We start from the raw sequence: 57,293 nt of genomic DNA on the forward strand, positions 1-57,293 counted from the left end.
CTGATAGAAGTTTCACTTTATATATTAAGAATGAATTTAGTTTTCTAACAAATTAGGCTTAGAAACCCGAGCTTCCTTTAAATAATCAATGTTAAATATATCTCAAGCTCATATAATATGTCTATTAATGTAATTAAAGGATATAATAGGAACAAACATCACATCCGATTAATTTTATTTACTATTCTGAAATTTACTTAAAGGTTTTTTCTTGGCTTTTGTAGAATATAGTATTAATTCAAGCATTGTTTTTTGTTATATTTCCTGTCAAAATTGAATTACTCTGAAACAGAATAGGTAGGTCGGTGTTTATGTCAAATGAAAAAAAGCCTGCATATGGCGGGCAAGCAGTAGTAGAAGGGGTTATGTTTGGTGGTAAACATCATTATGTAACAGCTATTCGTCGCAACGATGAATCGATTGATTTCTTTCATTTACCTAGAAAATCAAGTTCTTTCCTCACTAAACTTAAGAAAATCCCTTTTTTACGTGGGATTGTCGCTATAGTGGAAGCTAGTGCAAACGGCTCCAAACATTTAAATTTTGCAACAGAGCGTTTCGAAGTGAATCCAGAAGATGATGAAAAAGTAGCGAAAGAAAAGAATCAAAAAGAATCAAAACTGGCTTTATGGCTCGGCATTGCAGCAATAGGAGTTATATCATTTTTATTTGGAAAAGTTATTTTCACTTTAGTACCTGTCTTTTTAGCGGAAATGCTGCGTCCAATTTTCTCAGGAAATTTTGCACAAATTATTATAGAAGGCGCTTTCAAATTATTACTCCTACTTGCATATATATATATTATCTCATTCACACCGCTTATTAAACGAGTCTTTCAATATCACGGTGCTGAACATAAAGTAATTAACACATATGAGAACGGGCTTCCACTCACAGTTGAAAACGTACAAAGTCAATCGAGATTACACTATCGATGCGGCAGCAGCTTTATTTTATTTACTGTTATAGTCGGTGTCTTTGTCTATACACTTGTACCAACTGAGCCTTTATGGTTAAGAGTCGGAAACAGACTCGCTTTAATTCCAGTTGTCCTTGGAATCTCTTTTGAAGTATTGCAGTTAACGAATAAGCTGCGTAATATCCCATTACTTCGCGCTCTTGGTTATCCTGGCTTATGGCTGCAGCTATTAACGACTAAGGAGCCGAAAAACGATCAGGTAGAAGTGGCAATTGCCAGCTTTAATGAGCTGCTGCGAATGGAAAAGGAGACCGAGACAGCAAAACAAACAGAACAAATAGTTTAATTATATTTGTGAGGTGGTCATATGAATCGTCGATCAATGAATGGCTTCATTATTGTTATTTTGACGTTAGGCGGAATTGGCTTATTGGCAACATTAGTACGAAATCCGATGTGGTTGTTGCAACAAATCGCTTTTTATGCTGTTATTGCAGGGGTTATCTTCCTTATTTACCGTTATGCCTTCCAAAAAAGAATAGGACGAGGCAATTCTGCATATGAAAAAGCAGTTAAACAGTCAAAAAGACGTTTCGACGACCGGGATTCTAAAGTAAAAAGCATCTCTCAGGCACGGAAAAATCTGAAAAAGGGTTCAGCTTTAAAGAAGAAAAAACAAACTCATTTAACTGTCATTGAAGGAAAAAAAGGCAAAAAGAAAAACCGAGCGTTTTTTTAATATGTCCATTTTTTCAAAAACGCTTCAGTGCGATTTTTACCTAGCTCTATAAGGGCTAGTTTTTTTTCGTTCGATAACTTAAATTCTGTCGTAAGAAAAGGCTCGACCGGCAAGAAAACAATATCTTTTTCATGTTGGGAGGCAATATGTCTCTCATCATGCGCCTGTCTCATTGTTTCAAATAAGGCACCATATAAATCAATCGCATTACGAATGTCATTCTTAGGCTGTTCCTCAGCTGCCGGACTTAATTTAATTCCGAGGACAGGTCTCTTCTGCTTCAACTTATCCTTCTCATAAAATAGCCAAATTGGAAAATTACTTAAAATGGCACCATCTACAATAATATTAGCACCATCTGATGCAGCTAATCTTACCGGTTCAAAAAAATAAGGAAGACTACAGCTCATTCGCACTGCTTTTGCAACGGAGAATCTCTCACTATCAAATCCATAATTCGGTAAATCATCTGGTATTACAATTAGTTTGCCATTTGTTAAATCTGATGCAATAACCCGAAGCGACTCCGGGGGCAAATCACCAAATGTTTCAATTCCTTTTTGTTTTAATTTTTCTTCAAGCCATTCTTCCAATTTAGCTCCTTTATATAGTCCTAATCTCCAATATAGTAAAAGCCACTTCATAAATTTAAGCGGAATAATAGATTTTCTTTCATCAAGAAACTGCTCCAGATCTAATTCCTCCATCATCTCCGATATTTCTTCACTTCGGTAACCTGCTGCTATAAAAGCTGCTATAATAGCACCTGCACTTGTTCCTGCCAAACGAACAAATTGGAAGCCTCGCTTTTCAATCGCTTTATATGCCCCAATCAACGCAAAACCTTTTATACCTCCCCCAGAGAATACCCCATCAATCTCCATTATTTTTCTCCTCTCTAAAAATCCTTCATTTTAAAGTTTAAGAGGGGCTTTGTTATTTTAGACCAATATTAGCATAAAATAAAATGAAAAAGAGTGCTCCTCCTTATGAAGAACACCCTTTTTCTATTGCTGCTGTTCATTTTGTTTTTGAATAGAGCGTAATGTTTCAACCCGCTCCTTGTTTTCCTCAAAATACTGGACAAGATCGCCGATACGATCAATGGCGTTCCAGCTTAAATGATGTTCAATTCCTTCTACATCATTGTATACTTTATCCTCATCCACTCCGATAATTCTCATAAATTGCTCCAATAAATCGTGACGATAGACAAGTCGTTCCCCAATTTTCTTTCCTTTTGCTGTTAAAACAAGTCCACGGTATTTTTCATAAATTAAGTACTCGTCTTTATCTAATTTTTGAACCATTTTCGTCACCGAAGAAGGATGAACCGCTAATGCTTCTGCAATATCTGAAACACGGGCATATCCTTTTTCATCAATAAGTATGTATATTTGTTCAATATAATCTTCCATGCTAGGTGTTGGCATCGGTTTCCTCCATATTTCACTCTATTTTATATGAAGGATATACCCTCATATTGAATAATGGCGTTTTAACGCCATGTTAATTTTGTAAAGGAAATCATTAATAAGTTTACATTAGTTTATGTAAGATGACAAGCAATGTTGCTAGGAAATGATGAAAGGGACTGACCTGTAGAAATATCCTCCACTCTAACTGCAATATAGTCAGAGTGGTACCATATTTCTCTTTAGTCAATCCCTAAAAATCACTTCTATCTTACAAACCGCATTTTAATTGAGCACCACAGCTTGTGCAAGTGTTGCATCCACCAAGATCCTCAACTGTCCCCTCACGGCATACCGGACATTTATCCCCTACTTCGTTACCGATTGTAACATCTGTTGAACGTAAATCATTGATCGTATCAACTAAGACAACTTTTCCTTTTTCCTGTGTTTCCAATTGCTCATCCGCTTCCTCAAAAGTATTCTCTTCTGCTTTTAAAGTTAATACTTGTGAATCACGGCTTCCGTCAACATATACCGTTCCACCTTTTGCTCCGCCTTTATAAAGACGCTCATACACTTTCTCCACTTGCTCCACTGTATAACCTTTTGGCGCATTCACCGTTTTACTAATAGAGCTGTCGATCCAGCGCTGAATAACACATTGCACATCAGCATGTGCCTCAGGAGCAAGCTCCATCGCTGATACGAACCAATCTGGAAGATTATTCTCATTCGTTCCTGGATTTGCATCTAAATATTCTTGAACGATATCCGCCTTCACTTCGATAAATTTCCCTAATCTTCCGCTGCGGAAGTAAGAAAATGAGAAGTATGGCTCCAGGCCAGTTGCAACTCCAACCATTGTCCCTGTACTGCCCGTAGGAGCAACAGTCAGAAGATGTGAGTTACGAATTCCGTATTCTTTTATATCTTCTAATAGATCTGCAGGCATTTTTTGCATATATCCTGTTTTTGTAAATGCTTCACGCAGTTTTGAAGTCCCTTCTTCATTTTCTCCAACTAAGAATGGGAAGCTTCCTTTTTCCTTCGCAAGTTCAACAGAAGCACGATATGCTGTCGTTGCAATTGTTTCGAACACTTTATCGACAAGCTCATTTCCTTCTTCTGAACCGTATTCTGTTTCACAGTAAATAAGTAAATCATGCAAGCCCATAACACCTAGACCGACACGACGCTCACCAAGTGCCTGCTTTTTATTTTCTTCTAAGAAGTATGGTGTTGCATCAATAACATTATCCTGAAGTCTTACGCCAACTTCTACTGTTCTTTTCAGTTTCTCGAAATTCACTGTTTTTGTCTCTTTATCTGCCATCTCAGCTAAGTTCACAGCAGCTAAATTACAAACACTGAATGGTGCAAGTGGCTGTTCCCCACACGGATTTGTCGCAACAACCTTCTGACCATACGCTTGTGCATTTGTCATATCATTCGCATTATCGATGAAGAAAATGCCAGGTTCTGCTGAATATGTTGCACAAATATTAACAAGATTCCAAAGTTCCTGCGCTTTTATTTTACGGTATGTGCGTACTTTATAACCCATTTTCTCCCACTCACGCACATCGCCGACTTTATGCCATTGTTCATTATAAATCTTCATCATTTCAGCGTCATAGCTTTCCACATCTGGGAAACGAAGTTGATAATCTTCGCCTTTTTCAATCGCATCCATGAAATCCTTCGTTAAGCAGATGGAAATATTAGCACCCGTTAAAAACTCTGGATGATGAACACTGTATGTTCCACCAGTACGAAGCTTAAGCTCAGCATCTTTTATAATTCTTTCACTAAAACCGCCAAGACCCGGAATTTGCTTATAATTTACAATTCCTTGATACATCGCTGTTTCCTGCTCAGTTAACGGCTTAAACTGCAATTTATCCTGCGCGTATTTTTTTATCGCTTCATCATTTGTATTTTCAATCAAATAACGTAAAATTCTTGGATTTTGCATCTTAGAAATAATAAATTCAATAATATCAGGATGCCAGTCTGCTAGCATTATCATTTGTGCCAATTTGTTACGTTGATTCGCTACACCAACTCTCTAAGTCACCTTAGAGTTCAGACCATATCTTACATCTAAATAGATGCCCTCGCACTTCGGAATTGCTTAATTCCTACTCTACTCACTTCCACCAATTGAAATTAGTGTGTTTTCGATGGTCGTTGAACCTTCTCCATTTAAGGAGCTTGGCTGCTGATTGTCTTTAACCACTTATTATTTTTAAACATTCACACTCGCCGTTTCCAGCCATGTTGTTGTTAATAAGTCATATATGATGCTAAATTTTAAAAATCAAACATACTTAAATTTATTTTGCATCATATGGTTTTTCATCGTGATTCTCCATAGATCTTACCTAAAGATCTATGGAGAATCACGACGTTAACCAAAAGAGTTCCCAGCAATTCACGAGGTTATTTAACGACGCAGCACACTCAAATTATTCTACCGCGTCGGCTTCCACCTTGTTCCACAAGATGTGTCAATTTCGCAATGTCATCCAACCATGACACAGAACCGGATGATTTTCCATTTACACCGCGAGCTAATGTATTACGCGGGCGTAATGTGGAACCATTCGTACCAACACCGCCGCCTCGGCTCATGATCTCCATTACTTGCTTGCGGTGTTCTGAAATTCCTTCTCTTGAATCTTGAACGAAAGGCATAACATAGCAGTTAAAGTATGTTACATCTGTCCCAGCACCTGCTCCGTACAGCACACGGCCGGCAGGAATAAAGTTCAGATTCACTAATTCTTCGTAAAACTTCTCAAACCATTCTTTACGCTTTTCTTCTGTTGTTTCAACTGATGCCAAGCCTGTTGCATTACGTTTGGCAATTTGCTCATAGTATACTTCTAAAGGCTTCTCAATAACATCTAAAGAGCGATTAATTACACCGGTTGCTATCTCTTCTTCCCCATCTAATGAATGACGGTATTCTTCGTCAACAACAACAGTCGCTGTTTTCGCATTCCAATCTATTTCCTTGATGAAGCCAAGCCCTCTAGCCGGGAACTTAGGATCTTCTTTTATCGTCAGAACAACAAAGTCTCCCTCTGATAGCGTCGCTTTCTCTGTATCCTTAAATGTATAACGGTCAAGCATAACAAGCCTTGAAACACCTTTATGTGTCAGCTTCATATCCTCTGTAATCGGGTGAACTTGAGGGAATGCAGAAATGTCTTTATTAAGTTTTTCTACATTCAATGAATATTTTTCATCTAATGCAACAGTCATCATAACAACTCCTAATCTTATTACTCTATAACTTGTACTTTTAACATAAAAACCATAAAAATGTTCAACCAGTATTCAGTAAGATGAAAAGAATTACACTGAATACTGGTTGAACTGCATCTTGCTTAAACTTACCATACGGACAATAAAAATTCAATATATAGTGTCACTTTAAAAGTTTACACCACCATATATTGAATTTAGGTCAATTCTTTCTTTATTTGTCAAATGAAAAAAAAGTGAAAAAAGAGAGAAAAAATAAGATCATATTAGATAATAAACGAAAAAGGGACATTTTTGAATAATTTTATCACTTGCATTTATCTTTTAAAATTCCAATCATCTGATTCGTATTTTTCCCTGGCAAGTTTTTCAACGTATTCCGTTTCTTCTTCAGTAAGAAAATACTGCTGTAATTCAATATCCAGCCCTTTTTCAAATCCTTCTCTAAAGGCAACACGTGCCTCGTCTATTGTGACTGGTTTGTCCCTAAGTTCATTTGCTGCAACAGCCTTATTTTTAAATGCTTTTTGCATCCGTTCACGTACACGTTCGTTTGAATACTTAAATAAATCAAAAAGCATATCCTCATTCAAATCTAATAAAATAGAACCATGTTGGAGAATAACACCCTTTTGTCTTGTCTGTGCACTCCCTGCAACTTTTCTTCCTTCCACAACGAGTTCATACCAAGAGGGGGCATCAAAACAGACTGCTGATCTTGGATTTTTTAATCCTTGTTTTTCTTCCTCTGTTCTCGGAATTGCAAAATATGCATCAAGTCCTAGATTTTTAAATCCTTCTAAAATCCCTTCAGAAATCACTCTGTAAGCTTCTGTTACAGTTTTCGGCATTTCCGGATGCTCTTCAGAAACGATAACACTGTATGTAAGTTCCATATCATGAAGAACTCCTCTACCTCCTGTAGGCCTTCTTACAAAGCCGAGACCATATTTCTTTACAGCTTCCATATTTATTTCTTTTTCTACTTTTTGAAAATATCCAACAGACAATGTCGGCGGATCCCAGCCGTAAAATCGAATTGTCGGAGGAATTTTGCCTTCACTATGCCACTCAAGGAGCGCCTCGTCCAATGCCATGTTATAAGCTGGTGAACACTGACCTGAATCAATAAATCGCCAAACCTCTTTTGCCATAATAAAACCCTCTTTTTTAGTTTAATACTAAATAAGTCTACCAAAAGAATGAAAAGAAGAAAATAATAATGCGCTAGTATAATGACTTTTTGTATAAGCTTTTATATAATATAATAGTTGTCCTTACATATATTAAGAAAATTAATGATAAAAGGAGTCGAAATATATTGGCTTGGCTATTAATTATTCTAGGCTTAATTATCGTTTACGCCGCGCTTAACTTTTTCTCTCAAAGAAGACTAATGAAAGTTTTAACGGAAGAAGAATTCAAAGCAGGATATCGTAAAGCACAATTAATTGATGTTCGTGAGCAAGATGAATATGAAGGCGGGCACATTTTAGGATCCCGTAATATCCCATTGTCACAATTACGTCAGCGTTATAAAGAGATTCGCAATGATCAGCCAGTTTATTTATATTGTCAAAACACTGTAAGAAGCGGACGTGCTGCACAGCTGTTGAAGAAAAAAGGATATACTAATTTAAATACGCTTAAAGGCGGATTTAAACAATGGACCGGAAAAATTAAAACAAAAAAATAAAGTGAAGCTTCCATCAGCGGGGGCTTTCTCATCCTCCACTGATGGTCAAGTTTCACTTCGCAAAGCCGATCATATTTTTAATAAAACGAAGACCTGATTTCCGATGTTTAAACCGGTCCTGCTTCTGCTGATGCTCCCTTACAAAGGATAGGAATTTTCTCTCTCTTGATTCAATATCCTCCTTCACTAATTGCCGCTCATTCGAGATTTCTTCCTGATACATTTTTCGTTCTGTTTTTGATGTAACCGTCAGCTCCTGCAGCTGCTCATTTATCTTTTTAAATTCACGCTGATTTCTCTCCGTCTGGGCTTTTAATAAAAGTTCATGCTCCTTATTCGTTTCAAGTATCGTATTTTTAATCCCCATTTCAATTTTCTTAATTCTTAAATTAAGCTGAAGCAAATTTTCTACTTCCTTGGAGTCAATAAACTCTACTATTTTTGCTAATGATTTTTTTATTTCATCTGTTTCCTCTTTGTTTTTTATTTGAGGCGGATTTTTTTCAACCATTTGCTGGGCTTCAAGCATTAAAGTGATTGTTTTCTTATCCAGCCCCGCTTCTTTTAAATTCTTTATCCTTCTGAGCATCTCAATATTTTCAGGTGAATATATCCTCGCCATTTTCTCATCTCTTTTTATTGTCAGAAACTTTTCAAATTCATCTTCCCATGCTCTTAACATATAAGCGTCTTCTCCAAGTAATGATGAAGCTTTTGAAATATGCACATATTTTTCTGACATAGGCCATCCATCCTTTTCTATCTTGTTTGTTACTAGTAATTTTGCGAAACAGATGGAATAATCCTGCTAGTCGACAAAGGTTCTAAAAACTAGTCAAAAAAACAAATGCAATATTATTTTTTTCGTCAATTTACTCATTTTTCCTATTATTTACACATACTTGCTATTTAATTGGCTATACTACAAAAAATGTTGAATAAAACATGTACAGCTTAAAAATTAATAAGCTCCTAAACTAAATTTCAAAATGGGAAACGCACCTTTATATAAAAGAAAGGACTGTCATCAATATGAATGTAGAGATACACTTTGATTCATCTTGGCAGGGGGATTTTTCAAAAAAACTGGAAAGCGATGGACCATGGTCTAATTGGGACATGTATAAACTTGCGTACAAAGTCCAGCAGCACTGCGCTGTAGAATCATTTGAGGGACTCCGGGCACCTAGCTATCTTCCTAACTTCACACCGCTCCCACACCAGTTAGATGTAGCGAAACAGGTTGTTGAAAAAATGAATGGGAAAGCAATTTTAGCTGATGAAGTCGGCCTTGGAAAAACAATTGAAGCAGGACTTATTTTAAAAGAGTATATGATCAGAGGACTCGTTAAAAAGGCATTGATTTTAGTTCCAGCTTCCCTCGTCTCCCAATGGGTAAAAGAGCTGAACGAAAAATTTTATATTCCTGCAGTAGAACAGAAGAAAAGCTATGTATGGGAATCTTGTGACATCGTTGTATCTTCTATTGATACTGCAAAAAGAAGTCCGCATCGCGAAATTGTGTGTGAACAATCCTATGACCTCGTTATTATTGATGAAGCACATAAACTAAAAAATAATAAAACGAAAAACTATGAATTTATTCAAAATTTAAAAAAGAAATATTGTTTACTATTAACAGCAACACCTATTCAAAATCGGATTGAAGAAATTTTCAATCTCGTTTCTTTACTAAAGCCGGGCCATTTAGGAAATGAAGCTTATTTTTCCAAAGCTTTTTCTGCAAAAGAGCGATCACTTGAACATCATGATCATTTAAAAGAGCTTATTAATAAAGTAATGATCCGGAATCGGCGCGGCGATACTAAAATTGAGTGGCCGAAGCGAATTGTTAAAACGGTACCGATTGAGTTTTCAGAAACCGAACAGGCACTGTATGACCATATCTCTGCATTAAAAACAGATCATTCATATGAAATGAATATGTTCTCTATTATGACACTACTGCGGGAAGCTTGTTCCAGCCGCGAAGCTGTCTATATAACATTAAAGAAAATGCTAGATAAAAATGAAAATATAACAATCCCTGTTCCTATTATTAACGATTTAATGAAATCAATTGATAAAGTGATTCAAAATTCAAAAGCAAATAAAGTAGTCGAATTAATTCAAACAATCAATGATAAAGTAATCATCTTTACTGAATACCGGGCAACACAATTTTATTTACAATGGCTCCTGAAACAGCATGGAATTACTTCTGTCCCGTTTAGAGGCGGTTTTAAACGAGGCAAGAAAGACTGGATGAAAGAGCTGTTTAAAAACCATGTCCAAGTATTAATCGCAACCGAAGCCGGAGGAGAAGGAATTAACTTGCAGTTTTGCAGTCATATTATTAACTATGACTTACCTTGGAATCCAATGCGGCTTGAGCAGAGGATCGGCCGTATCCACCGTCTTGGACAGCAGCATGATGTTCATATATACAATCTAGCAATAAAGGGAACAGTTGAAGAGCATATTTTAAAACTGCTATATGAAAAAATTAATTTATTTGAAAAAGTAATCGGGGAATTAGATGAAATTTTAACGAGATTGGATATCCATAATTTTGAAGACCATGTAAAGGATATTATGTTTCAGTCTAAAACCGATGGTGAGATGAAGATAAAAATGGAAAACTTAACTTCCATTCTTGAGTATGCGGAACAAGCGCAGGAAAGGAAAGAGGCAGATAGATCATTAGCATAATTCATAGGAGGTTATATTATGCAATTAGCAGAGATTCATACATTTTTAGAAAACTTCTTTGAAACGAATCAATGTGACATCATCGAAAATAACTCTCACTATCTTACCGTTCAATTAACGGTGGAAATGGATAAGGAGCTGATGAACCGTCCTTTTTATTGGCATTATCTTGAGAAAACAAACGGAACACCAAAACCCGCTCAGTTAACATTTATTACAAATCAGCAGGAGGCTGCGAAAGATATAAAAGGGGAATTCATCCATTTCGGATCCCCTCGCCTCCATCAAATATTCCAGACTGCGAAAAAATTGGGGAGTTCTATCCGTCTGTATGAACAGTCGGAAACGGTTATGGCTAACAGCATTCCCCTTCATCCATGGCTCGGTGTCAATTTCATCGTTTCCTACCAATGTGATATGAAAAAAGATCGAATTTTCTCTATTGGACTACATCTTATAAACGGGGTAATTATAGAAGATTTTCAACAAAAGATAGAAAAGCTCAAATTAACTCCTAAAATACCTGACTTTAGTTTTACTATGTCCCCGCTCATTAAGACTCAGAGCGGTTTAAATCGAATTCAAACATTTTTAAAACAAATAATAGAAAAGGAAAACCATCAATGGGCGGCCGATGCGAAAAAGCGCTGGGATGCTGACTTAGCATTATTAAACCATTTCTATGAAGATTTAGAGGAAAAACCTGATTGCTATTACCTGGAAAAGGCAGCACTTCAAGATCTTTATGAACCGAAAATTAATGTAACAATACAGAACGGAGGAGTTTTTTATTTGTCTCCCACCACTACTTTTTAATAATATTCTATTCCACCACTATATAGAATATAGATACATATACCTAAATATGGGCAAAGCTTTTCATAGGGTTAAATGACACAATGATATAATAGTACAAAACAGCTATACACTTTGATTCATTTTTTCAAAATTACCAAGTTTGTACACACATTCCTTATGATTCCTTTTATAATGTTACTTATAGATATAAATAAACTTTAATATATTTTAGGCTCAGAAGAACAATATGGATGCAAACTCGCAAAACTCATTACATTAAAAGATTTACGTCGTTATGAAAGCGATTCAAAATAAATATAATAAGGGGATTTCTAGGAGGAGGAGGAAGAGAAAAAATGACAAGTTTAATCGAAGTTAAACAAATAATAGATCAAGAATGGGCTGATTTAATTCAGGAAGCACTGGATGCGGGAATTAGTGCAGAAGAAATTAGAGCTTTCTTTTTAGAAAATAAAGAGAAGAAAATATACTATAATAGCTAAATCGACTTTTTATTACAAAAGCCGATTTTTTTTGTTAAAATCTGAAAACAAAGCCTTTCATTTATGTTATAATTGCAACGAAGGAAGGTGAGTATTATAAAATGATTGGTCAACGCATCAAAAAATATCGCACTACAAAAAATTTATCCCTTTCTGAATTAGCTGAACGAGCAGGCGTCGCAAAATCATATTTAAGCTCCATTGAACGCAATCTCCAATCAAATCCTTCGGTACAATTTCTTGAAAAAATCTCCTCCGTCCTCGGAGTTTCGGTCAATGTACTACTTGACGGAGATAACGAAAATAATTCAAATGAACTTGATTATGAGTGGACAAAACTTGTACAGGATGCCATGAATTCAGGTGTGACGAAAGAGCAATTTCGAGATTTTTTAGAATTTAACAAATGGAAAATAAATAATAAATGATTAAAGCATGATGGTGACCTGGTCGTCATTATGTTTTTTATTTTAGCATAACAGTATAATTAATTATGTAATTTTACTCTTTAATTACTTCGCGATGACAAATAAGCAGTTTGTCGATATACTTCAAATCCCTTCTTTTGAAGCAGGATCCTATAAATAGATTGTATATTAATATTATGATTAGCTCGTCTCGCTTTTTCCTCCGCTAAATCTTTTCCGCAATATGGACATTCCCATTCCCTTGCACTTGCACTGCTAAATGATTTATTTTCACATCGTAAACATTGCTTCGTATACACAGGCTCTTCTCTCCCTTTCACTGTATAATCATTCTCTATAAAATCATCAGTGGAGTGAGCTCCACTGATATTTTATTCCCCAATTTTTTAAGAATAAACCAATTCTGCTTTCTTAATAAAAAGATGTTTAAACTCTGAAATATGTGATAATTTCTGTAAATTATTAATCTTATAATGGGCAGCATATTCTTTATCTTCTATCGTATGTGGAAAATTATTATTTCCTCTATCAATATGGACTGTTTTCCACCCTAATCTTTTTGCCGTTATAAAATCTTTTGAAACATTACTTCCTATATATAAGCAATCATAATGAGAAACTTCCAAAGCCATACACATATGCTCATATGGGACAGAACTAGGTTTCCAGTTTTGTCTGCCGAAACGATCCGACAAAATGATAGAGTGAAATCTTCCCCTTATTCTTAGAGCTCGAACCTTATTAGCCTGCTGTTCAATATGGCCGTCGGAAAGCAGTCCAACTTTGATCTCTTTTGTAAGATTAGAAAGCACCCAGTTCACATCATCGAATAACTTAATTTGAGGTATATGTGCACGATAGCGATTTAACATTTCGTTCATAGTTTTTTTATCAGCTCTAATTTTTAATAATTCAAACGTTTTATTAAAGAGAGACTCCCTCTCACCAGCCTCAAATAATGTCATTGCCGTTTCATAAAATCCATTTACTTTAAATTTAAATTTTACCCAATTGTCTAAAACTGTTAATCCACTTTGAACATAATCCTTTTCATCATACAAAGTATCATCCATATCAAATACAATCGCTTTAATTTTCATCGCTAAACCTCTCCGTAAAAGTAGTTTCATAAAAGTGACTCATTATTGAATGACTAACTCCTCCAGCTTATATTTCTCATATATTCCTTATTAATTATTTGTTTCCTATTATAGAATTTCGGAGTATCCTTACTTTTTTGACGTATAATTATTTCTTTTATTGAATAAATATTCTTTCTCATAATCGATTTAAAAAGTATCTTCTCCGAATAATTCGCACCGATGAACCAAAAAACACTTATATAGATAATTAAAAACAAAATACATTTTAATAAAAATGTGCCCCATGACTGAAATGACCAAAAATAAATCGGTAAACTTACTAAAAGTGCAACAGACATACTTGGAATAATTTTCAACAACTCTTTAAGAAAGAATGAAAAGTGAAAGCTGAACACTTTAATATATACAAAGTGAACGACACTCCCATTTAATACAATGACTGCAGCCGCTACACCTATTCCCATGCCAATCGTTCCGTAAAAGATATTAAAAATAAAACCGAATAATATCCCTAAAACTACTGTTGATAATTGAAGCATCATTCTTAACTTCTCCCGCTTTTTCTCCCGTAAAACTAGAACAGCTGAATATTGAATAGATTGAAAGAACATAGCAGTCATTAATAGGAGACTAATCCAATATGATGCTTCATAATCAAATCCTAACCATAATAAAATAAATTCTTTTCCAAAAAGAAGAAATCCAAGAAGTATTCCTCCTAATAAGAAAAACTGTATTCTTCCAATTTTACTGCAAACTTTTGTGAGCTCTTCTTCGTCTGCCCCATTTGTAATCATTTTTGCTATATACGGAGAGATCTTATTATGAATTACTTTGGAAAAGTACTCATAGTAGCCCACTAATATAATCGCTATAGAATACACAGCAACCGCCATCGAACCTATACTGCAGCCGATGACTATTAATCCTATTCGCCAATAAAATACATTCGCTATATTGCCTAAAAGCCGAACAGTTGAATAACCGCTTGATTCTTTTAGAAATTGAATATTTAATTTTACGAATTTTAATTTTATATTTAATTTTTTAAAAGAGAAAAAAGTAAAAATAACAACCGTCCCTATATTCAATAGGGCATCAATAATAACGACTGTTACTGCCTTAAAACCGAATAATAAGAAAATAGACACTAAAACCATTCTTAATAAAAGTCGAAGCAGCATTACTCTATTAATGAACATATATTTTTTATGTCCTTGAATGTATGATTGAAAAGCTCCTAGAAAAAAGGATACACATACACTAAATAAAGAAATAAAATAAATCAGTTTGGCAGTCGCCATTTCCTGGACATTTAAACTTCCTCCAAATACCCACTCTAAAAAAGGATACATTAATAATCCCGCTGCTAAACAAAGAAATGCGATAACCCCATACAGTATGATGCACATAGAAAGGAGTCTTGACTCTTTTTCTTCTTCATTGTTCATCTTATACTTGAAAATATATTTCGTAATACTATCTCTAAAACCGAACTCAAGTATTGCCAAACTTCCGATTAACGCTCCGATTAACGTATAAATACCATATTCAGACTGGCCTAGAAGGCTTATTAGAAATGGAGTAAAAAGCAGAGCTGATAATAGATCCGCTCCTTTTAAACTATATGACGTTATTATTCCTCGTTTTATCCCACTTATAGACATTTTAAATCCCCTTAAAGTACATAATAATGCCTCACTAATGTGTATAAACTACTCTTTTATACATTGATTAATTGCTTTGATTCAAAACTATTTTCTAATACAGTAAAATAAAAACTTTCTATTTGCTGTGCAATTTCCTTCACATCATGTCCTCTCTTTGAAAAAGCACTGGTGCAAACGTTCCTATCCTTTTCTTTAACAACAATCTCGCTCATACGTTCCAACCAAACTCTTTTATTATTAGCAGGAGCTTTCTTTATTAAATTAAGTCCTATATCAGCTTCATCTGTAATGCCATCTGAAATTAAACAAGGGAGTCCCGCTGCCTGAGCTTCTATTAATGTAACTGGTAAACTTTCATAGATAGAAGGAGAAACTAATAAGTCACACGCCTGTAATAAAAGATCAATATCAGGTCTAATTCCAAGAAACCTCACCTTATGCTCCAAGTTCAAATTTTTAAATTGTTCTTCCACTTTTAATCGCAATGATCCATCCCCAACAAAAACTAAAACACAATCAGGAACTAGCTTTGAATACTCATTGAACAAATCAATTAAAAATGAATGATTTTGCCGATTATTGAATCTCCCAATATGACCAATAACTGCAGAATCTTTTCCAATATGTACTTCTTCTCTAATTTCTGCTCTTTTTAGCGGACAATATTTGAATTTATCTGTTTCAATGCCGTTTTTCAAAATAACTGTCCCATCTAATTTATTTTTAAATAACCATTTAGCAGTATCAGTTGAAGAAGCTATATAATGTGTTGCTGACTTTTCTATATAATTTCCTGCATATAGCTGATATAATTTCGAAGCTATACTTCCTTTACTTTTTGCAGCATGGCTATGGACAATTCTCCCTTTAATCCCAGCTTTCTCTGCAGCCATTAATACGAAGCCGCTCACTTTTCCAACATGTGAATGAACAATCTCATAATCCTTATTCATTTGAAAAAATTGTTCAAGATTTCTTAAATAATTACCATATCCACTACTTGAAATGGTTGGAATTCGATATATTCTCCCACCTAGATTTTCAATCTCTTCATCAAAGGCACCCAATTTACATGTTAGAAAATCAAATTGAATTTTGGTACGGTCGATATTCCGATATATATTCATGATGAATGTCTCTGCCGGACCATTATTCATATTAGTAACAACATGTAAAACTCTTATTAGGCGGTCCACTTTACATCCCTCTTTTCTTTCCAATTGATTTAATTAATTATTCCACTCCTGTTCAAAAGAAATGAAATTCTTACATAGAAAGCCTTTTTTAAAACTCCATCTCTAAAAGCTTTCATAAAACAGGCGGCCAACCTTTCTTTATGCTATATTTTTGACAGCTTCATTATATGTAGGATTTTAAAAACAATTAGCATAGCTGATTGTCTTCATCTTCAACAGTAAGGAGTTATCACCAATCAACATTTGTTTCTAATAAAGAACGATTAATGTGAGCTATTTCAATTTATATTTGATTCAATTAAACTGTACTTAAATACCTCTTTCACTTTTACTATAAAAGTACTAGATTTAAAAATTTATACTCTCAAAATTATATTAGTTCTTTATAAAGAACATGTCAATGGTCATTTTCCAAAAATTTATATAAATATAGGTATTAAGTTTTTTATCATAGAGCTACTTCCTATCTATATATGAAAAAGCCGTTTTCATAAGAAAACGGCTTTTTAGACTAAATGTTTTTATTAAAAGATATAAAATAAGCAGCTATTTGAGCGAGTGGAATTAACATAATAACAATAATTGGATAATAAGGGAGTTTCTCCTGTACTAATGGATAAAAAGTCATGAGCCCTGCCGCAAGCGGTCCGATAAACATCATAGTAATATAAGATGAGCGGCATGCTTTCGCTGTAATATATCGTTCCCTCTCATCAGATTCCTCAAATTCTGACGGCATCATCAATACTTTCCGTAATCCGCGATGTTTCTTTTTATTCTTTTTCGTTAAATAAATTGCAATTGGAATACCAATCAAAAGAAAAAAGAAAAATGGATATATCGATATCGTAATCTCCCAAGACGGCTCTGGGTTTTTTATCACTTCAGCTAATTGAATATAATACATATATAAAGAACTTAATACCCAGCCAGCTAAAGCAACTAAAACAAAGTTTAATAAAGCAGGCTGTAAAACTGTTTTTTTCATTTCTCTTCCTCTCCTTCTGTCCAAAAAACATTTTCCATCTTTTCTCCAAATACTTCACAAATATTGATACCTAATAACAATGACGGCACATAGTCCCCTTTTTCAATGGAGGCGACCGTCTGTCTTGTAACACCAACCTTTAATGCCAGCTGTTCCTGCGTTAAACTTAAACGTGCTCTCATTTCTTTCACCCGATTTTTCAGTATCATTCCTTCACCTACTAATAATTTCTAATTATATTGTAAACTCTATTTAACATTATGTAAAGTATATTTAACATTTCAGAACAAAAAATATCTGATGGATCATTAGATCCATCAGATATTTAAGAAGAGCATTATTATTTTTTCTTTTTATTTACCATTAATTTAAATGCAAATGGCAATATACCAAGCCACTGGTTACTATACGGCTGTACATCCACTTTCTTTTTCTCTTCCTTTTTCTGTTTCCGCTCTTCTTTCGGTGTATCCATATACTTAACGAGCTGTTGTGTTACATATTTAACATAATCATTCGTAGACATTAAGACACCTCGTCTTACACAGTTTACAACTTATTCTTTCCTAAATAGCAAAATATAAACATGCTGTTATTCTAGCCAGTCAACAATTTTATTTTCGATATGACTGTATTGAAAACTAAATGTTTTTCTAATTTTCTCATTCGTCTCACAGCTTATATGCGCGGTGCTATTAATCAATTCATTATTCTCATCAAGCGATGATTCAATTGTATATTCAAATATCCCATTATCAGTGTAGATTGTTCTCTTCTGCTCTGTCATACCAGCTTTTATATTTTTAAGTGCAGAATCAACAGCAAGCATACGTAAGTTCTCTATTATATATAAATGTTTCGTATTTTCAAGAAAAGACCGTTCAGATACGAGAACAGTGGCAAGATGAGCTGCGATAAAAAGGGTAAACATTGTCATTATAATCGTCGTCAAAAGAATATATCCTTTCTCATTCCTCATAACTAAGCTCCCTTAATGGACGAAAAGTAAAATTATAATCTTTCCCGCTCTCGCTTATAACATGAATATTTACCCCAATTGCTAATTTCATGAATTGAACATTCTTTACCTTTAATAAGAAAATTTCATGCCCCTTTCCATCGACCTGCCTCCGTATTAAGTTTTTATACTGATGAATCGACACAGTTTCACCTAATATATTTTTATACTTGATAGTATTTTCCTCCACAGTAAGTTCTTCAGCAATATTCATTTCCCTTTGCATTTGATTAATAAAATTTTCCCATTCATACGCCTTCAAATCAGTAGATCTTTTCGTTTGATCATTCAAAATATGAAACATAATGAATAAAGAAGAAATAATGATAATATAAACAATAAGGGAAAATAATAAGTTCACCAATGTGTACCCGCCGTCATTACTATGCTGATAAACATACTTCTTTCTCCTGCTTAGAATTATTTGTCCATGTAATACATCCTTTTGAATAATTCTTTCCTTCTCTCCAGTTAAGCTCATAATCAACACCATTCATAGAAATTTTCTCATTTATCTTAGCAGTATGATGAAATATGACTTGCTCGGTTTTTTCGTGAATAATTTTATAAGCAATGTTCATTTGCTCCACATTCCGGCGCTCTTGGACTAATACCATCATTTGAGGAATAATAATGGAAAGTAAAATACTCCATATACCTAGCGCTGTTAATGTTTCCGCTAATGAAAAGCCTTTACAATTCCTCAACATTAAATCTTCCCCTTCCAAGATAAAAAACAATTCGATACTTTTTATCCTTATAATGAATGAACATAGTGCCGCTTTTATCCATCGCTCCACTAGGAGTGTATACGAGAAAGGGCGGTATATTATAAAATTGGAAAGTAAGATTTTCATCAATATTCCGGGTAATAGTTCCATTTCCAAGCTCTGTTAACTGAATTTTATATACATGTTCATCCTTAGGAAAAACAATATATACTGAGGTCTGGTAAGTAATTGCATGCTGCTGAGCATAGAGAACATCCTTTTCAAACTGTTCAAAAAATGTATGGAGGATTTTTCTCTCATAAACAGGGGCAATATTAATAATTGTAACGAGGCTCATAATAGACACGATCATCAGCACGAGTAAGCTTTCTAATAAAGTAAACCCTCTGTTACATTTAAGGAGCACTTACCGTTACCTTGCCTTCTGGATCAACAATTAATTTCTCTCCATTCGGACATGCTGGGTCATCTTTTAAATATTTATTAGTAACCAAGTCATTTATTGTCGGAAGCTTGTTATGATCCATTTGAAAAGCCGATACTTGCGCTTGTACCATATTTACTAGCCCATTACAGCCTTTTGTTTGAATATTTTTATTATGTTTCGTTACATTTGGAATCGTCATTAATAATAAGATTGTAATAACGAATAAAACGACCAGCATCTCAATTAATGTAAAACCTTTTTCATTTTTCATCTTAGGCACACTCCTAAATATGTTCGATCATTTCATACATTGGTAAAAGCATGGATAAATAAACAAATAAAATAACTAAACCTACTAATATATAAATAGTCGGCTGAATAACGGTGATCATTTTTAAAATTTTTGCTTCTAATTGATCAATAATAAACTGGCTGTAAGTATACAGCTCTCTTGCAAGCTGCCCATTTGCCTGACCATGCAAAATAACATGCCCTAATTCTCTTTCATAAAAATGATTTTCCTCCATTATACTTTCGAGTCGTTCTCCCTTTCTTAACTGTTCAATAATGAAAGCAGCTTCCATTTTAAAAAACGGAAGCATATTTTGTTTTTTAAAAATAGTAAGACTCTCAAATATTGAAAGCCCTCCCCTGAGCAGATTACTTAATTGGACTGCAAAAAAATAACTGTTAAACATTCTTAATAACTTATTGAAAATAGGTATATTCAATAAAATACTCATTTGATCATCTGCCTGCTTTTTCTTAAAATCAAAAAAATAATATAGACCTAAACATAAAATGAAGAAAAGTAAAATAAAGAATAACCATTTAAAAAGATCAAAAACGGTTAATAGAAAAACGGAGAAAAAAGACGGCTCAATATTCATTGTCCCGAAGAGCTGTTGAAACTGTGGCATAATGACAGTGTTAACGATTGACAATATAATAATAATCGTGAATAGTAAAAAGATTGGGTAGCGTAGAAGCTTCATTAGTTTGTCCATTTGAATCATTTTTTTCATTAGCATACCGCTGCTCTCTTTTAATGCAAATTGTAAGTCACCATGCTGTTCTGCAAAATAAAGATAGCTTAATACATCTCTGTGAAACTGTAGCTCCGTTAATGCAGCTCTCAAGGAATCTCCCTTCGCTAAACGCTGAATACATATAAAAAGCTCTTCCTTTCGAGTTCCAGTCTCATTTAACTGAAGGAATGTGAGTCCCTCGTTCAACGTATAGCCTCTCTCTAGTAAATCACTAAGCCGCTTTAAGAAATTTGCTTGGTCTTTTACCTTCCATGACTTTTTAATCTTCATAATGAAACACCCAACGATCATACGTTTGTGGATATAAATAGCCTAAAGCAATTCCTTTTTTTATTACTTGTTTTAATGTAGGATAATAATATTCTGTCTGCTCTCCCTTCGCTTCTTTTAAAACAGCTGACAAATTTCTTCCATAAAGCAATTCATAAACACTTAACCTTCTTCTCTCCCTCATCTTTTTACAGTATGTCGAACACTCTTCGGAACAATAAGGACATTTTAACTTTACAAGCCTTTGAGCTGAAACAGCAATTAGCGTCTGTTCGATTTCTGAAAGACTGACATCAAATTCTAACAGACGGTAAATAGCACCTTTTGCTTCCCGTGTATGCATTGTGCTCAAAACGAGATGTCCTGTTAATGCGGCTCTTATTGCAATTTGAGCAGTTTCGGCATCTCGGATTTCACCGACCATAATAATGTCGGGGTCATGCCTTAAAATAGCCTTTAATCCTGCTGCATAAGTAATTCCAGCTTTCTCATTCACTTGCACTTGAAGAACTTCATCACTTCTTGTTTCAACCGGATCTTCAAGTGTAATAATATTTCTCTTAAAATGTTTCTTTGCATAATGGATTAAAGAGTATAATGTTGTAGTCTTACCTGAGCCGGTCGGCCCTGTAAAAATCATTAAACCGTGTGAATGATTTAAAATAGATAGCAGCTTTGTAACGGTTGATGGGAAGAGGGATAATTGATCCAATGCTGGAATTTGCCCTTGAGGTAAAATTCGGATTACTAAGCTTTCTTCATAAATAGTAGGTAATGTCGATAATCTAAGATGAACATCATGTAAATTCGGAGTCTTTAAAGTTAGTGCACCATTTTGTGGGCGTCGTCTTTCTCCAATATCCATTGATGCAAGAAATTTAAAATGGGAGATCATCCTTTCACATACTTCCTTTTTCATCATTTGCTTTTCAATTAAATCATCGTCCACCCGGTACTGAACCATAGCCCATTTCTTTTTCGGAATAATATGGATATCTGAAGCTTGTAAGGAACATGCTTCCTCAATAATTCCTTCACTTAACAATTCAATCGCTTGCAAAAATTCACCCCCTACTGTTAATACAAGCTCATTGTACATAAAAGGGCAAAATTATTCATATTGTGAAAAACGGATTCTATCATAAAAATAAAGGTCAAAAATGAATTTTATGCTAAGGGGAAAAATGAATTTCACATGTACTTTTAGCATATAAAATATAAAATTATTCATTTATATTAAATCTTCAATCAGTGGAGTTTTTCTCATCCTCTACTGATTGTTAGGTAAACTTATCGGACCTTTACAGACAGTTGATCTCCGACTTATCTTCTTTGGCTCTTTCAAAATCTTGAGACGGGAGTCCTACTGCCGTTAATTGTGGAATAAATGTAATTATCTATACATATATCATGAATTTTCTTCCTTAAATGTAAACTCATATTTACAATTATAAGAAGGGTCATTATAATGAGAGTGATGGACTTGTATGTCATATACTTATTTGTCAAATACTATGTAAGGGAATACATAATGTAATCCTTATAGTTAGACAAAGGCCACAAAGGAGGGATACATATGGATAAAATGTTCCGAGTAATGGGGTTTTGGACGGGGATCTTCGCTGTCATGTTCTATTTAGGTGATATGAAGACAACGTCGTTATTGTTTTTCGGACAAACTGGATTTTTCGTATTATTATCTTATTTAAAATTATCTGAACGCATGTATATTTACGTTTTCGGTGCTTATTTGACCGTGTTCTTTGTTGGATTCACATACTGGACAACATTTATGATGATCCCTGGACAAACTTTAGGACATTAATAAAAATGAGTAACTCCTTGTGAGTTACTCATTTTTATTAAATAGCTGGCTTTGACTTAGCTTTATTCCTTTACAGTGCATAAGAACATCAAAACCAGCGCTTATTCCACCAGCCATAATAAGGGAACGGATAGCGCGATTGTCTTTACTTACTTTTGAAAAAGGATCAGTATCCTCATGATTATTTAAAAAAGAAAGAATATCTGCTTTTATTAAAAACTCATTTTGTTTATTATGGATAACTTCTTGCCACTCTAATTCCCTTGCCATCGCTTTATAACCGTCAATATGTATATGTGTCGTTAAATCCATTTGAAATGGATATTGTAATGGGCTGTTTATAAGCTGATGCTTATAATAACCTCTTAGGCTTCCATCCCGGTGTACCGGCTGCATCCACTCTTTATTTGTATATCCATAATCAATGGAGATAATGAGTCCTCTTCTTAGCTTCTTGTTCATCTGTTTCATAAAATCCAGCATTTTTAACGGGATTTCCATGCGCTGATTTTCATAAAGATTAAACTGCTGCCATTTTAAATACTGAATAATTTCTTCATTATTTAACAGCTGTTTCTCTTCTACTATTTGATGATGATCATTTAGCGTTACAAAAACTTCATATAAAAGATTCTTTCTTTTTTCAATGACATGAACCGGAAAAGCATCGAATAATTCATTTGAAAAGATTATTCCTTCAAATTCTTCTTCCAGCATATCAATAGAAGATAGAAATTCAATTGAACAGTTTGTAAACTGCTTCTGTAATTGAAGATGATAGACACTTCGCTCTATAACAAAAACTTGAAGAAGCTTAAAAGTGTGAGGAGATAATCGCTCCCACTCTTTTAGAAAAGTATGAATAAATTGACCATTCCCGCCGCCGATTTCACAAAAACACGGTTTTATGAGCTCCAGCTCCACCAGTCTTACAAACATTTTTGCAAATATTTTCGCAAAGAAAGGTGATAGGGAGCTTGTCGTATAAAAATCACCTTTTCGTCCGATCTTCTCATTTGAACTTGAATAATAACCATATTGTTCATTGTATAAGACAAGATCAATATAATCGGCATAAGTCATCTTCCGTCCATGTTCCTCAAACACGTCTATTAAATACTTCTCTGCTTTTTTCATCTTAAAATCCGTTTAAAAAAGGATTACTGTCCATCTCCTGACCAATGGTAGTTTCTAGTCCATGACCAGATAAAACAATTGTCTCCTCAGGCAAATTCAGCAGTTTTTCATGGATACTTTTTATTAATTGAGCGTGATCTCCTCCTGGAAGATCTGTTCTGCCGATACTGCCTTCAAACAAAGCATCCCCTGAGAAAACAACCCCAGCCTCTTCAAAATAATAAGAAACACTGCCAGGGGAATGTCCCGGTGTTTCAAAAATTTCAAAATGAAATGAGCCGATTTCAAGCTTTCCTTCCCCTCTAATAATTTCATCTGCTTCACTGCTTTGAATAATATGTGCTAAAAATAATTGTGAACCGTTTGAAGAAGGATCTTGTAACCAATGCTGTTCATTTTTGTGAATGTATACTGGAATCCCCCATTCTTTCCTTACATCTTCAACCGCACCAATATGATCAAAATGTGCATGTGTTAGAAAAATCGCTAAAGGCTTTAGCTTTCTCGCCTTTAATAAATTATTCAGCTTAGGAGCTTCCCCGCCTGGATCGAAGATAAGTGCTTCTTTCTCACTATTTGATAATACATAACAATTTGTCTGAAGAGGACCTAAAGGCAGTCGTTCCCACTTCATAAAATCACCCCTGTTGTTTTAGTTTTCCCTCTATTCTACACTACTAAAGGCGCTTAGTGAATGAGTTAACTTCTCATTTTAGGAAATACTACAATTAAAATAAAGTGAAACTTCCATCAGTGGGGATTTTTCTCATCCTTCACTGATCGTTAGTTAAGGCTGGGATAAATAGATTTCACCTTGTACTGAAAGTTATGGTAGACAATTGTCATTTGCGGCAATTTGACCTCGACAAACTTATTGAAAACGTTTAAAATATGAGAAGGACTGGATTTTATCCTCATATTTTCCATTCAATTCAACGATTTACATATTGTAAGGGGGGTTAGCTTAATGATCGGTTTAGTTATTATTTTTCTACTTGTAGCGTTATTAGCAATTTTTGGATTAGTACGTTCAATTAAAGATAAAAACCTTTTAGGAGCTTTCTTCGCATTTGGAAGTTTAGCTGTATTCGGTTGGTTTGCAATAATGACAATTATTTATAACGGATTCCCAGTCGCACATTAAAACAAAATAAAAACCTTGGCTAAGATAGCCAAGGTTTTTATTTTTTCTCCATCTGTTTCTTTACACTCTCAAGTTTACGTTCCATTGACGATGTACGGTCACGGCGATCATCAATTCGAATATTCGTTGCAACACGTTTTATCCCTTTATTAAAAGGAGCTTCATGGATAGCCTGGATTACTTCAAATAAAACAGAAAGCTCTCCTTCGATAATTGTGTTCATTGGTGTTAATTGATACTTTATCTTCTCTTCTTCTTCATACCTTTTTAAAATATGCTGAATATCAGCAACATACTCACTAACACTTGGATCAGCTGTGCCAATTGGAATAACTGTTACATCGACTATTGCCATATATTTTGCCACCTTTCCTTATTCGCTTAATTCAATAAGCTCTTTCACTTCCCTTTTTTGCAAATCAATTATCTTCTCATATCTTGGACCGTATAAAAGATAGCGGCCATTCGGAGAAAGTTTAATAGGGAAATTTTCTATATTATTTAATATTATTGTCTCATCACCAGTTTGTAAATCAATCTTACTCAGTTTAAATACATTTTCACTTTCTTTACTAATAAATGTATAAAAAGCATTAGTACTATCATTTAATGCAAAATAAGGGACAAGCCATTCCGAATAAAGAGATGCTAATTTTGTTTCAAAAGATATTATTTTTTCCTTCGTTTTCAAATCATTAAAAACGTATAGCCCCCCTCCCTGTTCATCTATTAGCTTAACTGTTAACATTATTTGATTGAATGTACTATTTGCAATAGTATTTTCTGCAAATAATGTTTCTTTTTTATTTTCCAGATCATAAATAAAAAGCGGCGCCGATAAAGTGGGTTCATCTTCGTTCCATTTTATGTATGCCAGTTCTTTGTTATTTAACCATTGAACGAACGGAGCCTGAACCGGATTTTGAACAGCTGTCCCATCCTCTATATGAAAAAGATATGTCTGGAATGTCCAGTCCTCATTAAAAGCTGCCACATATAATTGCTCGTTATTCGATTTATTCCAAGCATACTGCAGGTCATGCGATTCTATTCTTTTCTCAAATTTCTTATTGCCCTCTCCATCTAAAATAATTAATTCCGCTTCATAATTTGATGGGCTAGTATGAATAAGAAATAAATTATGTTTATCATTTGCTTCAATCTTTACAATTGGATCTTCCGTTTCATAAAACTTTTCTTTTTCCTTAGTTAATAAATTATATGTATATATCGTTGATTTAGATGCATCATTCATAATTAGAAAAATTGTTTGATCGTCCTTCCATTCTGAAACAGAATGAAATTGTGTTTCCTTAAACTTTAATGGCAGTTCACTGTTTTCTTCAAAAAAGGAAGCGGTTTGCTCATTGCTATGAAGCTCCCGCTCATCTGAAGTTTCCTTGTTTTCTTTAAGCTGATGAGATGATTCACATCCAGCAAAGCAAAAAAAACATAAAAAAACAGTGAAAAAATATGTTCCTATTCTCACCAACCTAACATCACCTCGGGAAACTTTATTACTCATCTATATATACGTTTTAAAAAGGGATTTGTTTCACTATTTTACATATAAAGTGAAGAAAGAAAGATTTTTTTACTTTTCTCATAAATCTCATCAAATTGAGCAAGCGGTAATGGATTAACACCTACACCAAGCTCAACAGTATAGCCTGGTCTGCCCCATTCATTTACATACCAATCGCGGAAACCTGCATGACTATCAATAGTACGGACAGGTTTATACCGGCTCACTCTTTCAAATTCATTTACAATTACTTCTGCTTCCTTTGGCTCTCTATTTAGGTACCCCCAGTAAATTTCTTCACCTTGAGTATGAAATGCAAGCAAACGGTCGAAATTCTTCCTCCTTACTAAATTAGCCATTGTAATCGCTTCCTTCTCCGATAGCGGTTCATCACCAGGATAATCACGGGGAGCAGGCTCCTTTGGTATTTTTCTTTCTTTTTCAATCTCCCAATTTGCAGGATATTGGTTATTTAAATCGACACCTTTAATATTAGCTTTCCAATTTGAAAAATCATCCGATCCCTTATTAATTTCGGCAACAGACTGTCTATAACTTTCAGCTGCCTCTAATCCATGCAAAACAAGATCCACACCGTCCGGGTTAACCATTGGCACATAAGAAACTTGTGTATTCCTATATAATTCTAACGCATTATAACCTTCCATTTCACTATTTTTAACAATTTTCATTAAATATTCATCTAACCACTTCATCATAATGGCTGATGTGATCCATTCATTCGCATGGAATGAGCCATTCATATGAACTTTTTTACTCCCTTGGCCAATCGTAAGTTCAATAATAGGCTTGCCAAGCTCACTATAACCAATAATCTCCTTCTTAATAAATGGATAATATTCAATAATTTTCTCAATATCCTCATAACAACATTTTGAGTCATAATTCTTCTTTGTATTTAAAATTGTATCATATACAGCTGATTTCCTCATTTTATTAGGACAATCAAAATGATCAACAATAGTAAACTTTTCTGGATTATTTATTCTATTATAAAAATGATATGGAATTTGTATAACTGTGTTAGCCTGTATTTTTTCTGTTGAACTAAAGGGAAGTTGATTACTATCATGAAGCAATGCAATCGGAATATTTAAAATAGCCGACAGCTCCACTAATGTGAAATCTTCTTTTATTTTAATTTTCATTACATACACCTCTCCTCTTCATCCATATGCTATGAAGAGATTAGGCGAATGTTGATAAAAGCCTGTAAAAAAAGCTTTGACCCAAATTGAGTCAAAGCTTTCTCTACTGTTTATTCACATCTTTAGTTGGAACGATTTCTTCTTCAGTCGGCTTCTTATCATTATCTTTTTCATAGAAGCGGAGAAGATCACCGTAAATAATTTCATCAGAATAATTCAATTCCTGTTTTGATTTTTCCATATACGGTTCACAGGCACCATTAGTGGCTATTTCTCCAGTCGCTTTTTCATAACATTCTCCACGTGTATAAATATAGTCTTCTGTTATGAAACTTCCATCACGTAAAACAGTAAATGGCAGTCTATCTTTTGCAAATAAATCTGTGCCGAAATGGATTTGATCTTTCGTTTCAATACCTAAAAGATGCATAATTGTCGGTTGAATATCAATTTGTCCACCTACTTGAGAAAAAGTTTGTGGATTTTTATCTGTAACACCCGGGATATGAACAATTAATGGAACCCTTTGTAACTGAATCGTATCAAATGGTGTAATTTCTTCTTTGTTTAAAAATTTCGCCATTGCGACATTATGATTCTCTGAAATTCCATAATGATCTCCATACATAACAATGATTGAATTTTCATAAACCCCTGAGCCCTTTAACTTCTCAATAAAGGCTTTAAGTGCTTCATCCATATAACGTACAGTTGGGAAATAACGATTTAATGTTTTACTATTTGAATCAAATTCCTCAATAAATTTATCTTCTTCCCCGATTTCAAATGGGAAGTGATTCGTTAAAGTAATCAATCTTGTATAAAAAGGCTGCGGCAATTGTGCCAAATGATCAACCGATTGTTCAAAAAACTCTTTATCTTTCAAACCCCACCCGATGGAGTTCTCATCTGTTACATCATAATCATTTACCTCAAAGAAGCGGTCATAGCCAAGGGAATGGTACATAAGATCCCTATTCCAGAAACTTTTATTATTCGAATGTAAGACCGCTGAATAATACCCTTTTTCCTTTAAAATTTCAGGAGAAGCAACATATTCATTATTACTATTCGTAAAAAATACAGCACCTCTGCCTAAAGGATATAAAGAATTATCAACAATGAACTCAGAATCAGATGTTTTTCCCTGGCCTGTCTGATGATAAAAGTTATCGAAATAATAACTGTTTTTAATAAACTCATTTAAGAATGGTGTGATCTCTTGTCCATTCATCGTTTCGTTAATGACAAAACTTTGAAGTGACTCCATTGAAACTAAAATAACGTTCCGATCTTTTGCTGCTCCGAACAGATCCTGATTTGGTTCTTTTCGATTCGCATTCACATAGTTTTGAATCTCAGTCAAGCTATTGCTGTCTGCCAATGCTCTTTGTGCAGATGTTTTCGATTGTAATAAACCATCATAAATATGGAAATTATACACACTAATATTTTTCACGAGCATTTCTCTATCAAATGAACGTGTAAGCAATTGTGGTCTTTCCGCTTCAGCTAAGCCTAAATTAAAAAAGAATACGGCCGCCACCAATAAATAATAAGCTGATTTCTCTTTTCTCGTCATCCTTGCTTCTGTTCGGAAAGCCGGTTTTCTTAGTAAGAAAAAGAGAATAACGATATCAACGAACATTAAAATATCAGTAGGAAGGAACAGAGTGCTAATACTGCTTCCTAAATCACCCATATTACTCGTTTGAAATAAAACTGGTATTGTTAAGAAATCATTAAAAAATCGATAAAAAACCATGTTAGCAAGCAAGATTCCTGTAACTAAAATACTTGCCCCAAACACATATCGATTTCTATTCTTCTCTTTCATAAATAACCCTATTCCAAAAATCAATAATAAGAAACTTAACGGGTTAATGAATAAAATAAATTCTTGAGTAAAATTCTCTATTTTAATGTCAAAGCTAGTTTTATAGACTATGTAGGTCTTAATCCATAAAAAAACGGTTGCAATTAATAAGTATGAAATTTTTGAAAAAGATTTCTTACGCACTATTAAACCTCCTCATCCGGTGGATCTCTCGCGTTTTTCTCTACTCATTTCCATTTATTAGGCTTGTTTTGTGACAACTAAAACATATCTTAATACTTCTTTTACAAAAAATCAATCTTTTTTAATAATCACTCAACAATGGCATGCTAGAATTAATCTTTAAGACATTTTATTTTTTTCTCTAAGTTATTAGACGTTTTACTATAAATTAAGTTTCATTTTAAATAAAGAAATATCTATTCCCAATTTTCAAAAAAGTAGAAAAGAAGCTATTTTAATAACAGCTTCCCTTATATCCTAATACAATAAATAATAAATTAATCTAAATCACTTATCTTCGCAATTAAAGCAGCTCCGATTACTCCTGCATCATTCTCTAAACTTGCTAATAATATTTCGCACTGCTCCGCTACCCTAGGAAAAGCATATTCGACAAAATTCTCTTCCACTTTCTTACGAAGAATTTCGCCAGCTTTTGAAACACCTCCGCCAATAATGATTCGGCCCGGATTTAAGCTATTCGCAGTATTTGCTAACGCTATCCCTAAATGGAATGTAATATAATTAACAATATTTACGGCAAAAGGATCGTCCTTCTCTGCTGCATTAAATACATCTTCTGCGGTGATTTCTCCTTTTATACTATTAAGAATGGTCGGTTCTGTAGTATCTTTTATTCCTTCATTAGCCATTCTTGCAATTCCAGTCGCCGATGCAATTGTTTCTAAACAGCCGGTTTTTCCGCAATTACAATGGATTCCTCCTACTGGAATAGAAGTATAATGACCAATTTCTCCTGCGGCACCATTAATCCCATGAATAAGATTGCCATCTGCAATAATACCGCCGCCGATACCAGTACCAATTGTAATACAAATAACGTCTTTCGCTCCGTTCCCTGCTCCCTTCCACACTTCACCGAGCGCAGCCAAGTTCGCATCGTTGTCAATTACAGCTGGCAAACCAGTCTTTCTCTCAAGCTCATCTTTCAACGGATAATCTTTCCATCCTAAATTTACTGCCTCGTATACGACACCATTCGTCAAATTTACCGGTCCAGGTGCTCCCATTCCAATTGCTGCTAATTTTGCTTCTGGCTGCCGCAACTCATACAGCTTTTCCTTAATAGAGTTAGCAATATCTGTCGTAATTTCTGTTTTATTCGTTGGAATTTCCCATTTCGTTATCATATTGCCATCACGATCAATAAATGCCATTTTAATTGCTGTTCCACCTAAATCAACACCAACAAACCACTTCTTATCCATTCGATCACCTTCTTCAATGAAAGTTAAAATTAAAGGAAGCTCTTCTTATCTCTTTGCACACTCGCTTCTCGCCTTAATAAAAGGAGTGCCATTTGATATTCCTTAGGAGCAATTAACTTCATTTCATATAATTGTCTTATTTCCTCCTCCATTAAATCAATATCTGCTCCACGATCACCTGTATAGATAATCGTTCCAAATCGTTTTAATAATTGTTGAACATCATACATCGTTTGCAAAAATATCACCTATCTAATTTACTTATTCATTCTGTTTTTAAATTCCCTATATTTTTATTTATACACTTATATAATTATAAATACATATGTACAAAGCAAATTATTATGTTGAATAAGTTTCCTCATAAGCTATCAAAATAATCATCCTTCATTCATCGATACATACTAATCCTTTTTCACCATTATAGCAATTTTCTCCATCCTAAAGTAATGCACACATAAAAAAACTGACAAATATGTATTATTCTCCGTTAAACTGAATAATACTCTATTGTCAGTAAAAATTACTCTTCTATTATTGAAAAGCACGATGAACAAATCGATCTCGCAAAAACGGCATTCTCATTGCGAAATGAATGAAAGAACGTCTAATTTCTGGCTGCCCTAACACTAAGTTAACAATTTTATAACGGAAGCTGTAAATCGCGACTGAGCAAATAGCTAAAATAATATACCGCCATAAATTTTGCATAGCTTACATCCCTCCCATACTTATAATTTGTAGGAGGAGCTGTTTTTATCCCTAATATTATTATTGAAAATATATAAGATTTTCATGAAATAGCTAAAATCCCTATTGTTGCTAAAATAATTGACAGCAAATTAACGAAGTCATTATTTAGAAAGGAATAGCGGCTTATTTTCTTTCCTGTATTACCGCAGTGCACTTTCCTTTCTGTTATTTTACTGCATGATGTGCATTCATATTTATTTTGAAAAGAATTCCCTAAAATCGTATCAATAATATTACCGAGAAAACCGAATAATAAGATAAAAATCATTTCATGAAAGCTAATCGGTAATAAAAGCCAAGCAGAAACAGCAATAATGGCAGCTCCTCCTAATGCAGCAAAGGTTCCAAGCAGGCTTACCGCACCAGAGGTTCCTTTTTCTACACGCTTCAACGTTAGTAGCATAAAAGGCTTTGACTTGCTTAACACGCCTATCTCAGAGGCCCATGTATCGGAATTCGCTGCAGCAATAGATGTGCCAAAAGCAAGAATATAGACTGGATCTTTTGTTAATACAAATAAAAGACTTGTTAAAGAGGGAACACCTGCATTCGCTAGCACTTGAAGCCAATCTCTTCTATCACCTTTTGCTACTATTTCATTTAAGCTAACTTTTTCCTCCTTCTTATATTTGCTGAAAAAGCTCGAGCTTACAAAAAACACAGCTAATAATATTAAACCTTTAACAGAAAAGCCAATATAAATAATAGAACCAACAATGAATGCCGCAACTGCTCCAGACAAACTTAAAGTTCTCCATCTCCAGCCCAGCAAGGAAGCCAGAAAAAGAAGAAGAAGAGCTAAAATATCAAACACGACAATGAATCACCTCTTTTTCGGTAATAATCATTTCAACAGGAATATCATGCTTCTCAAAAGGAACCTCTTCATATACTTGTAAAGAAAAAGCTAAAGCAAGAATAGTACCATTATACTCTTCTAAATAACGATCATAAAATCCTCCGCCATATCCAATTCTGTATCCATGACGATCAAACAAAACTCCAGGTACAATCATTAAATCAATTTCCCTCTTATCCGCTTTATTCGTCACTAATAATTTAGGTTCCTGTAAATTAAGATAAACAGTTTCCAAATCATCATATGAATGAATCTCTCTAAAATGCATCTGCTTAGATGATGGTTCACATTTCGGTACAACAACTCTCTTATTCTCCATCCATGCACGTTCAATTAATTTCTTCGTGTCCACCTCTCTTCCTTTAGAAATTGTTACTCCAATCGTTTTAGCATCTTCCCATGCCGGTAATGCAAATATTTTATAATGAATAGCATTTGAATATTTTATATATATATCATTGTCTAATAATGAAAGTTCTTTCAGCATCTTTTCTCGCATATTATTTTTATTCATTCTTAGGCACCACCATATGTAATTTAATTATAGAATGAAAAAAAACAGTAGGAAATTCCCTACTGTTTACTTTGTTTCGCGGTGAACCGTTGCTTTTTTGTCTCTTGAGCAGTATTTTTTAAGCTCAAGACGGTCTGGATTATTACGTTTATTCTTTTTAGAAATATAGTTACGTTCGCCACATTCAGTACAAGCTAAAGTAATATTTACGCGCATATTTATTCCCTCCAAACATTAAAAACATTAAAAACAAATCAGACCTTAATATAATATCATTTTTTATTAGAAAATTCCATAGCAAAAATATTTAGTTGTAAAACTGTGATAATTTTATTTATGAACTATGATTAAATCTTCCAAAATATGTGCTGTAAAACTTCGTATAGTACCTGACTTTCAATTAAAACTCATCATTTTAACAATTTGAAATAAAAATCAACTTAGTTTTCAATAAATTAATTTTTAAAAGTAGAAACTTTATTTAAATAAATTACGACTAATCTTTCGAAATATGTCGATTAATCTTTATCCTACCCCTATAAATCCGAATAAAACGACGAATTTTTTTAGTAAAAAAGAAAAAAGGCAGATAAGGAAAAAACAGCATGAAAAAACGAGATTTTTCCGAAAAGTCCTTTAGTATCCTGTCTTTGTATGTTATAAAGATAATGATGAAATAAATAATAGAAGGTGATTAAAATGATGGTTGTCATTGTAATTCTATTTATAATTAGCATTGCGCTAATAGGAATATCTTTCTTCCAGCGTGATAATGTAAAAGAAATCGAACAAGAGTTGGATCATTTACAATTATCAGCGATGCAAGAAATCTACAAATTAAAAAAGAAAATGCGGGTATTGGAAGAAGAATTACTGCAAAACGACGATTTCACAGATGAAAATGATACTGATGTATCTGAAACAAGTATAAACCGAATCATAACAAAGTATAAGCAAGGTATGTCAGTTGAGGCTATCGCTTTATCCGAAAATCTTACAGTTAAACAAATACGTTCAATCGTTAAACAGAATGAGAGGGTTTTGACATGAGTAAGGTAGGGTTCCAAGCTTTTGCAGCCGGTATGATTGTGGCAACATCTGTAATGGGAGCTTCTTATTTTTTAGAAAACAATCAAAAATCTGCAGAGCAATCTGTTCAAAAAGAGGTAACCGATGCACAAGTGAAAAATTACTTATCTAAAAAAGGACAGCTTGCTATTTCAAATGAAGAATACGATGATTTAAAAAATCAAAAAGAAAAATTACTTATAGAGCAAAAAAATAATCAAGTAAACAAAACAGAACAAAATAAAGAGCAGCCTAAAGAACAAGAGAAAAAGAAATATACATTAATGATTAGGAAAGGCATGTCAACAAGTGATGTTTCCAATCTTCTTCAGGCAAATGGCATTATTGCCTCCTCAAAAGATTTCAACCAATTCTTAATAAAAGGAAACTATCATACAAAAGTTCAACTAGGTGATTTCGAAGTTGTCCAGGGAATGAATTTCCAACAAATAACAGCCGTTATAACAAAAAATAAATAAACATACATAAAGAGCCAAGGAAATTTAAACTCCCTGGCTCTTTGCTTATCTATTTAGGAATAATACTATCTATTAAACATTTAAACCATAACGTTTTCCCTTTACTAAATATAAGACACTTTCAGAGACATTTGTTATATGATCTCCAGCTCTTTCGATATAACGGCAAACAAATAAGAATTGATTTATTTGGTTAAAATTCTCTTGTTCATCAGCCATCAATTTTAGTAATTCACGAATTACCTGTCCATACAGCTCATCCACTTCATCATCCATATCTGCCGCTTCTTTTGCTAATACTACATCTTCTTCATTATAAGCTTGGATAACTAGTGAGAGCATTCTTAAAACGATTTCATGCATTCTTTTAATAGTATGAACCGGCTGAATGAGAGGTTCCTTGCCAATTCTTATCGTAGCCTTTGCAATGTTCACAGCAAAATCTGCTATTCTTTCTATATCTGTAGCAATTTTAATAGCAACGATGATTCTTCTTAAATCAATTGCAACCGGCTGCTGTTTAGCAATTAACAGAATAGCTAAATCATTAATCTCTTCCTCTAAATTATCAATTCTCGTATCTTCTTCGATAATATACAATGCTTCTTCAATATTTTGCTTTTCTAACGCATTAATTGCCTTACTTAAAGCAATCTCAGTTAAACTGCTTATCTCAATTAATTTCTGTCTTAAAAGATTGAGTTCATTCTCAAAATTTTCTCTTACAACCATTCTCTATTATCCCCCTTTGAAAACCTTCTCTATATTTTATCAAATAATCGTCGTGATACTAGATGTTACAAATTTACTGTGCCACATTTCCGAAGATACTAAAGAAAACTTGGCAGTATACTGTTTGACATGCCAAGCTTTCTTCTAAAACAATCAACCTTATCCAAAACGACCGGTAATATAATCCTCTGTTCGTTTGTCAGCTGGATTAGAGAACAAGCGGTCTGTATCTGAATATTCTACAACTTCTCCACTTAAAAAGAATGCTGTACGATCAGAAATACGTGCAGCTTGCTGCATATTATGAGTAACTATAACAATACTATAGTTCTCTTTCAACTCCTGAATTAGTTCTTCAATCTTTAGAGTTGAGATTGGATCTAATGCGGATGTAGGTTCATCCATTAAAATAACATCCGGTTCAATAGCTAAACATCTTGCAATACATAATCTTTGCTGCTGTCCACCTGATAATCCATAGGCATTTTCTTTTAAGCGATCTTTAACTTCATCCCAAATAGCTGCTCCACGTAAACTTTTCTCCACAACTTCATCGAGAATTTTACGATCACGTATGCCATGAATTCTTGGGCCATAAGCAATATTTTCATAAATTGATTTTGGAAATGGATTTGGTTTTTGAAAGACCATTCCTACTTGTGTTCTCAGCTCTTCCACACCATAAGATTTTTCAAAAATATTTCTTCCGCGATATAAAATCTGGCCTGATGTACGAACAACTGGAATTAACTCAACCATACGATTAAGTGTTTTAATATAGGTTGATTTACCACATCCTGAAGGTCCAATAATTGCTGTCACTTCATTTTCATACACATCTAAATTTATATTTTTTAATGCCTGATCCTTACCATACCATAAATTTAAATTATCAGTTTTATAAACAATGTTTTTATCTATCACTGTTGTTTCATTAATATTGGAAGATTTGCTTTCTTTTTCTCTATTAATATTAATAATTGTAGAACTTTCCATTAGAAAATCCCCTTTCATCCTTATAAAAGATTAATAACGTTTTTGAAACTTATTTCGAATAAATACAGCTGTTGCATTCATTACAATTAAGAAGATGAACAGGACAATGATCCCCGCTGCAGCAACATACTGGAATTCAAGCTGCGGTCTTGATGCCCAGTTGTAAATTTGAATAGGCATAATTGTAAATGTACTCATTACGTTTTCTGGTAAATAGTTAACAAATGCAAATGCTCCAACTACAAGAAGTGGGGCAGTTTCACCAATTGCTCTAGAAAAGGCAAGAATGCTTCCAGTTAAAATTCCTGGAATTGCTGCTGGCAAAACAACTCTTAAAATCGTCTGCCATTTCGTTGCTCCCATACCGTACGATGCCTCACGCATATCTTTAGGCACAGAGCGAATTGCCTCTTGGGATGCAACAACGATCACAGGTAAAATTAGCAATGCCATTGTTAAACCACCCGCTAAGATACTTCTGCCTAAATCAAAAAATCGGACGAATACAGTTAAACCAAGTAAACCGAATACGATAGATGGAACTCCAGCTAAGTTCGCAATATTTGTTTGGATAAAGGTAGTTAGTTTTCCTTTTTTTGCATATTCTTCTAAATAGATTGCTGTACCGACAGCTAAAATTAAAGAGATTGGAATCGTAACTCCCATAATCCATAGAGAACCGATTAAAGCAGCCTTAATTCCTGAACTTCCTGGTCTGCGCGACGCAAAGTTTTGGAAGAAATCTGCTGTTAAATAACTAAATCCTTGAGTGAATATCCGATATAATAATATTCCTAAAACAATGAGGGCTATTGAAGTTGCAATCAAGAATAAACCTTTAAAAATCTGGTTTTTTATTAAACGGCTCCCCATGTTTTTTGCTACTTGTTCCTGATTAATTAATTTCATTTTAATATTCCTCCCTAAAACGGCGGGAAATAAACTGTGCTAAAACATTCATCGCAAGAGTGAAGACAAATAACGTCATTCCAACTGCATAAATACTGTAATAAACTGTAGTTCCATATCCAGCATCACCTGAGCTGACTTGTACAATATAAGCAGTCATCGTTTGAATTGATTCAGTTGGATCAAATGTTAGTTTTGGAGTTGCTCCACCTGCTAATGTAACGATCATTGTTTCACCGATTACCCGGGAAATCCCTAATACAAATGATGCAACAATACCTGATATTGCAGCAGGCAATACAACCTTTAATGATACTTCCAGCTTTGTTGCACCTAATGCCAACGCTCCTTGACGCATAGAACTTGGAACCGAGCTCATCGCATCCTCTGACAAGGAAGCAATCATAGGTACAATCATAATACCTACAACAATACCCGGACTTAGCGCGTTAAATATACCTAAATCAGGAATGATCTTCTGTAAAATCGGTGTAACGAATGTTAATGCAAAGAAACCATATACAATCGTAGGTATTCCTGCTAAAACTTCTAATATCGGTTTAATTATTCTTCTAGTTCGATCTGAAGCATATTCACTCAAGAAAATAGCTGAGGCTAAGCCTATCGGGACCGCAACAATAACAGCAATAACTGTTACTAATAATGTTCCTGAAATTAAAGCCATAATCCCGTATGAAGCATTTCCCTCAAAAAATGGGTACCATTCTTTTTGTGTAAAGAAATCAAGTATTGATACACGAGTAAAGAATGTAATTGTTTCAAAAATAAGTGTTAACACAATACCAATTGTTGTTAAAATTGAAATGAAAGCTAATACAAATAATAATGACGGTACGGCTTTTTCTACAATCTGAGCGGCGCTTTTCTTTGATTTTTTCTCTTTTATAAGCTCACGCACATTGTAACTGCTTGGTAGTGCCATTTGAATAACCCCTTTCCAAATGAATAGATAGATGAGAAGCAATCACTTCCCGCTTCTCATCTATCTTGTTGTATGATTATTTTAAGCCTTCTAAAGTTTCAAGTTGTTTTTTGTATTCTTCTTCTGGAAGACTTACATAACCAACTTCAGGAGCTAATGTTCCAGCATTTTCTAGATAGAATTTCACATACTCATACACTTGTGCTTTATCTTTAATTGAAGCGTTATTTACATAAATGAATAATGGACGTGATAACGGATTGTATTCACCATTTTCAATCGTGTCACTGTTAGGCTCTACAGCTTGGCCAGCCTCATTTACAACAGGAACAGCTTTTAAAGTTTCTTTATTTTCTAAATAGTAAGAGTATCCAAAGAAACCAATTGCATTTTTGTCGCCTGTAACACCTTTAACAAGTACGTTATCATCTTCAGATAGAGTTGCGTTTTTAACAACTTGCTGCTCATCTAATACTACTTCGTCAAAGTAATCATAAGTTCCAGAATCTGTCCCTGGAGAGAAGAATTTCACTTCTTCAGCAGGCCAGTCAGGATTGATATCTGACCATTTTTTAGCTTTTCCATCTTCAACCCACAGTTTCTTTAGATCATCTGTAGATAATTTATCAACAAAATCGTTATCTTTATTAACTACGACAGTGATTCCGTCGAATGCAACTTTAAATTCTGTATATTCAATTCCCTTTTCTTTAGCAAGAGCTATTTCTTCGTCTTTAATTGGGCGTGATGCTTGAGAGATATCAGTTTCACCAGCTGTGAAACGTTTGAATCCGCCACCTGTACCAGAAATTCCAATTGGTGCTTTTACACCGCTATGTTCAGTAGAGAATTCTTCTGAAACTGCTTCACCGATTGGTCCAACAGTAGAAGAACCGTCAACACCTACTTCACCTTCTACTACTGCTTCACTATCTTTTGTATTTTCAGTTTGTTTAGAGTCCCCGCCTGTTTGTCCTGTAGTACCTGTCTCATCATTTCCACAAGCTGCTGCAAATGCAAGCAATGCAGAAAGCATAATAGACATTGCTAAAAATTTAAAGCTTTTCATTTTTCTTCCCCCTAAATAAATTCTCTTATAATGTCTGTCTTACAAATAAAATAATAACGGGCTAGTATTAACTAGGTTTTAATAAATTGTAAAGGTTTTGTAAATTCAAAAGAGATTTTGTCGTATTATGCTCTTTTTTGGGAACAATACTAATTTGACATAAAAAAAGACTGACAAACTTGTCAGTCTTATCCCTCACTATCAGCTAGCTTGGCCTTTGTCATCTGCTCCTGTTCTCCTTCATCTATATGTTCATGATCACTTTGCAAATTAATTTTTCTTATATATAAGTAAATTACCGCATGCCCTATACCTACAGTAGATAATAATATCGGCATACTTACCTTTTCATTAAAAAAGCTCACAGCGATAATAAAACATACAATAGAGAAAAATCGTCCTACATTTAAAAAAAGTTCCCGAACAACAATATATTCTATCCTCGCTTGTGCAGCATTCCAGGATCGTCCAATAACATCATATGTTAGAGAAGAATATGGGACTAATAAAATTGGATAACCGATACCGATCAATACAGCATAAGTTAATAATTTTACATATGTTAGATCAAAGAAAAGTAAAAATGTCGATATATATAGCAATACTCCTCCAAACAGTACTGCTTTTTTCCTCATATCTTTCTTAATTAATCTCGTTGCTAAATAATAACTTACGAACGCAACAGACGAGTTGACTAAACTAAATGTACCTAATGCAAGCTCACTATTTGTTGTAATGAATACATAAACACTAATGACGAATGCAAATGTACCTTCTCTAACACCCTGAAAGAAATGCGCAGTTGTAATAAAAGACCAGTTTCGATTATTCTTTCTTTCTTTCACAATTCTTCTAAATAAATACTGTCCCTCAGCCTTTCTGCGCTTCAAGAAGAAACTAACAACAACTGCGGCGAAGAAAAGGATAAGTGAAATTGTAAAAATAACTGTATATCCAGTGAAATTCTTTAACCTGGAAATAACAAAGCCAGCAATAATAGGACCAATCATTCCGGCTATAGATGTTAGAATTCCTAAAAATCCATTAAAAAAATCTCTCGTCTCCGGCTCAGTTATTTCAAATGTAAGTACATTAAATGCAAGCCAGTAAAAGCCATAACCAATTCCAAGTGTTCCGCCAATGACCGGTAAAAACTTCGCTGCCGAATCGCCGATCATTAATACTGTTAAAAAGAATACTGCTAAAAAAATTACCCCTAGTCTAAACACAATAACGCGGTCTATTTTTTTAGCCATTCTTCCAGCTAATATAAATGTAATTGGCTGTGTAATAACAATTGATAAGTTATACACGCCTAAATCAAAAAAATTACCGCCTGACTGTTTCCATAAATACACATTAACAAATGTATTGGAAAGCGCAATGCTTAATGCATACATCCCACCAATCACTAATAAAAGAACTAAATCTCTATTTACTTCAACATCACCGATCAACCTTTGTAATTTAGACATAAAATAACTCCCCTTCAACTTCTAATCTATAGTGTGCGTAATCGAAAAGGGAGATATGTAATGAATTTTAATTAAGTTAAAGAATAAAAAAAGAGCCGGCTTAAAGCCGGCTCTTGTGTTTTATTATTTTGCAGCGCTGTAAAGCTTTGCAACTTCATCCCAATTAACTACATTAAAGAATGCTGAAATATAGTCAGGACGACGGTTTTGATAATTTAAGTAGTATGCATGCTCCCAAACATCTAATCCAAGAATAGGAGTTTTACCTTCCATTAAAGGAGAATCTTGGTTTGGAGTACTTGTTACTTCTAACTCACCGTTATTTACTACTAACCAAGCCCAACCAGAACCGAATCGAGTTGCACCTGCTTTAGCAAATTCTTCTTTAAATTTATCAAGGCTGCCAAACTTGCTGTTAATTGCGTCTGCAAGCTCACCAGTCGGCTCTCCGCCGCCATTTGGAGAAAGAAGCGTCCAGAAAAGGCTGTGGTTAGCATGTCCGCCACCATTGTTGCGAACAGCAGTACGGATTGACTCAGGTACAGCATTTAAATCAGAAATTAATTCTTCAACTGATTTACTTGCAAGCTCTAGGTGACCTTCAAGTGCTGCATTTACATTTGTAATATAAGTATTGTGATGCTTTGTGTGGTGAATATTCATTGTTTCTTTGTCGATATGTGGTTCTAAAGCGTCATATGCATAAGGTAATTGTGGTAATTCATAAGCCATGTGTATATTCCTCCTAAATTTTTGTATGTAACTTTTTAAACTTATAAGTATAGTATAAGTTTACATATCCAGATTATCAAAATTATTTATTTCTTTCAATGAAAAAGCTTGAGAACAATCTACAGAATATCCAAAACTTCGACTATATATACATATCGTCATTTTATTAATTGCTATTATTCATTATTTATTAACAATGGATGCCAGTTTATTATGGGTATGTTCCCTCTATAAAACAGTAAATAAAAAGTATCCGATCATCATCAGCTGGATAATTGCTTTTGCAAATACTCCTGAAATAAAACCAATTAATGAACCAGCACCAATTTTTATTGATGTTTTTATATCTTTTTGATGAACAATGAGTTCAGCTAATATTGCACCAAGGAAAGGACCTACTAAAATCCCTACTACCGGGATAACGAAAGGACCTACTAAAAGTCCAATTGTACTTCCCCAAATCGCTGCTTTGCTACCGCCGAATTTCTTTATCCCAATAAGATTTGCCACATAGTCTGCTGCAAATAAAACCGCGACAAAAAGCCCCTCAATAATCCAGAATAAATAGTTAAATGATTTAAAATCAAAAAATAAACCGTATAATAGAAAGCCTCCTACTATAAAAACCACACTTGGAATAATGGGATAAACGAGTCCTACGAAGCTGATAATAAACATTATTATAACAATCACCCAATACAGTATTTCCATCTTTCCCTCCTCAGAGCTTTATCTTTTTTATAAAAATCACCGTTCGGTCTCATAGCAAAAAAACAAACATATGTAAGCAAATTAAATATGAGTGGAAGAAAATATTCCTCCACTCATAAAATCTTACTTCACTATAACATTATTTCCATTTTTCAAAAAGAATATTTTAATTTCTATATCCTAAAACTGCTTCAGCAATATTTACACAATGATCACCGATTCGTTCCAGATTACTAATAATCTCTACAAAAACAATCCCTGCCTATCCAGTGCACTCAGCCTCATGTATACGCAGGATATGCTTTTTCCTTAATGTTCTTTCAAGCTTATCAATTTGTCTTTCTGTTTTTAGCACTTTTGTAGCTAAAGCTGTATCTTTATCATCCAGTGCAGCAATGGCATCAGTTAATGCTGCAATTGTTATATCGAACATTTCCTTTAAATCATCCATAGTAGATTCTGTTAATTTCACCTTATTTGCTATTTGATAATCAACGAGTTCTATTAAGTTTTCACAGTGATCACCAATTCTTTCAATATCTCTCACAGTATCAATTAGCATGCTATGTTCTTCTGATTCAAAAATTGACATTTCACTTCTTGTAATTAATACTAGGTAATCGGTTATCTTTCTGTCTAAATTATTAATGGCATCTTCCACTTGCATTGCAGTGTCAGCATGCTTACATATTCCGATTTTCACATATTCATTTGATCCTTCTAAACAAACTTTTGCAAACTTACCCATCCTCAGGATTTCTTCTTTTGCCTGTCCTAAAGCGATAGAGGAAGATTGCTCAATGAAAATAGGATCCAGATGCTTTGGTTTATATTCTATATTTTTATGTAATACTTAGCGAAAATCTGCTAAATTATTGTCTTCTTAACAATTGAAAGATAAAATTAACAATGGACAAGTTGAAAGGAAGTGCCTCTACGGATGAATATATTTAAACAATTAGTCAAAAGTATCTACTCACCAAAAACAATTGCAATGTTTCGTCTTCAAGGAATCGGTAAAACCATTTTATACGTTTTTCTCCTTTCTTTGATCGCAACATTGCCTATGGCTTTTTACTTTGGTAATAGTCTAGCTAGCGGATTAAAGGAATTTGATAAAACATTACAAAATGAATTACCAAACTTCTCGATAGAGAATGGAACCCTCATTTCAGAAGATGGAAAAGCAATCGAAATCCGCAAAGAGAATTTTATTATCATTTTTGACCCGTCTGATACATATTCAGATAATGAATTAAATAATAAAGAAAATGCCCTTGCTTTTCTAAAAAATAAATTTGTTATCGTCTCAAACGGAATGTCACAGCCATTTGAATACAAAGTACTTAATCAAGACCTAACTAAACAAGAGCTTATAGAAATCACTAAGCAATTTGATAGTTTAGTTCCACTCATGGTAGCTATACTATTTATCATTATGTACCTAGTTAATTCATTCACTAAATTTATTGATATTACTGTATTAGCATTATTTGGTATAATTTTCAAAAACGCTTTTAATCGAAAGTTAAATTTCAAGCAGATCTGGATTGTTTCTGCCTACTCCATTACAATGGCGACTATTTTCTTTACATTCATGGATGCATTCCAAGCAGTTGTACCATTTGCATTTACTATTAATTGGTTTGTTCATTTAATTATCTTACATTTAGTAATAAAAGAAATTCCGCCAATTGAAAATCGATAAAAGAATATAAGAGATTTTCTTACAAATCATAAGCTCTTCCTATAAAAAATAGTAGCACAAACCTTTACAAAGGTCTGTGCTACTATTTTTATTATACTTTATGTAATTTTGAATTGTTTCGTACTACCTGCTAATTCTGTTGATAAATCTGTTAATTTTAGACCCATCTCATGCGTACGCGTAATTTGTTCTATTTGACTATCCGATATTTCCTGCATTTGTTCAGCACTTGCTAATGTTTCCTGTGACACAGAAACAAAATGCTCAGCGGAAAGTTCTATTTCCGGTAATTTATTTTCTAAGTGCTGTAAGTTCTCTCTCATATTTGAAAGTTTACCATTCACATTTTCAATTTCTATCATTAAATCATCAAAAGACTCCCTTGAATCATTCGCCACCCTTAAATGAGATTTAATATTAACGAGCATAGATTTAAATTCCTCGGACGCTTTTTCTGAAATACTTTCCATTTGTCGAATTGATTCGTTAATATCCTCTGTAGCCTTCGAAGATTGATCTGCTAATTTTTTCACTTCTTTTGCCACAATAGCAAAACCTTTACCAGCTTCTCCTGCACGTGCCGCTTCAATCGTTGCATTTAAAGCTAAAAGTTTTGTCTGTTCAGCAATTGACTGAATAATTCCTACAACCTTCGTTATCGTTATAGAATTATCTTTGACTCCAATGATCGTATTTGTCATTTCCTCAAATTCTTTTTCAAATTTATCCATCGTGTCAATCATTTCCGCAATCCGGCTATTACCTTTATTAGCTGATACATTCATATCAGAAGCACTGCTGAACAAATACTTCATATTGCTTAAAACGAGTTGTATATCATTTTTCATTTGCTGAAAGGTAACAACATTTTCATCCGAGCTTGTCGCTGTTTGTTCCGCACCGCATTTTACAACCTTAATTGATTCCATTAATTGATTATTTTGCAAGAGCACATCTTCAGATGCCACTTTTAATTGTTCTCCTGTCGTAAATAAATCTGCTGTTGTTAAATTAATATTTTTTATCATTTTTATCATTTGTTCCATCATTTGATGATAGCTATTAATTAAAGAAACGATTTCCGGAACAGATGTATTGATCGGAATATTCTCTGATAGATTTCCATTATTAACACGAAGCATAGTTGAACTTAAAATAGATAACGGCTTTACTAAACTTCTAACTAGCATAATAAGTGCAAGCGAAGCTATAAGTGCACTTACAATAACGATCAAGCCAGTAAAGTCTGCGAGTTCATTTATAGAGGCCATATATTTCTCTGTCGGTACAACGATTAAATATGTCCCTTTTAATTCTTGAATATCTTGATATGCAATCGTATATGCTGTCCCATCCATTTTGACATGAATGAGATTTCCATTATGTTTTTTTATTTTATTAATTACCTCTTTCTCGATTTTAAGCTTCGTATTTTTACTGATCTTTAGAGGAGCTGCTTTTTCATTTTGAATAAGAAAAAAGTCTGCTGCTAAGCCATCATTTAAAAGTTGAGATGCTTGCTTAGGAAGTACAACCTTTTCTATCCTTTTATTTAATCCAGTCTCATCCCCCACATATGCAAAGGCTAAATTCGCTACAATTTCGTATGTAATATTCACTTCTCGTTTGAGCCTGTTTTCAATCGTGCTCATCGTGGTTTCTTTTGCCTTTGAGTAAGAAGTAAAGCCAACTACGCTTATGGATGTAATAAGTAATGGTAATACTAAAATTAACAGTCTTGCTTTCAAGCCTATTTTATTTAAAATACCTACTTTAGCATTAATTTCATCTATCCTCTTCTTCATAACAGCTATAAATTTAAGTACTTTCCTCATATTGACACCCTTTCACATAGTACTAAATGCAGTATGACAGGGAAATATTAAGTTACTGTAAAGAGTATGTTAAACTTTCTCAAATTTTGTCGAATTACGAATTATTTTTATGATCAATGACTAATCAGATTCGAAATTTAAAATATGAAATAAAAGTCCTCCATTTATATAGAAATTTCATTGCATTTCAGGAATTTATCCTAGTGGACAAGCATATGCTTGAATGAGATTTTTTTAGGGGGTCTAAAAGTGAAAAAGTTATTTACTGTCCTAATTGCTTTATTTCTTATTTATATTATTTATTATGATTTTACTGTCGGAACTCTTCCCTCAGCAGCGACATTGAACCATTCTACACCTGTAAAACAAGAGAAAAAGAAATATTTTGAATTACAAATAAAACAGGGTGATACAGTATTATCAATTATGGAAATGAAGTATAAATCTTCCCTCCCAGTATCAATTGAAAAAATTGTAGAGGATTTTGAACAATTAAATCCGAATCAAAAAGTAGAAGCAATCAAAGTTGGAAAAACATATAAATTCCCTATTTATTCTACCGATGATAAGTCTCCCTCCTAATGATTTTGAAAAACAGCAATAGACAAATGATTATTCACTAAACAGCTATCAATGGAAGGGTAAATAATACTATTCTGGAATTTTAAGTTTATAAAAAGCAATTTCGATATTAATTCCTTGTCAATCATTAAGACGTCCTATACAATAAATGTTGGAACATACTAAAAAAAGCATTCTTATTATATTTGAGTTCTTTTTTAAGGAGAGATTTACACGTGAGTGAAATCATACATCGTACTAAAACCCGTCCAGTAAAGGTCGGAAACTTAACTATCGGTGGGAGCAATGAGCTCTTCATCCAAAGTATGACGACGACTAAAACACATGATGTGGAAGCAACAGTTGCTGAAATACACCGCTTGGAAGAAGCGGGCTGTCAAATTGTCAGAGTCGCTTGTCCAGATGAGCGGGCTGCCAATGCAATTGCTGAAATAAAGAAAAGAATTAATATTCCATTAGTTGTTGATATCCATTTCGATTATAAACTGGCATTAAAAGCAATCGAAGGTGGAGCAGATAAAATTAGAATTAACCCAGGTAATATCGGGCGTAAAGAAAAAGTGGAAGCTGTCGTTAAAGCAGCTAAAGAACGTGGTATTCCTATCCGAATCGGTGTAAATGCAGGTTCTTTGGAGAAAAGAATACTTGAAAAATATGGATATCCAACCGCTGACGGAATGGTCGAAAGTGCGTTACATCATATAAAAATTCTAGAAGATTTAGATTTTTACGACATTATCGTTTCTATGAAGGCATCGGACGTAAATTTAGCAATCGAGGCATATGAAAAAGCCGCGAGGGCTTTTGACTATCCTCTGCATTTAGGAATAACTGAATCAGGAACATTATTTGCTGGAACAGTAAAAAGTGCTGCCGGTTTAGGTGTTATTTTAAACAAGGGCATTGGAAATACACTTCGAATTTCTTTAAGTGCTGACCCAGTCGAAGAAGTAAAAGTTGCCCGTGAGCTTCTTAAATCATTTGGTCTTGCTTCAAATGCGGCTACATTAATTTCATGTCCGACTTGTGGGCGAATTGAGATTGATTTAATCAGTATTGCCAATGAAGTCGAGGAATATATTTCAACTATTAAAGCACCAATTAAAGTTGCGGTTCTAGGCTGCGCTGTAAATGGTCCCGGAGAAGCTCGTGAAGCTGATATTGGTATAGCGGGAGCACGAGGAGAAGGTTTACTTTTCCGAAAAGGAGAAATTGTAAGAAAAGTACCAGAAGAAACAATGGTTGAAGAATTGAAAAAAGAAATCGATAAAATCGCTGAGGAATATTTTGCTAAACAAGCTTTAGAAAAATAAACTCTTCATATGCATTGTAAAGAAATATTTAAAAGGAAGTCATTTTCTGATGAAACAGATAAATGGCTTCCTTATTTTTATACTAGGATGCTCTAATACGGGCACAATTAAAAAAGATGATCCCTGTTCCAGACAGAGATCACCTTTTTCAATTTCTTTAAATAAGTTTTCCTATTTACATGCTTAGAAAAACGGCATAACAAATAATCTTAAAATGATTGATGCAGCCCCTAAGCCGATAGCCCACATACCTAATCCTTCTGCTCCTCTTCTTCTTGCAATAAATCCGACAATAATGCCGACTGCCCCAAGAAATACCGGGAATACGAATAGGGAGATGATTGATAGTGCTAAAGCAAAAAATCCCAATCCTCTTCCAGTTCCTGCTTCCGTATTATCAGCTATGTCAGTTCGGTCATAATCTCTGTTTAAGTTAACTGGAGCGGCGACTTCGGCAGCTGTTTCCTCGTTATAATTATCTGTATCAATTGGTTCGACACCCTTATAATTAGGGTTATTTAGGTTATCATAACGATTCATACTATCATGATAGTTGTTTCTTTCATCTGCCACTTAAAATCCCTCGCTTTCTAATTTAAAGGAGCAGTTATAGTATAGGATATAATTCATATTACTATGACTGTTAAAGTTTTCTGTTTTTGACAAAACCGTTATGGTAAACTAATGTTTAGATATACTTCGAAGGAGCGAACACTTATGTTAAGATTAGGAATTGATATTGACGGTACTGTTACATCACCAGATGCTTTCGTTCCATACTTAAATAAATCTTTTGGAAAAAAGCTTACACTGGATGATATAGTGGAATACGATTTAACAAAAGTTTTGAATATTACTGAACTGGATTTCTGGAAATGGATGGATGATAATGAGCCTATTATTTATCGTGAAGCCCCATTAGCTCAATATGCGAAGGCTGTGCTTGATGAATGGAAGCAGCAACATCAGCTTATTTTCATAAGTGCAAGGCGCAAGCATTTGCATGAAATTACGAATAATTGGTTCCTTCAAAATGAAATTAATTATGATCATATTGAGCTTGTAGGCAACCATGATAAATTAGCTGCAGTAAAAAAGCATGAAATATCTGTTTTCTTTGAAGATAAACATGATAATGCCTGCATGATTAGTGAGGAACATAACATTCCTGTTATTTTATTTAATACTCCATATAACCAAGATCCTGTTCCTAAAAACGTTATCCGTGCTAATAACTGGCTTGAAGCAAAACAATGGGTAAATCATTGGTACAGCACACCGCAAACCGTGTAAGTAAAAAGGCTTGTAAAATCCATATAGATTTTACAAGCCTTTTTTAAATTGAATATTATACACAGCCAGGACATGTTCCATATATTTCGAACTTATGCCCGCTAATATCATAACCAGCTAAATCCTCATTTAATTTTTCCATTGGACATAATCCAATTTCTTTCGTCTTACCGCATTTTAAACAAATAAAATGATGGTGATGATGCCCCGCATCGCAAGTATAACGAAAATGCTTTTCCCCCGATAGTTCAGTCGTTTCAAAAATACCGAGATCGGCAAAAAGAGATAAGTTTCGGTAAATCGTATCGAAACTAAGACCAGGGTAATTTTCCTTTAACGCCTCTAAAACATCCTTTGCTGTCAAATATTTATCTGAATCAGCAAATAATTGCAGCATTTCTTCCCTCTTACTCGTATATTTATATCCTTTATCTTTTAACAAGTCTAAAGCTTCTTGAACATTCATAAATCTCTACTCCTTTTAGCTATAGGCAAGTCTGCATATTGACAAAATTAATGTGCTCTTTTAAATTTTGTCGCTATTATTGTAATAATGAGAATTAGAACAGATAGGACAACGATCGTGCCTCCTGGTGCTAAATCCAAGTAATATGCTAAGTATAAACCAATGATAACAGATAGTTCACCGAATAGTACAGAGAAGAATATCGTTTGCTTAAATCCTTTTGCAATACGAATACTTGCTGCAACAGGCAATGTCATAAGTGAAGAGACAAGTAAGATTCCTACAATTCTCATCGAAGATGCGATAACTAGTGCGACTGTCAATATAAAAATAAGATGCAGCCATTTCGCCTTAATTCCCGATGCCTTTGCATGCTCTTCATCAAATGAAAGAAGAAATAATTCTTTATACAATAAAAAAATAACAGCTAGCACAAACAATGCAATAAGAACGATTACCCACATATCCGTTCTTGTAACCGCACTGACACTGCCGAATAAATAACTGAATAAATCAGTATTAAAACCATCAGCAAGCGAAATAAAAATAACACTTATTCCAACCCCGCTTGATAAAATAATTGGAATGGCAAGTTCCTGATAATGTTTATAAACAGTTCGAAGCTTCTCAATAAGTACAGCACCAGTTACAGAAAACCCCATACCTAAGTAAACTGGATTCAAACCTGAAAAACCGCTGAATTTCTTTTCTAATAAAAGACTTGCTGCTATACCTGCAAGTGTGACATGGCTTAAAGCATCAGCGATTAAAGATAATCTTCTTACGACGACGTATACACCTAATAATGGTGCGATTAAACCTATAATTACTCCTGATATAAATGCATTTTGTAAAAATTCATATTGAAAAATATTACTTAACATATAAAGCCTCCATATTAATGGGCATGATCATGTGTTAATAATTGCAGCGAATGCCCATAAAACTCAGCAAGTTCATGATCTTTTGTTAATTCAAATTGTTCGGAATTCCCATGAAAATGTAAATGTTTATTTAAACAGGCAACATGGGTTACTTTATCTGTAATTGTACCGATATCATGTGTAACTAAAATAAGTGTTATATTCAATTTATCATTTAATTCTTTTAATAAATCATAAAACTGCTGAACCGTTTTTGCATCGACACCGACTGTAGGTTCATCTAAAATCAATAATTTAGGATCGCTGACGAGTGCACGGGCTATAAAGACACGTTGCTGCTGTCCCCCTGACAGCTCCCCTATATTCCGCTTTGAAAAATCACTCATTCCAACAGCAGCGATCGCCTTGTATACTTTCTCTTTGTCTTCTTTTCCCAAAAATTTAAAAAGGCCAAGCTTAGAAGTTAATCCACTTGACACGACTTCAAAAACCGATGCTGGAAAGCCAGTATTAAAGCTATTTGCTTTCTGTGACACAAAACCTATTTCATGCCAATTTTTAAACTCATTTATCGGAGTTCCAAATAAACGGATTTCACCTGATTTTGACTTTAATAATCCAAGTACACATTTTAATAATGTTGTTTTCCCAGAGCCATTAGGTCCAACCAGTCCTAGAAAAGAACCTTCTTCAACAATTAAATCAATATGTTCAAGCACAGTTTGATGTTCATATGTGAAAGATAAATTATTAATTTCAATAATTGGCCGCTTCAACTTAGTTCACCCTTTCACAAAATTAAGAATCATTACGATTTATTTCTCATCTTTCATTACATTATAACATAAGAATTATATATGAGGTTCATTTGATTGTAAAGAAATTCTTTCATCTGCTTATTTTGCACCTTTTCTCATATAATTCATAGACTGCCTAAGAAAGGAGGTAACAAATGTGAATTTCCTTAAAAAAATGATTAATCAGAAGGTAAATAACTTAACTGCCGACGAATTACTTCAATTAGCAAAAAAACACCGCATTTCTATTAGTCGTCCACAAGCAAATGAGATAGTTAAATTAATTAATGGGCAAAATATTGATATTTATAATGACGAGGAACGGGCTAACTTACTTAAACAAATTGCAGGGATTACTTCTGTTAAAACAGCACAGGAAGTAAACAAAATTTTCCTCCAATTCATAAGGTAAACTAATTATTACTTAATGAGAGGATGTCCATATTGTTTCAAGACATCCTCTTCCTATTATTTAAGCATTTAAGATCTTCTCAAGCACATCACTGTCAAATTGTTTTTCCTTCAGCATATTAATTTCAAATTTATATGGAGGTTTTTTATCTTTTTTATCCTCTCCAACAAAGGGCGTTTCTAAAATCTTCGGAACGCTCATTAGTTGTGGATGGTGAACAATTTTACTAAGAGCTTCAAAACCAATATGACCAAAACCGATATTTTCATGACGGTCCTTACTTGCACCACATGGATTTTTACTATCATTGATATGCAGAACCTTAATCCTGTCAATGCCAACTATTTTGTCAAATTCGTTTAAAACTCCATCAAAATCATTAATAATATCATAGCCTGCATCATGTATATGACATGTATCAAAACAAACAGATAAATGCTCGTTATACGTTACACCATCAATAATTTGTGCAAGCTCTTCAAATGACCGCCCACATTCTGAGCCTTTTCCAGCCATTGTTTCCAAGGCAATTTGGACATTCTGCTCTTTCTCGATCACTTCATTTAAACCTTCAATAATTTTTTTAATACCAGTTTCAGCACCTGCACCTACATGCGCACCGGGATGAAGTACAATTTGTCTTGCACCAAGCGCTTCTGTTCTTGCGATTTCAGAACGAAGAAAATCTACACCTAATTCAAATGTAGCCGGATTTGTCGTATTTGCTATATTAATAATATACGGAGCGTGAACGATGATTTCTTCAATTCCATGCTCTTTCATATGAACAAATCCTGCTTCTATGTTTAATTCTTCTATTTTCTTTCTTCTCGTATTTTGTGGTGCACCTGTATAAATCATAAATGTATTTGCACCATATGAGACCGCTTCTTCACTTGAGCCTAAAAGCATTTTCTTCCCGCTCATTGAAACATGTGATCCGATTTTTAACATCTTACCCTTTCCCTTCTACTTCTACTTCCCTTTTCTGTTTAAACGTCTCTGTCTTTTCTTAAATTGCTCCATCTCTTGACTCATTTTCTTTTTATAGCCTGGTTTTACCTTCTTAGGCTTTTGAACGATACTCTTTGCTGCTTTATCTACTTCATTTTCTTGTCTTTTACGTTTATGGCGTCGATTTCTATCTTCAAGCTCACGCCATTCTCCCTTAACAAGATCCATGTTAACAAACTCGATGCCCATTTTCTCTAATTTCACTAAAGCATCATCATCAGATGGGTCATATAAAGTTGCTGCAATTCCTGAGCTGCCTGCCCTTGCTGTTCTGCCGACACGGTGAATATAAAATTCAAGCTCTGTCGTTGGAATTTCATAATTAATGATGTGGCTTACACCTTCAATATCTATACCCCTTGCTGCCAAGTCAGTTGCAACGACATATTGGTACTCTAGATTACTAATTTGGGTCATCATCTTCCTACGTTCCCTCGGTGATAAGTCACCATGTATACGACCAACTTTCAACCCTTTACCAGCTAAAGCAGCTGCAACTTCTTCTGCACGCTTTTTTGTATTTGTAAAAACAATAGCTAAATACGGATTATAAGAAAGCAGCATTTCGTATACTAATTGACTTTTATCACGATGTCTTGCAGGAACTAATACATGCTTAATATTAGGTGCTGTCGCTTGATTTGGTGCAACATGTGTAAATTTCGGATTTTCTAAATATTTTTTTAAAAAAGGTTTTAATTTTTCAGGTATAGTTGCTGAGAAAACAAGCATTTGCAGTTTTTCAGGCATATGGCTTGCAATACCGTCTACTTCTTTAATAAATCCCATATCTAACATTAAATCAGCTTCATCAACTACTAATGCCTTCGCAGTATTAACAAATAGAGCTTGTTCTTTTACAAGATCATTCACTCTTCCCGGTGTTCCAACAACGATTTGTGGCTGAGATTTTAATTTTTCAATGGCACGCTGCTTGTCTGTTCCTCCGATAAAACATTTAACAGAAATTCCTTCAACATCACTAGTGAGTTTAAGTGCTTCTTTATAAATTTGTGTCGCTAATTCACGGGTCGGCGCAGTAATAACAATTTGGACATTTTGCATTTCAGGGTTGAGATTATTTATTAAAGGAATAAGATACGCATGCGTTTTACCAGTACCAGTTTGTGATTGTCCAATTGCACTTTCTCCTCTTTTAATACTCGGTATAAGTCTTTCTTGAATTTCAGTCGGTTCAAAAAATTGCAGCTCATTCTTAATTGCATCTATAATAAACGGCTTCAAATCAAATCTTTCAAATTTTGTATGTTCCATCCAATTAACTCCTTCATTATAACTAAAATAACGATCTACTGTCAGTTCATCATAACATTATAGCCTAAAAGGAAAGAAACTAAAAGAAAACATTCCTAATCCCCCTTTCTCCACCATAAGTGGAAAAAGGATCCTAAATTCAAAATTCATCCGGCACTTAACGAGCAGTAAGACTCCCATATGAAGATTCTGTAGAAGACAAAAAAGATAAATGGGAAATCAACTGCTCGTAAAGGTGCGAATAATAGAACAATACTAAATTCTCCGCTTCACGCGAGCAACGTATGTGTGACCTGCAGAATGCGGGCCTCAACTAACTATCAGTAGAGGATGAGAAAAACCCCACTGAGAGAAGTTTCACTTTAGAAAAACACTTTTTAACGATTCCCGCATAATTTGTATGTAGATAGATGCTCTTATGAAAGGAGGGCTATAATGTTTCAGCAAAGACCTATGCCACCTATGAATAACTCACGCTTCTTTCCGCCTGGGAGACAAATGCCGATGCGGGGTCAGCCATTCGGCAGACAGATGCCATTTCAGCCGGTACAGTCTCCCCGAAGCGGTGGAGGGTTAAAGGGGATTTTATCTCGTATCCTTCCAGGAAATAAAGGAATGCCAGGTGGAAACACAATGTTTGGAGCACAAGAAGTTTCAAATGCTGTAAATGCCAGTCAAGGATTAAAAGGAATAGCAAACCCCGCAAATATTTCTAATATACTTGGCAACGTTCAAAGAGTATTAGGGATGGCACAACAAGTAACACCGATTGTTCAACAATACGGTCCGCTCGTAAAAAATTTACCAGCAATGTGGAAGATTTACCGTGAACTGCAAAACAATGATGATGAAACAGAAAATAGTAACGAATCGGACAATACTTCGAATGATGATGAAACAAAAGATAGTAAAGAATCAGCCATTACTTCAAATAATGATGAAGAAAAAAGCGAATTTTCCAGTGATACAGAAACAGATGAAAATAATACAATGGAGCTTGAAACCTCAGAAGACGCCATCGAAAAAGAAATAGAATATGTGCAGCCTCCCGTTAAAAAAGGAAGATCTACACCTAAAATGTATATATAACTTCTTTGTAATATTTCTTTTTCTTAGATATAATAGGGAAAGAGATTATTAGAATCAAAAGCCGGATAACGGCTTTTTTCATTGTCATCTCTTAAGGAGGAGAAGATGGAATGGAAGTTATTAAGATTGCACCCCGCGGTTACTGCTATGGAGTTGTTGATGCAATGGTGATCGCAAAAAATGCTGCTTTAGATAAAACATTGCCGAGACCAATTTATATACTTGGCATGATTGTTCATAATAAACATGTAACAGATGCATTTGAAGAAGAAGGAATTATAACACTGGATGGAAGCAATCGTTTAGAAATCCTGGAAAAAGTGGAGTCCGGAACAGTCGTCTTTACAGCCCACGGTGTTTCACCTGAGGTCCGTAAATTAGCGAAAGAAAAAGGACTTGTTACACTTGATGCAACATGCCCTGATGTAACAAAAACACATGATTTAATTAGAGAAAAAGAAGCTGAAGGCTATGAAATTATTTACATCGGAAAAAGAGGACATCCTGAGCCTGAAGGTGCAGTAGGCGTAGCTCCTCATATCGTTCATCTTGTGGAGACAGTGGAGGATGTAAATAAACTTTCTATTAATAGCGAGAAAATCATCGTTACAAATCAAACAACGATGAGTCAATGGGATGTTGCTGACATAATGGAAACGGTAGCTCAAAAATATCCGCATGTGGAAGTTCATCGTGAAATTTGTCTTGCAACACAGGTTCGTCAGGAAGCAGTTGCTGAACAGGCACCAGAAGCAGATTTAACAATTGTTGTCGGCGATCCAAAAAGCAATAACTCTAACCGTCTTGCGCAAGTTTCTGAGCAAATCGCTGATACAACAGCATATCGTATTTCAGATGTAACCGAGCTTAAATTAGAATGGTTGAAAGGTGTAAAAACTGTAGCTGTAACAGCCGGTGCTTCAACACCTACACCAATTACAAAAGAAGTTATTAATTTCTTGGAACAATTTGATGAAAACGATGAATCAACATGGGAAAGAAAGCGCAGCGTCCCGCTAAATAAAATTTTACCTAAAGTAAAAACAAAAGGGTGACCTAAGTCACCCTTTTGTTTTTAAATAAATGTAAATGGATTCGTATTTACTTCTGATTGAATAATATTTACTTCATAATTCTTTTCAGTAACGAGTACCGACATTTTATCTGCTACACCTTTTATCATCACTTTTTCAGCATGATGACCAGGATCTACTACATTTAATCCAAGCATCATTGCATCATGAGCAACATGGAAATAAAGATCTCCCGTCACATAAACATCTGCACCTTGAAATTTTGCTTGTTGAATATACTTATTCCCATCACCGCCTAAAACAGCTACTTTACGGATGACTGAATCTTTCTTTCCTACAACTCTTACCCTCTCTACTTCCAATGCAGTTTTTACAAATTCAGCAAATTCATGAAGAGTCATTTCCCGCTCTAATTTTCCAATTCTCCCAAGCCCGAGCTGTTCTCCATCTTGTGCTAAATGGTAAAGATCATATGCAACCTCTTCATATGGATGTGCCTTTTTCATTGCCGAAATAACTTGGCGCTCCAGCTCTTTAGGAAAGATAGTTTCCAGCCTTACCTCATCGACATATTCCACTTTTCCAACTTGTCCAATATGCGGATTCGTTCCCTCAAGCGGAAGAAAACTGCCTTCTCCAGCAGTTGCAAACGTACAATGACTGTAATTTCCTATATGACCTGCCCCTGCATTTCCCAATGCTTCTCTCACAGCATTTTCATCATCTTTTGGAACGAATACAACAAGCTTCACAAGCTGCTTATTCATCGTTGGTACAAGGACTTTCGTATCTGTCAGTTTTAACGCTTGTGCTAATAAATCATTTACCCCACCATGTGTCACATCTAAATTTGTATGTGCTGCATAAAGAGCAATATCATGCTTTATACATTTCTCAATCATTTTCCCATAGGTTGTATCCGTTATAAGATTTTTTATCGGCCGGAAAATAGGTGGATGATGAGCAATAATCAAATCAATCTTTTTCTCGATTGCTTCATCTATCACTTCATCTAAAATATCTAAAGTAATCATAATATTGTAGATTTTTTTATTTAATGTTCCTACTTGTAATCCGATCTTATCACCTTCAAGCGCGTAGCTCTTTGGCGAAAATTGTTCAAATAACTGAATAATCTCATGACCATTGGGTATTTTACTCATTGTCTAAAACCTCCTCAATAAGCTGAATTTTACGCTCCAATTCTTTTTGTTTTACTCGTTTTTCCCTTGTAGCTGCTGCTGCATTTAATTGTTGAACAATTTTTTTCCAATGTTCACATTCTAAGCTCCATTTTTTCTTGAAAACATCATTTTTCTCTTCCA

General features: G+C 34.2%; 65 protein-coding genes and 3 pseudogenes (1 of these 68 running past the window's edge). 18 read left to right on the forward strand and 50 right to left on the reverse strand.

Going from position 1 to position 57,293, the window contains the following annotated elements; all coding sequences use genetic code 11:
- The first annotated feature begins 311 nt into the window (after nt 1-311).
- Both BFA01S_RS01715 and BFA01S_RS01720 read left to right on the forward strand, forming a co-directional pair.
- The gene (locus BFA01S_RS01715; RefSeq protein ID WP_066225079.1) at nt 312-1,265 is read left to right on the forward strand and encodes a DUF1385 domain-containing protein; all 954 of its coding nucleotides are present in this window, start codon (nt 312-314) and stop codon (nt 1,263-1,265) included.
- Between the two features lie 21 nt (nt 1,266-1,286).
- Nucleotides 1,287-1,658, forward strand: a complete 372-nt coding sequence (locus BFA01S_RS01720) for an SA1362 family protein (protein ID WP_066225081.1) — start codon at nt 1,287-1,289, stop codon at nt 1,656-1,658.
- Here the strand turns inward: BFA01S_RS01720 and BFA01S_RS01725 are convergent.
- The 5 genes and pseudogenes from BFA01S_RS01725 to BFA01S_RS01745 form a co-directional block, all read right to left on the reverse strand.
- A complete protein-coding gene (locus BFA01S_RS01725; RefSeq protein WP_066225083.1) occupies nt 1,655-2,542 on the reverse strand; it encodes a patatin-like phospholipase family protein in 888 nt (295 codons plus the stop codon). The genes BFA01S_RS01720 and BFA01S_RS01725 overlap by 4 nt on opposite strands.
- 123 nt (nt 2,543-2,665) lie before the next feature.
- A complete protein-coding gene (mntR, locus tag BFA01S_RS01730) occupies nt 2,666-3,091 on the reverse strand; it encodes a transcriptional regulator MntR (RefSeq protein WP_066225085.1) in 426 nt (141 codons plus the stop codon).
- A 253-nt stretch (nt 3,092-3,344) separates the two neighbouring features.
- Nucleotides 3,345-5,111: pseudogene (locus BFA01S_RS01735) on the reverse strand (vitamin B12-dependent ribonucleotide reductase); the annotation flags it as partial.
- 440 nt (nt 5,112-5,551) lie between these two features.
- Nucleotides 5,552-6,346, reverse strand: a pseudogene (locus BFA01S_RS01740) (ribonucleotide reductase N-terminal alpha domain-containing protein); the annotation flags it as partial.
- A 320-nt stretch (nt 6,347-6,666) separates the two neighbouring features.
- Nucleotides 6,667-7,503 (reverse strand): lipoate--protein ligase family protein, encoded by an 837-nt coding sequence (locus BFA01S_RS01745; protein WP_066225087.1) that lies wholly within the window; start codon nt 7,501-7,503, stop codon nt 6,667-6,669.
- Between the two features lie 167 nt (nt 7,504-7,670).
- Here BFA01S_RS01745 and BFA01S_RS01750 point away from each other — a divergent pair, with 167 nt between their 5' ends.
- Complete coding sequence (locus BFA01S_RS01750) at nt 7,671-8,045, forward strand: rhodanese-like domain-containing protein (RefSeq protein ID WP_066225089.1); 375 nt, start codon at nt 7,671-7,673, stop codon at nt 8,043-8,045.
- 52 nt (nt 8,046-8,097) lie between these two features.
- On the opposite strand, the gene BFA01S_RS01755 is transcribed toward BFA01S_RS01750, so the two are convergent.
- Nucleotides 8,098-8,787: a MerR family transcriptional regulator gene (locus BFA01S_RS01755; protein ID WP_066225091.1), complete on the reverse strand. Its 690-nt coding sequence runs from the start codon at nt 8,785-8,787 to the stop codon at nt 8,098-8,100.
- 290 nt (nt 8,788-9,077) lie between these two features.
- Between BFA01S_RS01755 and BFA01S_RS01760 the strand changes: the two genes are divergently transcribed.
- The 4 genes from BFA01S_RS01760 (at nt 9,078) to BFA01S_RS01770 (ending at nt 12,486) form a co-directional block, all read left to right on the forward strand.
- The gene (locus BFA01S_RS01760; protein WP_066225093.1) at nt 9,078-10,757 is read left to right on the forward strand and encodes a DEAD/DEAH box helicase; all 1,680 of its coding nucleotides are present in this window, start codon (nt 9,078-9,080) and stop codon (nt 10,755-10,757) included.
- 18 nt (nt 10,758-10,775) lie between these two features.
- Nucleotides 10,776-11,573 (forward strand): YqhG family protein, encoded by a 798-nt coding sequence (locus tag BFA01S_RS01765; protein ID WP_066225095.1) that lies wholly within the window; start codon nt 10,776-10,778, stop codon nt 11,571-11,573.
- 338 nt (nt 11,574-11,911) lie between these two features.
- Entirely contained in the window at nt 11,912-12,058 is a 147-nt protein-coding gene (locus BFA01S_RS21665; protein WP_082799811.1) for an anti-repressor SinI family protein, read from the forward strand.
- A gap of 101 nt (nt 12,059-12,159) precedes the next feature.
- Entirely contained in the window at nt 12,160-12,486 is a 327-nt protein-coding gene (locus tag BFA01S_RS01770) for a helix-turn-helix domain-containing protein (RefSeq protein ID WP_066225098.1), read from the forward strand.
- A gap of 80 nt (nt 12,487-12,566) precedes the next feature.
- Here BFA01S_RS01770 and BFA01S_RS01775 read toward each other — a convergent pair whose 3' ends face one another.
- The 14 genes from BFA01S_RS01775 to comGA all read right to left on the reverse strand — a co-directional run bounded on the left by BFA01S_RS01775 (nt 12,567) and on the right by comGA (nt 21,998).
- Nucleotides 12,567-12,785 (reverse strand): hypothetical protein, encoded by a 219-nt coding sequence (locus BFA01S_RS01775; RefSeq protein WP_066225100.1) that lies wholly within the window; start codon nt 12,783-12,785, stop codon nt 12,567-12,569.
- Between the two features lie 87 nt (nt 12,786-12,872).
- Complete coding sequence (locus BFA01S_RS01780; RefSeq protein ID WP_235842940.1) at nt 12,873-13,616, reverse strand: HAD family hydrolase; 744 nt, start codon at nt 13,614-13,616, stop codon at nt 12,873-12,875.
- A gap of 23 nt (nt 13,617-13,639) precedes the next feature.
- The gene (locus BFA01S_RS01785; protein WP_066225103.1) at nt 13,640-15,256 is read right to left on the reverse strand and encodes a lipopolysaccharide biosynthesis protein; all 1,617 of its coding nucleotides are present in this window, start codon (nt 15,254-15,256) and stop codon (nt 13,640-13,642) included.
- Between the two features lie 56 nt (nt 15,257-15,312).
- On the reverse strand, nt 15,313-16,416 hold the full coding sequence (locus tag BFA01S_RS01790; protein ID WP_066225307.1) for a glycosyltransferase: 1,104 nt from the start codon (nt 16,414-16,416) through the stop codon (nt 15,313-15,315).
- Between the two features lie 550 nt (nt 16,417-16,966).
- Nucleotides 16,967-17,443: a hypothetical protein gene (locus BFA01S_RS01795; protein WP_066225104.1), complete on the reverse strand. Its 477-nt coding sequence runs from the start codon at nt 17,441-17,443 to the stop codon at nt 16,967-16,969.
- Nucleotides 17,440-17,652 (reverse strand): helix-turn-helix transcriptional regulator, encoded by a 213-nt coding sequence (locus BFA01S_RS01800; RefSeq protein WP_066225106.1) that lies wholly within the window; start codon nt 17,650-17,652, stop codon nt 17,440-17,442. The genes BFA01S_RS01795 and BFA01S_RS01800 overlap by 4 nt, the downstream gene beginning before the upstream one ends.
- A 131-nt stretch (nt 17,653-17,783) precedes the next feature.
- A complete protein-coding gene (locus BFA01S_RS01805) occupies nt 17,784-17,969 on the reverse strand; it encodes a YqzE family protein (RefSeq protein ID WP_066225108.1) in 186 nt (61 codons plus the stop codon).
- A gap of 66 nt (nt 17,970-18,035) precedes the next feature.
- Nucleotides 18,036-18,422, reverse strand: a complete 387-nt coding sequence (locus tag BFA01S_RS01810; RefSeq protein WP_066225109.1) for a competence type IV pilus minor pilin ComGG — start codon at nt 18,420-18,422, stop codon at nt 18,036-18,038.
- Nucleotides 18,412-18,942: a competence type IV pilus minor pilin ComGF gene (gene comGF / locus BFA01S_RS01815; RefSeq protein ID WP_169800421.1), complete on the reverse strand. Its 531-nt coding sequence runs from the start codon at nt 18,940-18,942 to the stop codon at nt 18,412-18,414. The genes BFA01S_RS01810 and comGF overlap by 11 nt, the downstream gene beginning before the upstream one ends.
- Entirely contained in the window at nt 18,845-19,171 is a 327-nt protein-coding gene (comGE, locus tag BFA01S_RS22710; protein ID WP_066225113.1) for a competence type IV pilus minor pilin ComGE, read from the reverse strand. The genes comGF and comGE overlap by 98 nt, the downstream gene beginning before the upstream one ends.
- Nucleotides 19,155-19,598 (reverse strand): competence type IV pilus minor pilin ComGD, encoded by a 444-nt coding sequence (comGD, locus tag BFA01S_RS01825; protein ID WP_066225116.1) that lies wholly within the window; start codon nt 19,596-19,598, stop codon nt 19,155-19,157. The genes comGE and comGD overlap by 17 nt, the downstream gene beginning before the upstream one ends.
- Nucleotides 19,588-19,890: a competence type IV pilus major pilin ComGC gene (gene comGC / locus BFA01S_RS01830; protein WP_066225118.1), complete on the reverse strand. Its 303-nt coding sequence runs from the start codon at nt 19,888-19,890 to the stop codon at nt 19,588-19,590. Before comGC ends, comGD begins: the two co-directional genes overlap by 11 nt.
- A gap of 13 nt (nt 19,891-19,903) precedes the next feature.
- Entirely contained in the window at nt 19,904-20,938 is a 1,035-nt protein-coding gene (gene comGB, locus BFA01S_RS01835; protein ID WP_066225119.1) for a competence type IV pilus assembly protein ComGB, read from the reverse strand.
- A complete protein-coding gene (comGA, locus tag BFA01S_RS01840; protein WP_066225121.1) occupies nt 20,928-21,998 on the reverse strand; it encodes a competence type IV pilus ATPase ComGA in 1,071 nt (356 codons plus the stop codon). Before comGA ends, comGB begins: the two co-directional genes overlap by 11 nt.
- Nucleotides 21,999-22,514: 516 nt before the next feature.
- Between comGA and BFA01S_RS01845 the strand changes: the two genes are divergently transcribed.
- Nucleotides 22,515-22,763, forward strand: coding sequence for a DUF2626 domain-containing protein (locus BFA01S_RS01845; protein ID WP_066225123.1), 249 nt, complete (start codon nt 22,515-22,517; stop codon nt 22,761-22,763).
- Nucleotides 22,764-22,787: 24 nt separating this feature from the next.
- Here the strand turns inward: BFA01S_RS01845 and BFA01S_RS01850 are convergent, their stop codons facing one another.
- Nucleotides 22,788-23,900 (reverse strand): SAM-dependent methyltransferase, encoded by a 1,113-nt coding sequence (locus BFA01S_RS01850; protein WP_066225125.1) that lies wholly within the window; start codon nt 23,898-23,900, stop codon nt 22,788-22,790.
- Nucleotide 23,901: 1 nt separating this feature from the next.
- The gene (locus BFA01S_RS01855) at nt 23,902-24,534 is read right to left on the reverse strand and encodes an MBL fold metallo-hydrolase (protein WP_066225128.1); all 633 of its coding nucleotides are present in this window, start codon (nt 24,532-24,534) and stop codon (nt 23,902-23,904) included.
- Between the two features lie 336 nt (nt 24,535-24,870).
- On the opposite strand from BFA01S_RS01855, the gene BFA01S_RS21670 reads away from it, so the two are divergent.
- A complete protein-coding gene (locus BFA01S_RS21670) occupies nt 24,871-25,044 on the forward strand; it encodes a DUF2759 domain-containing protein (protein ID WP_082799821.1) in 174 nt (57 codons plus the stop codon).
- A gap of 37 nt (nt 25,045-25,081) precedes the next feature.
- On the opposite strand, the gene BFA01S_RS01860 is transcribed toward BFA01S_RS21670, so the two are convergent.
- The 10 genes from BFA01S_RS01860 to rpmG form a co-directional block, all read right to left on the reverse strand.
- Nucleotides 25,082-25,399, reverse strand: coding sequence for an MTH1187 family thiamine-binding protein (locus tag BFA01S_RS01860; protein WP_066225130.1), 318 nt, complete (start codon nt 25,397-25,399; stop codon nt 25,082-25,084).
- A gap of 18 nt (nt 25,400-25,417) precedes the next feature.
- Complete coding sequence (locus BFA01S_RS01865) at nt 25,418-26,533, reverse strand: YqgU-like beta propeller domain-containing protein (protein WP_328014454.1); 1,116 nt, start codon at nt 26,531-26,533, stop codon at nt 25,418-25,420.
- Nucleotides 26,534-26,607: 74 nt separating this feature from the next.
- A complete protein-coding gene (locus BFA01S_RS01870) occupies nt 26,608-27,738 on the reverse strand; it encodes a M14 family metallopeptidase (protein WP_066225133.1) in 1,131 nt (376 codons plus the stop codon).
- A gap of 103 nt (nt 27,739-27,841) precedes the next feature.
- Complete coding sequence (locus tag BFA01S_RS01875) at nt 27,842-29,758, reverse strand: LTA synthase family protein (protein ID WP_066225135.1); 1,917 nt, start codon at nt 29,756-29,758, stop codon at nt 27,842-27,844.
- Nucleotides 29,759-30,075: 317 nt separating this feature from the next.
- Entirely contained in the window at nt 30,076-31,026 is a 951-nt protein-coding gene (locus tag BFA01S_RS01880; protein ID WP_066225137.1) for an ROK family glucokinase, read from the reverse strand.
- A 29-nt stretch (nt 31,027-31,055) separates the two neighbouring features.
- Nucleotides 31,056-31,265, reverse strand: coding sequence for a YqgQ family protein (locus BFA01S_RS01885; RefSeq protein WP_066225139.1), 210 nt, complete (start codon nt 31,263-31,265; stop codon nt 31,056-31,058).
- A gap of 295 nt (nt 31,266-31,560) precedes the next feature.
- A complete protein-coding gene (locus BFA01S_RS22715) occupies nt 31,561-31,737 on the reverse strand; it encodes a hypothetical protein (RefSeq protein WP_169800422.1) in 177 nt (58 codons plus the stop codon).
- Between the two features lie 82 nt (nt 31,738-31,819).
- Nucleotides 31,820-32,593 carry a DUF92 domain-containing protein gene (locus tag BFA01S_RS01890; RefSeq protein WP_082799815.1) on the reverse strand — a complete coding sequence of 258 codons (774 nt, stop codon included), beginning with the start codon at nt 32,591-32,593 and terminating at the stop codon, nt 31,820-31,822.
- Nucleotides 32,586-33,152: a 5-formyltetrahydrofolate cyclo-ligase gene (locus BFA01S_RS01895; RefSeq protein ID WP_066225145.1), complete on the reverse strand. Its 567-nt coding sequence runs from the start codon at nt 33,150-33,152 to the stop codon at nt 32,586-32,588. Before BFA01S_RS01895 ends, BFA01S_RS01890 begins: the two co-directional genes overlap by 8 nt.
- Before the next feature lie 66 nt (nt 33,153-33,218).
- Nucleotides 33,219-33,368, reverse strand: a complete 150-nt coding sequence (rpmG, locus tag BFA01S_RS01900) for a 50S ribosomal protein L33 (RefSeq protein ID WP_028394888.1) — start codon at nt 33,366-33,368, stop codon at nt 33,219-33,221.
- A 483-nt stretch (nt 33,369-33,851) separates the two neighbouring features.
- On the opposite strand from rpmG, the gene BFA01S_RS01905 reads away from it, so the two are divergent.
- Both BFA01S_RS01905 and BFA01S_RS01910 read left to right on the forward strand, forming a co-directional pair.
- Complete coding sequence (locus BFA01S_RS01905; RefSeq protein ID WP_066225147.1) at nt 33,852-34,202, forward strand: hypothetical protein; 351 nt, start codon at nt 33,852-33,854, stop codon at nt 34,200-34,202.
- Nucleotides 34,199-34,699: a hypothetical protein gene (locus BFA01S_RS01910; protein ID WP_066225149.1), complete on the forward strand. Its 501-nt coding sequence runs from the start codon at nt 34,199-34,201 to the stop codon at nt 34,697-34,699. Before BFA01S_RS01905 ends, BFA01S_RS01910 begins: the two co-directional genes overlap by 4 nt.
- A 72-nt stretch (nt 34,700-34,771) precedes the next feature.
- Here the strand turns inward: BFA01S_RS01910 and phoU are convergent, their stop codons facing one another.
- From phoU to BFA01S_RS01955, 9 genes and pseudogenes are all read right to left on the reverse strand, one after another.
- Nucleotides 34,772-35,431, reverse strand: a complete 660-nt coding sequence (phoU, locus tag BFA01S_RS01915; protein WP_066225150.1) for a phosphate signaling complex protein PhoU — start codon at nt 35,429-35,431, stop codon at nt 34,772-34,774.
- A 159-nt stretch (nt 35,432-35,590) separates the two neighbouring features.
- A complete protein-coding gene (gene pstB / locus BFA01S_RS01920) occupies nt 35,591-36,445 on the reverse strand; it encodes a phosphate ABC transporter ATP-binding protein PstB (protein ID WP_156483507.1) in 855 nt (284 codons plus the stop codon).
- A gap of 12 nt (nt 36,446-36,457) precedes the next feature.
- The gene (pstA, locus tag BFA01S_RS01925; protein ID WP_066225156.1) at nt 36,458-37,336 is read right to left on the reverse strand and encodes a phosphate ABC transporter permease PstA; all 879 of its coding nucleotides are present in this window, start codon (nt 37,334-37,336) and stop codon (nt 36,458-36,460) included.
- 1 nt (nt 37,337) lies between these two features.
- Complete coding sequence (gene pstC / locus BFA01S_RS01930; protein ID WP_066225158.1) at nt 37,338-38,279, reverse strand: phosphate ABC transporter permease subunit PstC; 942 nt, start codon at nt 38,277-38,279, stop codon at nt 37,338-37,340.
- A 76-nt stretch (nt 38,280-38,355) separates the two neighbouring features.
- Nucleotides 38,356-39,348, reverse strand: coding sequence for a PstS family phosphate ABC transporter substrate-binding protein (locus BFA01S_RS01935; RefSeq protein WP_066225160.1), 993 nt, complete (start codon nt 39,346-39,348; stop codon nt 38,356-38,358).
- A 188-nt stretch (nt 39,349-39,536) separates the two neighbouring features.
- Entirely contained in the window at nt 39,537-40,823 is a 1,287-nt protein-coding gene (locus BFA01S_RS01940) for an MFS transporter (protein WP_066225162.1), read from the reverse strand.
- Nucleotides 40,824-40,946: 123 nt separating this feature from the next.
- On the reverse strand, nt 40,947-41,555 hold the full coding sequence (gene sodA / locus BFA01S_RS01945; RefSeq protein WP_066225164.1) for a superoxide dismutase SodA: 609 nt from the start codon (nt 41,553-41,555) through the stop codon (nt 40,947-40,949).
- A 228-nt stretch (nt 41,556-41,783) separates the two neighbouring features.
- Nucleotides 41,784-42,266 (reverse strand): DUF456 domain-containing protein, encoded by a 483-nt coding sequence (locus BFA01S_RS01950; RefSeq protein ID WP_066225166.1) that lies wholly within the window; start codon nt 42,264-42,266, stop codon nt 41,784-41,786.
- Nucleotides 42,267-42,432: 166 nt separating this feature from the next.
- Nucleotides 42,433-43,104 (reverse strand): annotated as a pseudogene (locus tag BFA01S_RS01955) (Na/Pi cotransporter family protein); the annotation flags it as partial.
- 102 nt (nt 43,105-43,206) lie between these two features.
- On the opposite strand from BFA01S_RS01955, the gene BFA01S_RS01960 reads away from it, so the two are divergent.
- The gene (locus BFA01S_RS01960) at nt 43,207-43,974 is read left to right on the forward strand and encodes a DUF1189 domain-containing protein (protein ID WP_066225171.1); all 768 of its coding nucleotides are present in this window, start codon (nt 43,207-43,209) and stop codon (nt 43,972-43,974) included.
- Between the two features lie 98 nt (nt 43,975-44,072).
- On the opposite strand, the gene BFA01S_RS01965 is transcribed toward BFA01S_RS01960, so the two are convergent.
- Nucleotides 44,073-45,809, reverse strand: coding sequence for a methyl-accepting chemotaxis protein (locus BFA01S_RS01965; protein ID WP_066225173.1), 1,737 nt, complete (start codon nt 45,807-45,809; stop codon nt 44,073-44,075).
- Between the two features lie 249 nt (nt 45,810-46,058).
- On the opposite strand from BFA01S_RS01965, the gene BFA01S_RS01970 reads away from it, so the two are divergent.
- Both BFA01S_RS01970 and ispG read left to right on the forward strand, forming a co-directional pair.
- Complete coding sequence (locus BFA01S_RS01970) at nt 46,059-46,391, forward strand: hypothetical protein (protein ID WP_066225174.1); 333 nt, start codon at nt 46,059-46,061, stop codon at nt 46,389-46,391.
- A gap of 224 nt (nt 46,392-46,615) precedes the next feature.
- Nucleotides 46,616-47,704 (forward strand): flavodoxin-dependent (E)-4-hydroxy-3-methylbut-2-enyl-diphosphate synthase, encoded by a 1,089-nt coding sequence (gene ispG / locus BFA01S_RS01975; RefSeq protein WP_174521575.1) that lies wholly within the window; start codon nt 46,616-46,618, stop codon nt 47,702-47,704.
- A 183-nt stretch (nt 47,705-47,887) separates the two neighbouring features.
- On the opposite strand, the gene BFA01S_RS01980 is transcribed toward ispG, so the two are convergent.
- On the reverse strand, nt 47,888-48,244 hold the full coding sequence (locus BFA01S_RS01980; RefSeq protein WP_066225308.1) for a DUF4190 domain-containing protein: 357 nt from the start codon (nt 48,242-48,244) through the stop codon (nt 47,888-47,890).
- 177 nt (nt 48,245-48,421) lie between these two features.
- On the opposite strand from BFA01S_RS01980, the gene BFA01S_RS01985 reads away from it, so the two are divergent.
- Nucleotides 48,422-48,997, forward strand: coding sequence for a hypothetical protein (locus BFA01S_RS01985; RefSeq protein WP_066225179.1), 576 nt, complete (start codon nt 48,422-48,424; stop codon nt 48,995-48,997).
- Between the two features lie 55 nt (nt 48,998-49,052).
- Here BFA01S_RS01985 and zur read toward each other — a convergent pair whose 3' ends face one another.
- From zur to BFA01S_RS02000, 3 genes are read right to left on the reverse strand one after another with little or no spacing between them, the layout of a single operon-like run.
- On the reverse strand, nt 49,053-49,463 hold the full coding sequence (gene zur, locus BFA01S_RS01990; protein WP_066225183.1) for a zinc uptake transcriptional repressor Zur: 411 nt from the start codon (nt 49,461-49,463) through the stop codon (nt 49,053-49,055).
- Between the two features lie 47 nt (nt 49,464-49,510).
- The gene (locus BFA01S_RS01995; protein ID WP_066225184.1) at nt 49,511-50,347 is read right to left on the reverse strand and encodes a metal ABC transporter permease; all 837 of its coding nucleotides are present in this window, start codon (nt 50,345-50,347) and stop codon (nt 49,511-49,513) included.
- 14 nt (nt 50,348-50,361) lie between these two features.
- Nucleotides 50,362-51,123: a metal ABC transporter ATP-binding protein gene (locus BFA01S_RS02000; protein ID WP_066225187.1), complete on the reverse strand. Its 762-nt coding sequence runs from the start codon at nt 51,121-51,123 to the stop codon at nt 50,362-50,364.
- A 178-nt stretch (nt 51,124-51,301) separates the two neighbouring features.
- Here BFA01S_RS02000 and BFA01S_RS02005 point away from each other — a divergent pair, with 178 nt between their 5' ends.
- A complete protein-coding gene (locus BFA01S_RS02005) occupies nt 51,302-51,556 on the forward strand; it encodes a DUF2624 domain-containing protein (RefSeq protein WP_066225189.1) in 255 nt (84 codons plus the stop codon).
- A gap of 60 nt (nt 51,557-51,616) precedes the next feature.
- On the opposite strand, the gene BFA01S_RS02010 is transcribed toward BFA01S_RS02005, so the two are convergent.
- Together BFA01S_RS02010 and BFA01S_RS02015 are read right to left on the reverse strand one after the other, a co-directional pair.
- Nucleotides 51,617-52,510 carry a deoxyribonuclease IV gene (locus BFA01S_RS02010; RefSeq protein WP_066225190.1) on the reverse strand — a complete coding sequence of 298 codons (894 nt, stop codon included), beginning with the start codon at nt 52,508-52,510 and terminating at the stop codon, nt 51,617-51,619.
- A gap of 21 nt (nt 52,511-52,531) precedes the next feature.
- Nucleotides 52,532-53,845, reverse strand: a complete 1,314-nt coding sequence (locus BFA01S_RS02015; protein ID WP_066225192.1) for a DEAD/DEAH box helicase — start codon at nt 53,843-53,845, stop codon at nt 52,532-52,534.
- Nucleotides 53,846-54,280: 435 nt separating this feature from the next.
- On the opposite strand from BFA01S_RS02015, the gene BFA01S_RS02020 reads away from it, so the two are divergent.
- The gene (locus tag BFA01S_RS02020) at nt 54,281-54,934 is read left to right on the forward strand and encodes a YqfQ family protein (RefSeq protein ID WP_066225194.1); all 654 of its coding nucleotides are present in this window, start codon (nt 54,281-54,283) and stop codon (nt 54,932-54,934) included.
- A 110-nt stretch (nt 54,935-55,044) separates the two neighbouring features.
- Nucleotides 55,045-55,989 (forward strand): 4-hydroxy-3-methylbut-2-enyl diphosphate reductase, encoded by a 945-nt coding sequence (locus BFA01S_RS02025; protein WP_066225196.1) that lies wholly within the window; start codon nt 55,045-55,047, stop codon nt 55,987-55,989.
- Between the two features lie 20 nt (nt 55,990-56,009).
- On the opposite strand, the gene BFA01S_RS02030 is transcribed toward BFA01S_RS02025, so the two are convergent.
- Together BFA01S_RS02030 and BFA01S_RS02035 are read right to left on the reverse strand one after the other, a co-directional pair.
- Entirely contained in the window at nt 56,010-57,131 is a 1,122-nt protein-coding gene (locus BFA01S_RS02030) for a Nif3-like dinuclear metal center hexameric protein (protein ID WP_066225198.1), read from the reverse strand.
- Nucleotides 57,124-57,293 carry the 3' portion of a tRNA (adenine(22)-N(1))-methyltransferase gene (locus BFA01S_RS02035; protein WP_066225200.1) on the reverse strand. 547 nt of this gene lie beyond the right edge of the window, so the window shows 170 of its 717 coding nt (coding positions 548-717); its start codon lies beyond the right edge, outside the window; the stop codon is at nt 57,124-57,126. Before BFA01S_RS02035 ends, BFA01S_RS02030 begins: the two co-directional genes overlap by 8 nt.

Source organism: Metabacillus fastidiosus NBRC 101226, from assembly GCF_001591625.1.
Classification (GTDB): domain Bacteria; phylum Bacillota; class Bacilli; order Bacillales; family Bacillaceae; genus Metabacillus; species Metabacillus fastidiosus.

What these genes read in the sequence shown, in the direction of transcription:
- BFA01S_RS01715 (WP_066225079.1), top strand. Translation starts at nt 312, where the DNA reads ATGTCAAATGAAAAAAAGCCTGCATATGGCGGGCAAGCAGTAGTAGAA.
- BFA01S_RS01720 (WP_066225081.1), top strand. Translation starts at nt 1,287, where the DNA reads ATGAATCGTCGATCAATGAATGGCTTCATTATTGTTATTTTGACGTTA.
- BFA01S_RS01725 (WP_066225083.1), bottom strand. Translation starts at nt 2,542, where the DNA reads ATGGAGATTGATGGGGTATTCTCTGGGGGAGGTATAAAAGGTTTTGCG.
- mntR (WP_066225085.1), bottom strand. Translation starts at nt 3,091, where the DNA reads ATGCCAACACCTAGCATGGAAGATTATATTGAACAAATATACATACTT.
- BFA01S_RS01745 (WP_066225087.1), bottom strand. Translation starts at nt 7,503, where the DNA reads ATGGCAAAAGAGGTTTGGCGATTTATTGATTCAGGTCAGTGTTCACCA.
- BFA01S_RS01755 (WP_066225091.1), bottom strand. Translation starts at nt 8,787, where the DNA reads ATGTCAGAAAAATATGTGCATATTTCAAAAGCTTCATCATTACTTGGA.
- BFA01S_RS01760 (WP_066225093.1), top strand. Translation starts at nt 9,078, where the DNA reads ATGAATGTAGAGATACACTTTGATTCATCTTGGCAGGGGGATTTTTCA.
- BFA01S_RS01765 (WP_066225095.1), top strand. Translation starts at nt 10,776, where the DNA reads ATGCAATTAGCAGAGATTCATACATTTTTAGAAAACTTCTTTGAAACG.
- BFA01S_RS21665 (WP_082799811.1), top strand. Translation starts at nt 11,912, where the DNA reads ATGACAAGTTTAATCGAAGTTAAACAAATAATAGATCAAGAATGGGCT.
- BFA01S_RS01770 (WP_066225098.1), top strand. Translation starts at nt 12,160, where the DNA reads ATGATTGGTCAACGCATCAAAAAATATCGCACTACAAAAAATTTATCC.
- BFA01S_RS01780 (WP_235842940.1), bottom strand. Translation starts at nt 13,616, where the DNA reads ATGAAACTACTTTTACGGAGAGGTTTAGCGATGAAAATTAAAGCGATT.
- BFA01S_RS01785 (WP_066225103.1), bottom strand. Translation starts at nt 15,256, where the DNA reads ATGTCTATAAGTGGGATAAAACGAGGAATAATAACGTCATATAGTTTA.
- BFA01S_RS01790 (WP_066225307.1), bottom strand. Translation starts at nt 16,416, where the DNA reads ATGAATAATGGTCCGGCAGAGACATTCATCATGAATATATATCGGAAT.
- BFA01S_RS01795 (WP_066225104.1), bottom strand. Translation starts at nt 17,443, where the DNA reads ATGAAAAAAACAGTTTTACAGCCTGCTTTATTAAACTTTGTTTTAGTT.
- BFA01S_RS01800 (WP_066225106.1), bottom strand. Translation starts at nt 17,652, where the DNA reads ATGATACTGAAAAATCGGGTGAAAGAAATGAGAGCACGTTTAAGTTTA.
- BFA01S_RS01805 (WP_066225108.1), bottom strand. Translation starts at nt 17,969, where the DNA reads ATGTCTACGAATGATTATGTTAAATATGTAACACAACAGCTCGTTAAG.
- BFA01S_RS01810 (WP_066225109.1), bottom strand. Translation starts at nt 18,422, where the DNA reads ATGAGGAATGAGAAAGGATATATTCTTTTGACGACGATTATAATGACA.
- comGF (WP_169800421.1), bottom strand. Translation starts at nt 18,942, where the DNA reads ATGAGCTTAACTGGAGAGAAGGAAAGAATTATTCAAAAGGATGTATTA.
- comGE (WP_066225113.1), bottom strand. Translation starts at nt 19,171, where the DNA reads ATGTTGAGGAATTGTAAAGGCTTTTCATTAGCGGAAACATTAACAGCG.
- comGC (WP_066225118.1), bottom strand. Translation starts at nt 19,890, where the DNA reads ATGAAAAATGAAAAAGGTTTTACATTAATTGAGATGCTGGTCGTTTTA.
- comGB (WP_066225119.1), bottom strand. Translation starts at nt 20,938, where the DNA reads ATGAAGATTAAAAAGTCATGGAAGGTAAAAGACCAAGCAAATTTCTTA.
- BFA01S_RS01845 (WP_066225123.1), top strand. Translation starts at nt 22,515, where the DNA reads ATGGATAAAATGTTCCGAGTAATGGGGTTTTGGACGGGGATCTTCGCT.
- BFA01S_RS01850 (WP_066225125.1), bottom strand. Translation starts at nt 23,900, where the DNA reads ATGAAAAAAGCAGAGAAGTATTTAATAGACGTGTTTGAGGAACATGGA.
- BFA01S_RS01855 (WP_066225128.1), bottom strand. Translation starts at nt 24,534, where the DNA reads ATGAAGTGGGAACGACTGCCTTTAGGTCCTCTTCAGACAAATTGTTAT.
- BFA01S_RS01860 (WP_066225130.1), bottom strand. Translation starts at nt 25,399, where the DNA reads ATGGCAATAGTCGATGTAACAGTTATTCCAATTGGCACAGCTGATCCA.
- BFA01S_RS01870 (WP_066225133.1), bottom strand. Translation starts at nt 27,738, where the DNA reads ATGAAAATTAAAATAAAAGAAGATTTCACATTAGTGGAGCTGTCGGCT.
- BFA01S_RS01880 (WP_066225137.1), bottom strand. Translation starts at nt 31,026, where the DNA reads ATGGATAAGAAGTGGTTTGTTGGTGTTGATTTAGGTGGAACAGCAATT.
- BFA01S_RS22715 (WP_169800422.1), bottom strand. Translation starts at nt 31,737, where the DNA reads ATGCAAAATTTATGGCGGTATATTATTTTAGCTATTTGCTCAGTCGCG.
- BFA01S_RS01895 (WP_066225145.1), bottom strand. Translation starts at nt 33,152, where the DNA reads ATGAATAAAAATAATATGCGAGAAAAGATGCTGAAAGAACTTTCATTA.
- rpmG (WP_028394888.1), bottom strand. Translation starts at nt 33,368, where the DNA reads ATGCGCGTAAATATTACTTTAGCTTGTACTGAATGTGGCGAACGTAAC.
- BFA01S_RS01905 (WP_066225147.1), top strand. Translation starts at nt 33,852, where the DNA reads ATGATGGTTGTCATTGTAATTCTATTTATAATTAGCATTGCGCTAATA.
- BFA01S_RS01910 (WP_066225149.1), top strand. Translation starts at nt 34,199, where the DNA reads ATGAGTAAGGTAGGGTTCCAAGCTTTTGCAGCCGGTATGATTGTGGCA.
- phoU (WP_066225150.1), bottom strand. Translation starts at nt 35,431, where the DNA reads ATGGTTGTAAGAGAAAATTTTGAGAATGAACTCAATCTTTTAAGACAG.
- pstB (WP_156483507.1), bottom strand. Translation starts at nt 36,445, where the DNA reads ATGAAAGGGGATTTTCTAATGGAAAGTTCTACAATTATTAATATTAAT.
- pstA (WP_066225156.1), bottom strand. Translation starts at nt 37,336, where the DNA reads ATGAAATTAATTAATCAGGAACAAGTAGCAAAAAACATGGGGAGCCGT.
- pstC (WP_066225158.1), bottom strand. Translation starts at nt 38,279, where the DNA reads ATGGCACTACCAAGCAGTTACAATGTGCGTGAGCTTATAAAAGAGAAA.
- BFA01S_RS01935 (WP_066225160.1), bottom strand. Translation starts at nt 39,348, where the DNA reads ATGAAAAGCTTTAAATTTTTAGCAATGTCTATTATGCTTTCTGCATTG.
- BFA01S_RS01940 (WP_066225162.1), bottom strand. Translation starts at nt 40,823, where the DNA reads ATGTCTAAATTACAAAGGTTGATCGGTGATGTTGAAGTAAATAGAGAT.
- sodA (WP_066225164.1), bottom strand. Translation starts at nt 41,555, where the DNA reads ATGGCTTATGAATTACCACAATTACCTTATGCATATGACGCTTTAGAA.
- BFA01S_RS01950 (WP_066225166.1), bottom strand. Translation starts at nt 42,266, where the DNA reads ATGGAAATACTGTATTGGGTGATTGTTATAATAATGTTTATTATCAGC.
- BFA01S_RS01960 (WP_066225171.1), top strand. Translation starts at nt 43,207, where the DNA reads ATGAATATATTTAAACAATTAGTCAAAAGTATCTACTCACCAAAAACA.
- BFA01S_RS01965 (WP_066225173.1), bottom strand. Translation starts at nt 45,809, where the DNA reads ATGAGGAAAGTACTTAAATTTATAGCTGTTATGAAGAAGAGGATAGAT.
- BFA01S_RS01980 (WP_066225308.1), bottom strand. Translation starts at nt 48,244, where the DNA reads ATGAATCGTTATGATAACCTAAATAACCCTAATTATAAGGGTGTCGAA.
- BFA01S_RS01985 (WP_066225179.1), top strand. Translation starts at nt 48,422, where the DNA reads ATGTTAAGATTAGGAATTGATATTGACGGTACTGTTACATCACCAGAT.
- zur (WP_066225183.1), bottom strand. Translation starts at nt 49,463, where the DNA reads ATGAATGTTCAAGAAGCTTTAGACTTGTTAAAAGATAAAGGATATAAA.
- BFA01S_RS01995 (WP_066225184.1), bottom strand. Translation starts at nt 50,347, where the DNA reads ATGTTAAGTAATATTTTTCAATATGAATTTTTACAAAATGCATTTATA.
- BFA01S_RS02010 (WP_066225190.1), bottom strand. Translation starts at nt 52,510, where the DNA reads ATGTTAAAAATCGGATCACATGTTTCAATGAGCGGGAAGAAAATGCTT.
- BFA01S_RS02015 (WP_066225192.1), bottom strand. Translation starts at nt 53,845, where the DNA reads ATGGAACATACAAAATTTGAAAGATTTGATTTGAAGCCGTTTATTATA.
- BFA01S_RS02020 (WP_066225194.1), top strand. Translation starts at nt 54,281, where the DNA reads ATGTTTCAGCAAAGACCTATGCCACCTATGAATAACTCACGCTTCTTT.
- BFA01S_RS02025 (WP_066225196.1), top strand. Translation starts at nt 55,045, where the DNA reads ATGGAAGTTATTAAGATTGCACCCCGCGGTTACTGCTATGGAGTTGTT.
- BFA01S_RS02030 (WP_066225198.1), bottom strand. Translation starts at nt 57,131, where the DNA reads ATGAGTAAAATACCCAATGGTCATGAGATTATTCAGTTATTTGAACAA.